General features: G+C 64.3%; 56 protein-coding genes, 1 tRNA gene and 4 pseudogenes (1 of these 61 only partly in view). 36 read left to right on the top strand and 25 right to left on the bottom strand.

Translation table 11 applies throughout. The features are described from left to right. Positions 1-262, bottom strand: partial view of a non-ribosomal peptide synthetase gene (locus tag AB3L03_RS10720; protein WP_204513714.1) — the start only. The gene continues 6,191 nt to the left of window position 1, outside the view; only the first 262 of its 6,453 coding nucleotides appear in the window; the start codon lies at positions 260-262; its stop codon lies beyond the left edge, outside the window. A 142-nt stretch (positions 263-404) separates the two neighbouring features. Here AB3L03_RS10720 and AB3L03_RS10715 point away from each other — a divergent pair, with 142 nt between their 5' ends. From AB3L03_RS10715 to AB3L03_RS10705, 3 genes are all read left to right on the top strand, one after another. Further along, on the top strand, positions 405-3,875 hold the full coding sequence (locus tag AB3L03_RS10715; RefSeq protein WP_204513715.1) for an AAA family ATPase: 3,471 nt from the start codon (positions 405-407) through the stop codon (positions 3,873-3,875). Further along, positions 3,872-4,666 (top strand): protein-L-isoaspartate O-methyltransferase, encoded by a 795-nt coding sequence (locus AB3L03_RS10710; RefSeq protein WP_204513716.1) that lies wholly within the window; start codon positions 3,872-3,874, stop codon positions 4,664-4,666. The genes AB3L03_RS10715 and AB3L03_RS10710 overlap by 4 nt, the downstream gene beginning before the upstream one ends. A 95-nt stretch (positions 4,667-4,761) precedes the next feature. Continuing rightward, positions 4,762-5,712, top strand: a complete 951-nt coding sequence (locus tag AB3L03_RS10705) for a DUF6492 family protein (protein ID WP_204513717.1) — start codon at positions 4,762-4,764, stop codon at positions 5,710-5,712. 3 nt (positions 5,713-5,715) lie between these two features. Here the strand turns inward: AB3L03_RS10705 and AB3L03_RS10700 are convergent, their stop codons facing one another. Next, positions 5,716-6,783 (bottom strand): endo-1,4-beta-xylanase, encoded by a 1,068-nt coding sequence (locus tag AB3L03_RS10700; RefSeq protein WP_368508548.1) that lies wholly within the window; start codon positions 6,781-6,783, stop codon positions 5,716-5,718. 304 nt (positions 6,784-7,087) lie between these two features. Between AB3L03_RS10700 and AB3L03_RS10695 the strand changes: the two genes are divergently transcribed. From AB3L03_RS10695 to AB3L03_RS10685, 3 genes and pseudogenes are all read left to right on the top strand, one after another. Further along, positions 7,088-8,524: a lipopolysaccharide biosynthesis protein gene (locus AB3L03_RS10695; protein ID WP_247294652.1), complete on the top strand. Its 1,437-nt coding sequence runs from the start codon at positions 7,088-7,090 to the stop codon at positions 8,522-8,524. Positions 8,525-8,705: 181 nt separating this feature from the next. After that, positions 8,706-9,824, top strand: coding sequence for a fatty acid desaturase (locus tag AB3L03_RS10690; protein ID WP_368508547.1), 1,119 nt, complete (start codon positions 8,706-8,708; stop codon positions 9,822-9,824). A 261-nt stretch (positions 9,825-10,085) separates the two neighbouring features. Then, positions 10,086-11,692: pseudogene (locus tag AB3L03_RS10685) on the top strand (L,D-transpeptidase). Here AB3L03_RS10685 and AB3L03_RS10680 read toward each other — a convergent pair. The 3 genes from AB3L03_RS10680 to AB3L03_RS10670 all read right to left on the bottom strand — a co-directional run bounded on the left by AB3L03_RS10680 (position 11,667) and on the right by AB3L03_RS10670 (position 14,132). Continuing rightward, entirely contained in the window at positions 11,667-12,479 is an 813-nt protein-coding gene (locus tag AB3L03_RS10680; protein WP_204513720.1) for a class I SAM-dependent methyltransferase, read from the bottom strand. The pseudogene AB3L03_RS10685 and the gene AB3L03_RS10680 sit on opposite strands and share 26 nt — an antisense overlap. A gap of 101 nt (positions 12,480-12,580) precedes the next feature. Beyond that, on the bottom strand, positions 12,581-13,117 hold the full coding sequence (locus AB3L03_RS10675) for a VOC family protein (protein WP_247294646.1): 537 nt from the start codon (positions 13,115-13,117) through the stop codon (positions 12,581-12,583). Between the two features lie 25 nt (positions 13,118-13,142). Further along, on the bottom strand, positions 13,143-14,132 hold the full coding sequence (locus AB3L03_RS10670; RefSeq protein WP_231188860.1) for a tripartite tricarboxylate transporter substrate binding protein: 990 nt from the start codon (positions 14,130-14,132) through the stop codon (positions 13,143-13,145). 118 nt (positions 14,133-14,250) lie between these two features. Here AB3L03_RS10670 and AB3L03_RS10665 point away from each other — a divergent pair, with 118 nt between their 5' ends. From AB3L03_RS10665 to AB3L03_RS10640, 6 genes and pseudogenes are all read left to right on the top strand, one after another. Then, positions 14,251-14,952, top strand: coding sequence for a TetR/AcrR family transcriptional regulator (locus AB3L03_RS10665; protein ID WP_247294644.1), 702 nt, complete (start codon positions 14,251-14,253; stop codon positions 14,950-14,952). Then, positions 14,930-15,481: a carboxymuconolactone decarboxylase family protein gene (locus AB3L03_RS10660; protein WP_085384392.1), complete on the top strand. Its 552-nt coding sequence runs from the start codon at positions 14,930-14,932 to the stop codon at positions 15,479-15,481. Before AB3L03_RS10665 ends, AB3L03_RS10660 begins: the two co-directional genes overlap by 23 nt. Before the next feature lie 9 nt (positions 15,482-15,490). Beyond that, positions 15,491-16,335, top strand: a pseudogene (locus AB3L03_RS10655) (SDR family NAD(P)-dependent oxidoreductase). A gap of 73 nt (positions 16,336-16,408) precedes the next feature. Further along, positions 16,409-16,990, top strand: a complete 582-nt coding sequence (locus AB3L03_RS10650; RefSeq protein ID WP_368508546.1) for a HutD family protein — start codon at positions 16,409-16,411, stop codon at positions 16,988-16,990. Positions 16,991-17,139: 149 nt separating this feature from the next. Further along, complete coding sequence (locus AB3L03_RS10645; protein ID WP_247294641.1) at positions 17,140-18,324, top strand: adenylate/guanylate cyclase domain-containing protein; 1,185 nt, start codon at positions 17,140-17,142, stop codon at positions 18,322-18,324. Positions 18,325-18,457: 133 nt separating this feature from the next. Continuing rightward, positions 18,458-19,255 carry an adenylate/guanylate cyclase domain-containing protein gene (locus AB3L03_RS10640; RefSeq protein WP_247294637.1) on the top strand — a complete coding sequence of 266 codons (798 nt, stop codon included), beginning with the start codon at positions 18,458-18,460 and terminating at the stop codon, positions 19,253-19,255. 15 nt (positions 19,256-19,270) lie between these two features. On the opposite strand, the gene AB3L03_RS10635 is transcribed toward AB3L03_RS10640, so the two are convergent. The 3 genes from AB3L03_RS10635 to AB3L03_RS10625 all read right to left on the bottom strand — a co-directional run bounded on the left by AB3L03_RS10635 (position 19,271) and on the right by AB3L03_RS10625 (position 22,223). After that, complete coding sequence (locus AB3L03_RS10635) at positions 19,271-20,014, bottom strand: enoyl-CoA hydratase-related protein (protein ID WP_247372485.1); 744 nt, start codon at positions 20,012-20,014, stop codon at positions 19,271-19,273. 302 nt (positions 20,015-20,316) lie between these two features. Further along, entirely contained in the window at positions 20,317-21,318 is a 1,002-nt protein-coding gene (locus tag AB3L03_RS10630; RefSeq protein WP_018455665.1) for an NADP-dependent oxidoreductase, read from the bottom strand. Between the two features lie 47 nt (positions 21,319-21,365). Continuing rightward, a complete protein-coding gene (locus AB3L03_RS10625) occupies positions 21,366-22,223 on the bottom strand; it encodes an oxidoreductase (RefSeq protein WP_204513725.1) in 858 nt (285 codons plus the stop codon). Between the two features lie 115 nt (positions 22,224-22,338). On the opposite strand from AB3L03_RS10625, the gene AB3L03_RS10620 reads away from it, so the two are divergent. The 5 genes from AB3L03_RS10620 (at position 22,339) to AB3L03_RS10600 (ending at position 25,392) form a co-directional block, all read left to right on the top strand. Further along, a complete protein-coding gene (locus AB3L03_RS10620; RefSeq protein WP_368508545.1) occupies positions 22,339-22,890 on the top strand; it encodes a TetR/AcrR family transcriptional regulator in 552 nt (183 codons plus the stop codon). A gap of 120 nt (positions 22,891-23,010) precedes the next feature. Beyond that, complete coding sequence (locus AB3L03_RS10615) at positions 23,011-23,193, top strand: hypothetical protein (protein WP_018455661.1); 183 nt, start codon at positions 23,011-23,013, stop codon at positions 23,191-23,193. Between the two features lie 25 nt (positions 23,194-23,218). After that, on the top strand, positions 23,219-24,091 hold the full coding sequence (gene rpoH, locus AB3L03_RS10610) for an RNA polymerase sigma factor RpoH (RefSeq protein ID WP_247294624.1): 873 nt from the start codon (positions 23,219-23,221) through the stop codon (positions 24,089-24,091). 365 nt (positions 24,092-24,456) lie between these two features. Beyond that, on the top strand, positions 24,457-24,945 hold the full coding sequence (locus tag AB3L03_RS10605) for an Hsp20/alpha crystallin family protein (RefSeq protein WP_247294622.1): 489 nt from the start codon (positions 24,457-24,459) through the stop codon (positions 24,943-24,945). A 156-nt stretch (positions 24,946-25,101) separates the two neighbouring features. Continuing rightward, a complete protein-coding gene (locus AB3L03_RS10600; RefSeq protein ID WP_085350348.1) occupies positions 25,102-25,392 on the top strand; it encodes a hypothetical protein in 291 nt (96 codons plus the stop codon). A 69-nt stretch (positions 25,393-25,461) separates the two neighbouring features. Here the strand turns inward: AB3L03_RS10600 and AB3L03_RS10595 are convergent, their stop codons facing one another. The 5 genes from AB3L03_RS10595 to AB3L03_RS10575 all read right to left on the bottom strand — a co-directional run bounded on the left by AB3L03_RS10595 (position 25,462) and on the right by AB3L03_RS10575 (position 27,114). Then, positions 25,462-25,758: a hypothetical protein gene (locus AB3L03_RS10595; RefSeq protein ID WP_026232997.1), complete on the bottom strand. Its 297-nt coding sequence runs from the start codon at positions 25,756-25,758 to the stop codon at positions 25,462-25,464. Positions 25,759-25,862: 104 nt separating this feature from the next. Beyond that, positions 25,863-26,096 carry a hypothetical protein gene (locus tag AB3L03_RS10590; protein ID WP_026232996.1) on the bottom strand — a complete coding sequence of 78 codons (234 nt, stop codon included), beginning with the start codon at positions 26,094-26,096 and terminating at the stop codon, positions 25,863-25,865. Between the two features lie 240 nt (positions 26,097-26,336). Then, complete coding sequence (locus AB3L03_RS10585; protein ID WP_018455655.1) at positions 26,337-26,516, bottom strand: hypothetical protein; 180 nt, start codon at positions 26,514-26,516, stop codon at positions 26,337-26,339. Between the two features lie 120 nt (positions 26,517-26,636). Continuing rightward, complete coding sequence (locus AB3L03_RS10580) at positions 26,637-26,846, bottom strand: hypothetical protein (RefSeq protein ID WP_018455654.1); 210 nt, start codon at positions 26,844-26,846, stop codon at positions 26,637-26,639. A 139-nt stretch (positions 26,847-26,985) separates the two neighbouring features. Further along, positions 26,986-27,114: a hypothetical protein gene (locus AB3L03_RS10575; protein WP_018455653.1), complete on the bottom strand. Its 129-nt coding sequence runs from the start codon at positions 27,112-27,114 to the stop codon at positions 26,986-26,988. A 261-nt stretch (positions 27,115-27,375) separates the two neighbouring features. Here AB3L03_RS10575 and AB3L03_RS10570 point away from each other — a divergent pair, with 261 nt between their 5' ends. From AB3L03_RS10570 to AB3L03_RS10555, 4 genes are all read left to right on the top strand, one after another. Then, positions 27,376-28,251 (top strand): alpha/beta fold hydrolase, encoded by an 876-nt coding sequence (locus tag AB3L03_RS10570; protein WP_231188856.1) that lies wholly within the window; start codon positions 27,376-27,378, stop codon positions 28,249-28,251. A gap of 63 nt (positions 28,252-28,314) precedes the next feature. Then, positions 28,315-28,641 carry an antibiotic biosynthesis monooxygenase gene (locus tag AB3L03_RS10565; protein ID WP_085359688.1) on the top strand — a complete coding sequence of 109 codons (327 nt, stop codon included), beginning with the start codon at positions 28,315-28,317 and terminating at the stop codon, positions 28,639-28,641. Between the two features lie 41 nt (positions 28,642-28,682). Then, a complete protein-coding gene (locus AB3L03_RS10560; RefSeq protein WP_247546967.1) occupies positions 28,683-29,537 on the top strand; it encodes a DMT family transporter in 855 nt (284 codons plus the stop codon). Further along, entirely contained in the window at positions 29,534-30,106 is a 573-nt protein-coding gene (locus AB3L03_RS10555) for an ABATE domain-containing protein (RefSeq protein ID WP_368508544.1), read from the top strand. The genes AB3L03_RS10560 and AB3L03_RS10555 overlap by 4 nt, the downstream gene beginning before the upstream one ends. A gap of 34 nt (positions 30,107-30,140) precedes the next feature. Here AB3L03_RS10555 and AB3L03_RS10550 read toward each other — a convergent pair whose 3' ends face one another. Together AB3L03_RS10550 and AB3L03_RS10545 are read right to left on the bottom strand one after the other, a co-directional pair. Beyond that, complete coding sequence (locus AB3L03_RS10550; RefSeq protein ID WP_368508543.1) at positions 30,141-31,790, bottom strand: amidohydrolase; 1,650 nt, start codon at positions 31,788-31,790, stop codon at positions 30,141-30,143. A gap of 501 nt (positions 31,791-32,291) precedes the next feature. Beyond that, positions 32,292-32,723: a hypothetical protein gene (locus AB3L03_RS10545; protein ID WP_240543239.1), complete on the bottom strand. Its 432-nt coding sequence runs from the start codon at positions 32,721-32,723 to the stop codon at positions 32,292-32,294. A 184-nt stretch (positions 32,724-32,907) separates the two neighbouring features. Between AB3L03_RS10545 and AB3L03_RS10540 the strand changes: the two genes are divergently transcribed. The 3 genes and pseudogenes from AB3L03_RS10540 (at position 32,908) to AB3L03_RS10530 (ending at position 34,941) form a co-directional block, all read left to right on the top strand. Continuing rightward, positions 32,908-33,081, top strand: a complete 174-nt coding sequence (locus tag AB3L03_RS10540) for a hypothetical protein (protein ID WP_240543238.1) — start codon at positions 32,908-32,910, stop codon at positions 33,079-33,081. 166 nt (positions 33,082-33,247) lie between these two features. Further along, positions 33,248-34,286, top strand: a pseudogene (locus AB3L03_RS10535) (glycosyltransferase family 4 protein). A gap of 139 nt (positions 34,287-34,425) precedes the next feature. Continuing rightward, entirely contained in the window at positions 34,426-34,941 is a 516-nt protein-coding gene (locus AB3L03_RS10530; protein ID WP_085350354.1) for a PRC-barrel domain-containing protein, read from the top strand. Between the two features lie 280 nt (positions 34,942-35,221). Here the strand turns inward: AB3L03_RS10530 and AB3L03_RS10525 are convergent, their stop codons facing one another. Then, the gene (locus AB3L03_RS10525; RefSeq protein ID WP_085350355.1) at positions 35,222-35,449 is read right to left on the bottom strand and encodes a hypothetical protein; all 228 of its coding nucleotides are present in this window, start codon (positions 35,447-35,449) and stop codon (positions 35,222-35,224) included. 196 nt (positions 35,450-35,645) lie between these two features. Here AB3L03_RS10525 and AB3L03_RS10520 point away from each other — a divergent pair, with 196 nt between their 5' ends. From AB3L03_RS10520 to AB3L03_RS10510, 3 genes are all read left to right on the top strand, one after another. Beyond that, the gene (locus AB3L03_RS10520) at positions 35,646-36,758 is read left to right on the top strand and encodes a DUF1236 domain-containing protein (protein ID WP_085350356.1); all 1,113 of its coding nucleotides are present in this window, start codon (positions 35,646-35,648) and stop codon (positions 36,756-36,758) included. 25 nt (positions 36,759-36,783) lie between these two features. Beyond that, positions 36,784-37,104, top strand: a complete 321-nt coding sequence (locus AB3L03_RS10515) for a hypothetical protein (RefSeq protein WP_085350357.1) — start codon at positions 36,784-36,786, stop codon at positions 37,102-37,104. Between the two features lie 431 nt (positions 37,105-37,535). After that, complete coding sequence (locus tag AB3L03_RS10510) at positions 37,536-37,850, top strand: response regulator (protein ID WP_240543242.1); 315 nt, start codon at positions 37,536-37,538, stop codon at positions 37,848-37,850. Here the strand turns inward: AB3L03_RS10510 and AB3L03_RS10505 are convergent. From AB3L03_RS10505 to AB3L03_RS10485, 5 genes are all read right to left on the bottom strand, one after another. Further along, positions 37,847-38,017: a hypothetical protein gene (locus tag AB3L03_RS10505; protein WP_368508542.1), complete on the bottom strand. Its 171-nt coding sequence runs from the start codon at positions 38,015-38,017 to the stop codon at positions 37,847-37,849. The genes AB3L03_RS10510 and AB3L03_RS10505 overlap by 4 nt on opposite strands. An 81-nt stretch (positions 38,018-38,098) precedes the next feature. Next, the gene (locus AB3L03_RS10500) at positions 38,099-38,299 is read right to left on the bottom strand and encodes an ATP-binding protein (RefSeq protein ID WP_143275127.1); all 201 of its coding nucleotides are present in this window, start codon (positions 38,297-38,299) and stop codon (positions 38,099-38,101) included. After that, positions 38,251-38,751: a histidine kinase dimerization/phosphoacceptor domain -containing protein gene (locus AB3L03_RS10495; protein WP_368508541.1), complete on the bottom strand. Its 501-nt coding sequence runs from the start codon at positions 38,749-38,751 to the stop codon at positions 38,251-38,253. Before AB3L03_RS10495 ends, AB3L03_RS10500 begins: the two co-directional genes overlap by 49 nt. Before the next feature lie 692 nt (positions 38,752-39,443). Then, a tRNA-Ile gene (locus tag AB3L03_RS10490) sits at positions 39,444-39,519 on the bottom strand. A 380-nt stretch (positions 39,520-39,899) separates the two neighbouring features. Beyond that, a complete protein-coding gene (locus AB3L03_RS10485) occupies positions 39,900-40,874 on the bottom strand; it encodes a Bug family tripartite tricarboxylate transporter substrate binding protein (RefSeq protein WP_368508540.1) in 975 nt (324 codons plus the stop codon). 107 nt (positions 40,875-40,981) lie between these two features. Here AB3L03_RS10485 and AB3L03_RS10480 point away from each other — a divergent pair. Beyond that, positions 40,982-41,960: pseudogene (locus tag AB3L03_RS10480) on the top strand (TAXI family TRAP transporter solute-binding subunit). 184 nt (positions 41,961-42,144) lie between these two features. Here AB3L03_RS10480 and AB3L03_RS10475 read toward each other — a convergent pair. Together AB3L03_RS10475 and AB3L03_RS10470 are read right to left on the bottom strand one after the other, a co-directional pair. Beyond that, positions 42,145-43,374 (bottom strand): ABC transporter substrate-binding protein, encoded by a 1,230-nt coding sequence (locus AB3L03_RS10475; RefSeq protein ID WP_018456163.1) that lies wholly within the window; start codon positions 43,372-43,374, stop codon positions 42,145-42,147. Positions 43,375-43,473: 99 nt separating this feature from the next. Continuing rightward, positions 43,474-44,367: a helix-turn-helix transcriptional regulator gene (locus AB3L03_RS10470; protein WP_247338519.1), complete on the bottom strand. Its 894-nt coding sequence runs from the start codon at positions 44,365-44,367 to the stop codon at positions 43,474-43,476. A gap of 301 nt (positions 44,368-44,668) precedes the next feature. Here AB3L03_RS10470 and AB3L03_RS10465 point away from each other — a divergent pair, with 301 nt between their 5' ends. The 3 genes from AB3L03_RS10465 to AB3L03_RS10455 are packed head-to-tail and all read left to right on the top strand — an operon-like array spanning position 44,669 to position 48,625. Continuing rightward, positions 44,669-45,502, top strand: coding sequence for a substrate-binding domain-containing protein (locus AB3L03_RS10465; protein ID WP_204513741.1), 834 nt, complete (start codon positions 44,669-44,671; stop codon positions 45,500-45,502). Positions 45,503-45,556: 54 nt separating this feature from the next. Continuing rightward, positions 45,557-46,663, top strand: a complete 1,107-nt coding sequence (locus tag AB3L03_RS10460) for a molybdopterin-binding protein (RefSeq protein ID WP_368508539.1) — start codon at positions 45,557-45,559, stop codon at positions 46,661-46,663. A gap of 12 nt (positions 46,664-46,675) precedes the next feature. Further along, positions 46,676-48,625: a molybdopterin biosynthesis protein gene (locus AB3L03_RS10455; RefSeq protein ID WP_368508538.1), complete on the top strand. Its 1,950-nt coding sequence runs from the start codon at positions 46,676-46,678 to the stop codon at positions 48,623-48,625. Between the two features lie 7 nt (positions 48,626-48,632). On the opposite strand, the gene mobA is transcribed toward AB3L03_RS10455, so the two are convergent. Both mobA and fdhD read right to left on the bottom strand, forming a co-directional pair. Further along, complete coding sequence (gene mobA / locus AB3L03_RS10450) at positions 48,633-49,268, bottom strand: molybdenum cofactor guanylyltransferase MobA (protein WP_368508537.1); 636 nt, start codon at positions 49,266-49,268, stop codon at positions 48,633-48,635. Further along, positions 49,255-50,145, bottom strand: a complete 891-nt coding sequence (gene fdhD, locus AB3L03_RS10445) for a formate dehydrogenase accessory sulfurtransferase FdhD (RefSeq protein WP_085359762.1) — start codon at positions 50,143-50,145, stop codon at positions 49,255-49,257. The genes mobA and fdhD overlap by 14 nt, the downstream gene beginning before the upstream one ends. A 207-nt stretch (positions 50,146-50,352) precedes the next feature. Here fdhD and mobB point away from each other — a divergent pair, with 207 nt between their 5' ends. The 5 genes from mobB (at position 50,353) to AB3L03_RS10420 (ending at position 54,832) form a co-directional block, all read left to right on the top strand. Further along, a complete protein-coding gene (mobB, locus tag AB3L03_RS10440; RefSeq protein ID WP_085350470.1) occupies positions 50,353-50,880 on the top strand; it encodes a molybdopterin-guanine dinucleotide biosynthesis protein B in 528 nt (175 codons plus the stop codon). A 9-nt stretch (positions 50,881-50,889) separates the two neighbouring features. After that, entirely contained in the window at positions 50,890-52,146 is a 1,257-nt protein-coding gene (gene glp / locus AB3L03_RS10435) for a gephyrin-like molybdotransferase Glp (protein ID WP_204513743.1), read from the top strand. A gap of 66 nt (positions 52,147-52,212) precedes the next feature. Then, complete coding sequence (locus tag AB3L03_RS10430) at positions 52,213-52,476, top strand: sulfurtransferase TusA family protein (protein WP_018456154.1); 264 nt, start codon at positions 52,213-52,215, stop codon at positions 52,474-52,476. 322 nt (positions 52,477-52,798) lie between these two features. Then, the gene (locus tag AB3L03_RS10425) at positions 52,799-54,454 is read left to right on the top strand and encodes an OFA family MFS transporter (protein WP_368508536.1); all 1,656 of its coding nucleotides are present in this window, start codon (positions 52,799-52,801) and stop codon (positions 54,452-54,454) included. Between the two features lie 90 nt (positions 54,455-54,544). Next, positions 54,545-54,832: a hypothetical protein gene (locus tag AB3L03_RS10420; RefSeq protein WP_368508535.1), complete on the top strand. Its 288-nt coding sequence runs from the start codon at positions 54,545-54,547 to the stop codon at positions 54,830-54,832. The last annotated feature ends 60 nt before the right edge of the window (positions 54,833-54,892 follow it).

Here is a 54,892-nt window from a genome sequence, read left to right as displayed (position 1 = left end):
GTGCGCTGTCGGCACCGCGCGGCAACGCAACCGCGATGCGGTCGGTAGGAGCGATGCCGAGCCCGCGCAGCGTGCGGACGAGATCCTGCGTCCGCGCGCCAATCCCGCCGTAGTTGAGGACCGGCTGGCCGGTGGCGAGGAGGGCGGGGGCCACCGGCATCTTGCGTGCATGGAAATCGAGAAGACCGCCGATATCCTCGAATATCTTCGCTTCGGCCGTCGTGCTCGCTTCCCGCGGGGCTGGGCGTGTGGCGTCCGACAATTCCGTTCCCTTTTGATCCGATTGGGCTATTCTTCCAAGAAGTTAGGAAACGCGTCCAGTCTGAGGTGAAGTTTTGGCCCCAAAATCTGTGGTTGCGGGGCCCTAAGCCCTTCGACGGAGTGATTGGTCGGGCGGAATCACCATGCTGGAGAATGAGCCGGGCACGGGAGCGGAAGGCGGGCTGAAGCGCTGGCTCGAGGGTATCGGTCTTAGCCACTATACCGATCTCTTCGCGCAGCACCGTCTCGATCTCGACGTCATGGCGGACCTGACCGAATCCGATCTGATCGAGCTCGGATTGCCGCTCGGCGATCGGAAGCGGCTCCAGCGCGCCATGACCGCGTTGTTCCGGGCCGAAACCGCGGAGAAGCCCGACGCGACGGCTCGCCCGCAAATCCGGACGGAGGTCGGCGCCGAGCGGCGTCAGCTCACCACCATGTTCTGCGACATGGTGGATTCCACCTCGCTCTCGGTGCAGTTCGATCCGGAAGACGTGCGCGACATGATCGCGAGCTTCCGCGAAACCTGTGTCCGCGTCGTGAAGCATTACGAAGGTTTTGCTGCCCGCTTCGTCGGAGACGGTATTTTGGTCTATTTCGGCTATCCGACCGCACATGAGGACGACGCCGAGCGCGCCGTGCGTGCGGGGCTGGAAATCGTCCGGGTGCTGTCGACCGCTCGCGCGATCGAGCCGCGTGGCGCGCTCAGCCACTCACCCGCCGTCCGCATCGGCATCGCAACCGGTCTCGTCGTGGTTGGCGACCTCGTCGGACAGGGCACCGAAGAGCGCGACTCCGCGGTCGGAGAAACCGTCAATCTCGCCGCGCGCCTGCAGGGCCTGGCGCCGCCCAACGGTGTGGTGATTTCCACGTCGACCCAGTCGCTGCTGAAGGGGAAGTTCGACTACCGCGATCTCGGCGTCCACGTGCTCAAGGGAATCTCGGAGAAAGCCCAGGCCTGGCACGTGATGCGCGCCTCGCGGGTGGAGACCCGCTTCGCCGCCGCCATGGGCACGCGGCTGACCCCGCTCGTCAACCGGGAGGAGGAGATTGCGCTGCTGATGGGGCGCTGGCAGCAGGCCAAGGAGGGCGAGGGCCAGGTCGTGGTCAAGTTCGGCGAGCCCGGCATCGGCAAGTCGCGCATCATCCAGGAGATCTTCGACCGGATCGCGGGCGATCGCCATGGACAGGTCTCGTTCCAGTGCTCGCCCTATTACACCTCCACGGCGTTCTATCCGTTCGCCGAGCAGCTCAAATTCTCTCTCGGTCTCGATCGCGAGGATGCGTCCGTTCAGTCGCTGGCGAGCCTGGAGACCGCGATCGCCGCCGCTCATGGCGACATCGAGCAGGTTGCGCCGCTGTTTGCCGTGCTGTTGTCCATTCCGACCGGCGACCGCTATCCGCCGCTCGAGCTGTCGCCGCAGCAGCAAAAGGATGCGACCGTCGCGGCGCTGGTCAATCATTTCCTCGGCCTTGCGCGCGAGCAGCCGCTGGTGATCGCATTCGAGGATCTGCACTGGATCGACCCGACGTCCCGTGAGGTGATCGATCTCCTGGTCGACCGGGCACAGAACCGGGCAATCCTGGTCATCATCACCGCGCGCACCGAATTCCAGCCGAGCTGGAACGCCCATTCGCATATCACGACCCTGGTGCTGAACCGGTTGAGCCGGCAGTTGCGCGCGACGCTGGTCGAGCGCGTGGCGGGACGCGAGCTTCCCAAGGAGGTCATCGAGGAGATCATCGTCAAGACCGACGGCGTGCCGCTGTTCCTGGAGGAGCTGACCAAGACGGTTCTCGAATCCAACCTCCTGACCGAACGGCACGGGCGCTACGTGCTGTCGGGTCCGTGGCGGCAGCTTGCGATCCCGGCGACGCTGACGGACTCGCTGATGGCGCGGCTGGACCGGATGGGGCCGTTCAAGCGGATCGCGCAAATCGGTGCCACCATCGGCCGCGAATTCTCCTACGAGACTCTGCACGCGGTCGCCAACACACCCGCCGAACAGATCGAGGCCGCGCTCAATCATTTGGAGGAGGCCGGACTGATCATGCGCCGCGGCCATCCGCCCGACGCGCTCTACTCCTTCAAGCACGTGATGATTCAGAACGCCGCGCATGCGAGCTTGCTGCACAGCGAGCGGCGCAAGCTGCATTCCCGGATCGCCCAGGTGCTGGCCGAGATGTATCCCGAGAAGACCGAGCGCGAACCGGAACTGCTCGCCCATCATATGACCGAATCCGGCCAGAGCGAGAGCGCCGCCAGCTTCTGGCTTAAGGCCGGTAAGCAGGCGGCCAAGAGTGGCGCCAATCTAGAGGCGATCGGGCATCTGGGCCGCGGCCTCGGCGTCGTGCAGGCCAATGCGCGCATGCAGGGCGCCGATGAGATGGAGCTCGAATTGCGCATCGCGCTCGGCAACGCGCTGATCGCCGCCAAGGGCTATGCCGTGCAGGAGGTCGAGGAGAACTACGTCCGCGCCCTCGAACTCGGCCAGCAGCTCGACGACGACGAAAAGGCCTTCGCCGCCACGCGCGGGCTCTGGGTCTGTCATTTCATCCGCGCCGATCTGACCCGCGCGCACGATCTCAGCGTCGAGCTGTTGAAGTTCGCCAAGCGCGAGCGGCTGAACGAGGGGACGCAACCGGCGCAGCAGACCGGCTATCTGATCGAGGCGCATCGCTCGATCGCGATGACTATGCTCTATCGCGGGCGCTTTGCCGCGTCCCAGCATCATCTGCACCGCTGCATCAACCTCTACAGCCCCGACCTGCACTCCGATCTGATGGAGCGGCACGGCACCGATCCCGGTGTCGTCTCGCTGTCCTATCTCGGCTACCTCCTGTGGTTCCTCGGCCGGCCCGACGCGGCGCGCCAGCACAGCGAACAGGCGATCGCGAACGCCGAGAATATCCGCCACCCATTCACGCTCGCCTTCGCGCTCGTGTTCGGCGCCTATCTCTGCCAGCATTTGCGCGATGTTGAGGGCACGCGCGACCATGCCAACCGCGCCATGATCATCGCCACGGAGCACAATTTCCTGCACTGGAAGCAGCAGGCGGCGATCCTGCGCGGCTGGGCGCTGGCGCAGCTCGGCGAGGCCGACGAAGGCCTCAGCCAGATGCGGTTCGGCCTCGACGAATACGAAGCGATGGATTCCTGGCTCGCCGGCTGCTGGTTCCGCTGCCTGCTCGCGGAGGCCTACGCCAAGGTCGGAATGCGCGATGCCGCCTTGCGCGCGCTGGACGGTGCGCTCGCGACCGCAAGACGGACCGGCGACCACTCCTACCTCGCCGAAGTCTACCGCCTGCAAGGCGAGATCACCCTGTCGGATGAGAATCCGGCCTCGGTGCAGGAGGCCGAGGACCTGTTCAACCTGTCGCTGGAGATCGCGCGTAAGCAGGGCGCTCTGTCCTGGGAGCTTCGCACCGCCGTCAGCCTCGCGCGCCTGTCGCACCAAGCCGGCAAGCGCGAGCACGCTCGTCTCCTGCTCGTACCGATTGTGGCCAAGTTCAGCGAGGGCTTTTCCACGCCGGACCTGAAACAGGCGATGCAACTGATCGACGAGCTCGGCGTGGACGCGCTTGTTCGTAAACAGGCCGATTCCGTGAGATGAGCGATCTTGCCGCCGCGCGTGCGCGTTACGTGGAGCTGATCTCAAAACGCGAGCGGATCTCTTCAACGCGCCTGCTCGAAGCCCTCGGCACTGTTCCGCGCGAAAACTTTCTGGCGAAGGGGCCGTGGCGCATCAAGACCGAGGCGGCGCGCAACTATCGGCTGACGCCGGATGCTGATCCCGTTCATCTCCAGGACAATGTGCTGGTCGCGATCGATGCGCGCCGCAAGCTTGATACCGGACTTCCGAGCCTGTGGGCGCATTTCATCGATTTGCTCGACGTCGGGGAAAAAGACCGTGTGGTCCAGATCGGCTGCGGGCTCGGCTATTTCTCAGCCGTGCTGTCGAAGATCGTGGGGCCCAAGGGCAGGGTGCAGGCAATCGAATGCGACGAGCGGCTTGCGGCGCGCGCCGCAACCTATCTTGGCGCCTATCGCAACGTCGCGGTCGTCCATGGCGACGGATGCGAGGACATCGGCGAACCCGCCGACGTGATCATCGTTCATGCCGGCTTCTCGCAGCCGCATCCGCTCTGGCTTCGGTCGCTTCGTCCGCGCGGCCGGCTTCTGGTGCCGCTGACCCAGCGGGACCGCGAAGGCGCCGCCCTCAAGATCACCCGCAAGGGCAGGGGGTTCGAAGCCGAGGCGGTGCAGCAGATCCGGATATTTCCCGGCCAAGGCCGCGGTCTGACCGCGCTCGACGACCGCGTCGCCGACTGGTGGCAGCGCGCCTCCGCGCTGGCGCCGCTGCGCTTTCGCGGCATCGCGCAGGGGTTGCCGTCGGATGGCTAATGCTTCGTTTCATTTTACCTTGATTGCGAATGTAAGTATCCAACGCGTCTCGGCGCCGCTATGACTGCGGCCTGATCGCCATACGAGCGCGCGCCATGCATTCCGTTGCCCTGCTGACCGCCAGCTACGCCAAGGATATCGAGCGCTTTTCGCTGCTCAGCGAGAGCATCGACACCTGGTTGACGGGCTACACACGGCATTATGTTCTCGTTAACGATGAGGATCTGCCGCTGTTCGCGCGGTTCGCTTCCGACAAACGCGTCATCGTTCCGGCCTCGCGCTATTTGCCGAAATGGCTGTGGGCGTTGCCGCCGGCTCTGCAGTTCATCAGCAAACGGCGCGTCTGGCTGTCGCTGCTGTCGTCACCTGTTCATGGCTGGCACATTCAGCAGATCCTCAAGATCGCCGGCGTCCTCAACGCGCCAGAGCAGCGCGTTTGCATCCTGGATTCGGACAATCTGTTCTTCCGCGAATTCGACGTCGGTGAGTATGCCGGCGCCGAGAAGACCCCGCTGTTCGTCACGCGCAACGGGATCGACGCCGCCCACCCCTTGCATGTCCTGTGGCTCCGCACCGTCGATCGGCTCCTTGGCATCAAGGACCGGTCCTTCCCCGCGGACGACTATGTCGGCAACGCGCTGGTCTGGGACAAGGACACCGCGCGCGCGATGACCGATTCGATCAAGTCGGCAACGGGATTGAACTGGGTTCTGGCACTGTGCCGGAAGAAGAAGTTCTCGGAATATCTCATGTACGGCCATTTCGTCGCGAACGCGCCCGCGCATCTGGCCACTCATCGGGTCACCGAGGACAGCATCGCGGTCTCGCATTGGGACGACACCCGCCTCGACCGTCCCGCCATCGAAGCGATGATGCGCGCCGCTTCGCCCGACCAGGTCGCGCTGTGCATCCAGTCCTATTCGTCGACCTCGATCGACGACATCCGCGACGTGTTCCGCCTCAGCTCGCGCGACCGTCGCGGTCCGAGTCTTTCGCCCGAGCACATGGGCGACGAGGCTCAGTTCGAAGTGCCGAAAGCTCGCTAGACCTTACACGTCTCTCGTGAACTTGCTGATCACGTTCATGAACGGCTTCGGCTTGAACTCGCCGTCGAGCGGCAAAGGACGGTTCGGCTGCTTGTCGGCGCGGGCAAAGGTGCCGTTGATCCAGCTGTAGCGGTCCGAGAGGCCCCAGGTCAGGATCGAGCGCACCGGTCCGCTGGTCGAGATCGCGGTCAAGAGATCATCGACGCGCTTGGCGACGATGGCATCGCGCTCCGCCGGCGTCCCCGTCAGCTTCTGGTCGTCGACATCGAGCTCGGTGACGAGCACCTCGAGGCCCCAGGCGCGCAGCTCGGTGACGAATTCGGCAAGCCCATGGGTGTCGATCTCGAGCTCGGCATGCAGATGCGCTTGCAGTCCCACGGCGTGCAACGGCACGCCCTGGTCGAGCAGCTCCATGATGAGATGGCGGTAGGCAGCGCGCTTCGCGACGAACGTGTCCTTGGCCGACTCGATGTCGTATTCGTTGATCGCGAGCTTGACGAAGGGATCGGCCGCGGCCGCCGTGCGGAACGCCAGCGGAATCCAGCGGTTGCCCAGATGCTGCGTCCAGAACGACTCGCGTCGGTCTTTCGGGCTGTGCGGATTGTCCGGGATCGGCTCGTTGACTACGTCCCACGACGTCAGCTTGTCCTTGTAATAGGAGACGACGGTGCCGATGTGGTCGACATAAGCGCGCTCGACGCCCTTGGTATCCTTGATCTGCTTGGTCCAGTCCGGAATGTCGTGATACCAGGCGAGCGCGTGGCCGCGCATCGTCAGGTCGTTCTGCCGGGCGAAATCCAGGATCGCGTCGGCGCGTTCGAAGGCAAAGGTGTGCGCGTCCGGACGCAGTATCGGCCATTTCAGCTCGAGCACCGGCACGACTTGTGTGCAGTAGGTGCTGATGGCTTCGCCGAGCCTGGGATCCGCTTGCAGATCCCAGAGCGTGGCCGCGGCACCAAATCCCTGATAGCGCTGGGCGAGTTTCGACGCCGGCGCTGCGGACGCCGATGCGGCTGCCGCGAGTGCTGCGGCGCTGCCGAGGAGAAATTCGCGTCTGTCGAGCCTGGTCACGGCATTCCTTATCGGAGCCAACGCGCCACCGTACCAAGCGACGCCTTGCAACGCCGGGGATTTCCCTCGTTGGGTTAACTTTGCCAGTGCGAATCACGGTTCCTTTCGGTGGCCGTGGCGCCGTCAGGGAAGGGCAAATTTAACGCTAACCCGCGAAAGCGGCTTCAAAACCGGATTCGCCGCCCGATCTCCAGACTTATGTGACACTCTTGAGAGATGTTGCGGCGCAATTCGTTGGCCCCGCCATGGTCCAATTGATGAACGGCCGTCACACTCGCAACAACGTTGCCGGTCCCGTGCTCGCATGCTGAACCGCCATTTCTCGATTTATCTCGTCGCCTACATCCTGCCTGCGGCGGTGGGCTTCTTTGCCGTCACGGCCTACACGCGGCTGCTGACGCCGGCGGAGTACGGCGTTTATGTCGTCGGCATCAGCCTGGCTGGCATTCTAGGCGCAATCTTCTTCGCCTGGATCAAGCTGTCGGTGTCGCGCTATCAGGCGATGTCGGCCGAGGTCGATTTTCGCGGCACAGCGATTGTCGCCTTCGCGCTCACCGTTGCCGTCCTCTGCGCCACCACGCCGCTGGTTTTCCTGTTCCGCAATGATCTCAGCGTTGGGCTGCTGCTTGCCAGCATGTTCGTCGCGATCATGGCGAATGCCGTCGATGTCGGCCAGGAGTTCGAGCGCGCAAAACTGCGCCCTTACAGGTTCGCGGCGATCTCGATCGTGCGCAGCGTGTCGAGCGTCGGTTTCGGCCTGCTCGGCATCTGGCTCGGCTGGGGTGGACTGGGACTGCTCGCCGCATTCGGCCTGGGTTCGCTCGCCGGGATCATCCTGAACCTTCTCGGTGACCGCACCAGGATCGCGCGCTTTCAGCGCAGCCAGTTCGTGCAGCTCGCGCGCTACGGCCTGCCGCTGACGCTGGCCGGATTGTCGGTTGCGGTCTACTCGGCCTGCGACCGCCTCATCGTGGCTTATTTGCTCGGCAAGGACGCCGCCGGAATCTTTGGCGTCGCCGCCGATCTGCCGCGACAGTTCATGGTCATGATCGCCTCCAGCGTCGCCGCGGCGACCGTGCCGTTGGTGTTCCGGTCATTGTCGGACAAGAACATCGAGACGACGCGGGAGCGGCTGACCGAGAGCCTCGAACTTCTGCTCGTCGTAGTTGCGCCCGTCGCGGTCTGGCTCGCGCTCGTAGCCGACCAGGTCGCCGGCACGCTCGTCGGCGTCGACTTCCGCGCCGGCGTGTCGGTATTGCTGCCGACCCTGGTGCTCGCGCGCTTGTTCGGCATCGCCAATCAGTTCTATGTGCAGATCAGCTTCCAGCTTGCCGAGCGACCGTTCATGCTGGCGGCGCAGTCGTTCCTGACGCTGGTCGTCAGCGTGGCGTTGATGTTCGTGCTGGTGGCCGGCCATGGTCTCTACGGCGCGGCGCTGGCGACCCTTGCAACCGAAGCGATCGGTTTCCTCGTTGCCGTCGTGCTGATGCATCGCGCCCATCCGGTCCCGTTCGACCTCCACCGCCTCGCCGGCGTTGCGGTCTCCGCCGCGGCGATGGCGGCTGCGATCCTCGTGGCACGATCCCAGGTCAATGGCATCGGCCTCGTCCCGCTCATGCTCGTGAGCCTCGCCGGCGGGCTCGCTTATGCCGCTGCCGCGTGGTTGCTGAACATCGCAAACGTCCGGACGCTGTCGCTGCGTTTCCTGCGAACCTTCAACCGCAAGGCGCTGGGCGTTTAAGCCGCGATGCCTGACGAGGCTCGGCCTCAGCGTCTGAAGCTCTGAAAGCGCCGCCTGGCCTGGCGATGGCTCGGTTCCGACCGGAAGCGCACAGCCGCCCGGGTCTAGGGCGGAGGGCGATTTTGTTGCGTCCGTGGCCATAACTGTGCTTCTTGGGCGGCATGTCGGGAGCAGAGCAGATATGACCCAAGGAACGCCGGAAATCCGCGCATCGGCGCAGTTGCTTGCCCGCTATCGCGAGCCTGACAATACGCGGGGTGTCCTCGAACTGGCGATCACGGCGATCCCGTTCGTCGTCATCTGGGCTCTGATCTGGGTCGCTCTTGACCAGGGCTATTGGTTTGCCCTCCTGCTCGAGGTGCCCGCGGCGGGTTTGCTGGTCCGCCTCTTCATGATCCAACACGATTGCGGACACGGCTCGTTCTTCCGCGGCCGCGTTGCCAACGATTGGGTCGGCCGTGCCATCGGCGTGATGACACTGACGCCATACGGCTACTGGCGGCATAACCATGCGGGCCATCACGCGAATTCCGGCAATCTCGACCACAGGGGCTTGGGCGACATCGATACGTTGACCACGCGCGAATTTCTCGGGCGGTCGCGATGGCGCCGGACGCTGTATCGCTTGTATCGACATCCCCTCGTGATGTTTGGCGCCGGTCCCTCGTATTTGTTCATCTTGAAGCACCGATTGCCGGTCGGGATGATGCGTCGCGGCTGGAAACCCTGGCTGAGCACGATGGGCACGAACATCGCCCTCGCGGTTCTCGCCGTCACGATGATCTGGCTGGTCGGCTATGGGCCGTTGCTGCTTGTGCATCTGCCGATCGTTGTCCTGGCGGCGTCGATCGGTGTGTGGCTGTTCTACGTCCAGCACCAGTTCGAGCACACGCATTGGGCCCACGACGAGACCTGGAACTTTCACGACGCCGCGCTGCACGGCAGCTCTCACTACCAATTGCCGGGTGTCTTGCGATGGTTCACGGCAAATATCGGCGTCCACCACATCCATCATTTGTCCAGTCGAATTCCCTGCTATCGCTTGCAGGACGTATTGCGCGACCATCCGCAGTTCGCTGGTGTCGGGCGGATCACGCTGCTCCAGAGTTTGCGGACCGTGCGGCTGACCTTGTGGGACGAGGAACGGCAGCGGCTCGTCTCCTTTGGAGAGGCAGCCTTGTTTGGCAAGGCAGCCTTGTTTGAAAAAGGCAGCCTTGACTCCAGTGGCTTAGCTTTACGCCGCCCCGCGCGGCCGCCGACCGGCGTGAATTCGCGCGATCGGAACGCGATGGGCGTCTAGCGGCCGTTCAACGTGGCTTCGCCGTCCGACGCCGGGCGCTGGCAGCCGTGTCACCGATCCCCGGTCATTCTGTCGCAGCGATAGACCGCCAGCTTCGGCCGCGCGGCGCCCTTCCGCCTGCGTTAACCGTCGTATATGAGATTTATCGCCGGAACGTGCCGAATGTCGCCACAGACGGAACGTAAGGCGGCGGCGATTTCTTAATTCAAAGATCGCAATCTGATCAATGACCGGCGGACTGGCATTTCGACCGAGGATGGCATGAGAAACCTGATGACAACGGCGCAATCCACCGTGGCGATGCGGCGTTGGGGGCCCCCGGAATTGTGACCCTGGCGGCAATGCTCGCCTTTGCGGCCGTGGCTCCGGCCAATGCGGCCAAGCAGGCGCGTCAGCCGGCCGAGGCGGTGGCACCGCGCGAGGCTGGCGAACCGATCATGGCGATCGTGTCGATCAAGAGCCAGCAGGTCACCTTCTACGACGCCGAGGGCTGGATTTTTCGCGCGCCGGTGTCCACCGGCACGACGGGACGCGAGACGCCGGCCGGCGTCTTCGCCATCATCGAGAAGGACAAGGACCACCACTCGACCATGTATGACGACGCCTGGATGCCGAACATGCAGCGCATCACCTGGAACGGCATCGCGCTGCATGGCGGGCCGCTGCCCGGCTACGCCGCTTCGCATGGCTGCGTGCGGATGCCGTTCGGCTTTGCGGAGGGCCTGTTCGACAAGACCAACATCGGGATGCGGGTGATCATCTCGCCGAACGACGCGGCTCCGATCGACATCGTTCATCCCGCACTGTTCATGCCGAAGCGGGACGCCATTGCGGCGGCGCCGGGCCAAATTGGCAGGCTCTCCGGCGAGGCCGAGGAGGCCACAAGGGCGGCCGACGAGGCCAAGAAGGCCGCGACGGCGGCCGCGAAAGAGGCGGCATCGCTGCCGGCCTCGTTGCGCAAGCTGGAACAGCAGAAGACCCGCGCCGACGCCGAGCTCGCCTTCGCCGACAGGCAGCTCGCGGCCGCCAAGACCGATCAGGCCCGCGCCAAGGCCGAGGAGCTGAAGCAGAAGGCCGCCACCAAGGCCGCCGACGCGGCGACGCAGCTCGATGCCGCCAAGAGCGCCGCACAACCGAAGCGCGACGCGGTGGCTGCCACGAAAGAGGCCGCCAAGGCGGCAGCGGCCAGGAAGGCCGATGCCGTGAAGGCCGCGACCGACGCAAAGCTCGCACTCGAGCCGGTCTCGGTCTACATCAGCCGCGCGACGCAGAAGCTCTACGTGCGGCGGAACACGCACAAGCCGGCACCGGACGGCGGCGGCGAGGTGTTCGACACCAGCATCGAGGTTCCCGTCGCGATCCGCAATCCGGATCAGCCGCTCGGCACGCATATCTTCACCGCGATGGCGAAGACCGACACAGGCCTGCGCTGGAGCGTGGTCACGATCGAAGACAGCGACAACGCCAGGAACGCACTCGACCGCATCACCATCCCACAGGAGGTGCTCGATCGCATCGCGCCGACCGCGTTGCCGCGCTCCTCGATCATCATCTCGGACGAGCCGCTGAGCAGCGAGACCAACTACCGCACCGAGTTCGTCGCAGTGCTGAGCAACCAGCCCCAGGGCGGTTTCATCACGCGCAAGCCGACCGCGCCTCCGATGGCCATGGCGAGCGATGACGGCTGGGACAATGGCGGCAACGGTTTCGGCTTCTTCTTCCAGCGCGATCCGAATCCGCAGCCCGTCAATCCGCGCCGGCGCGGCCAGTATCAATATTATCAGCCGGCACAGCCGATGCAGCGGGGGCTTCTGGTAGGAGCGGGCGGATCGAAGCTCGCCACTATCGCCGCGCCTCGATCACGATAGCCTGGATCTTGCCCTCGATCGGTCCGGACCCATGGCGCGTTCGGATCGTCTCGGCAACGATGTCGGTCGCAGCCTGAAGCTTGCTGGCATCGCGCGCCTCGATCTCGCTGCGCAGCGGCGTGCCCTGGCAGAGCGCGATCGCGACGTGCTCGGGCGACGGGGCCCGGCTTATTTCAGCTCGCGTTTCGATCGATATGTCACGGAAGCCTGCGCGTTCGAGGTCGGTTCTGATGACGGCCTTGTCGTGATAGCCGTGCGGCGTCCGGGCCATGAAACGAGGCGGGTCGTCGGGAAACAGCTTTTCGAGCGCGACGGTCGCTTCATGCGTCAGCACATTGTCCTCGATGCGATCCCAGACGTTGAACACGAACGTGCCATTGCCGTTGAGGACGCGCTTCACTTCCCCGTAGGCCTTCACGCGGTCCGGAAAGAACATGGCGCCGAACTGGCAGCAGACCACGTCGAAGGCTGCATCGTCGAAGGGCAGGGCCGAGCCGTCGGCCTGGCGCCACGAGATTCGATCGTCGTCTGCCTGACGCTGCGCCGCGACGGCGAGCATCGGCTCGTTGAGGTCGGTGGCGACATAACGGACACCGCGCGGCAGCGCCGCCGCCACCGCGCGCGTCACGGCGCCGGTGCCTGCCGCGATCTCGAGCAGCACGGAGGGAGACCGGGCCGCGACACGTCTTGCGATGTCGTCGGCGTAAACGGCGAAGATCATCGGCACCAGATATTCGTCGTAAAGCTTCGGGATCGAGCCGGCGAAAACCTTGTCGGTGTTGGACATGCTTGCCTCGCTGAAGTTCGGAGACGAGGCTCACGTTACCATGGATTGCCGTCTACCGCGCCAGCAGCGCGGTGAACCCGGCCGGTTCCTGCCGGCCAGCGTCATCGGCCCCCTCCGACCTCGCGGATCGGCCGCGTGCCGTCCCAGCTCAAAGCAGCCTGCCGGACCTTCTCGAAGAACGGCCCCTTGGTGCCGCTGATGTCGGAGATCTCGATCACGGTGCCTGGATGGGCCTGGGTATCGAAATAGGCAAAGCGCCCCTTGTCGCCGCCGATCTGGCCCTCGTGGCCGATCCTGTAGCCGAGCCCGAGCGCCCTGTCGTAGAGCGCCTGGTAGTCGTGGCTCCAGTAGGACATGTGCTGAAGGCCTTCGTGGCCGGACTCGAGGAACTCCCTGTACAGCGAGGGCGCGTCGTTGCGCTGCTGGATCAGCTCGATCTGGAGATCGCCGGAATTGGCCAGCGCGATGCTCATCTCGACGGCGGAGTTTTCGCCGCGATGGCAAAACCAGTCGGTCTTGACGCGGTCCATGTAGTACCAGGGACCGACGCCCATCACCTCGATCCAGTGCTTCATCGCGGAGTGGATGTCCCGCACCACATAACCGTTCTGGCGTACCGCGCCGAAGATGCGGCTCATGCCCGCGCTCCTCTTGTCAGCTTGATCACTTCAGTTCAATGCCCGCGTCCTTGGCAACCTGCTTCCAGGCCGCGATGTCGCTGGCGTTGATGTCACGCTGCTCGTCGCCCGGCACGAATTGCGGCGTGATGCCAAGCCCCAGCAGCTTCTCCTTCACGTCGGCATCGGCGAGCGCGTCCTTCAGCGCCGCGGACAGCTTTCTTGCGATCGGTTCGGCAAGCCCCGCAGGCGCATACATCGCCCAGGACAGGCTGCGGTCGAACGGCACGCCTTGTTCCTTGTAGCTTGCGACATCCGGCAGGCTCGGCGAGCGTTCGCCGCAGGCGGCCAGCGCCTTGATCGAGCCGTCCTTCACCAGCGGCGTCGCGGTCGCCATGTCGAGTGTCGCCAGCGAGATGTGGCCGCCGAGCAGATCGCCGGCCAGTTTGGCGATGCCGTTGAACGGCACGTGGTCCATCTTGATTCCGGTCTGCTGCATCAGGATTTCCGCGCAGAACTGTCCGGTCGAGCCGACGCCCCAGCTTCCGTACTGGATCGGCTCGCCCTTCCTGGCCAGCGCGATCAGGCCCTTGATGTCGTTGGCGGCAAAATCCTTGGTCGCCACCAGCATGATCGAGGACGTGCCGATGCGCCCGATCGTGGTGAAATCCTTGATCGAATCGTAAGGCAGTTTCGGATAGATCGCCGGCGCCAGCACATGCGTGGTCATGCCGCCTACGGTGATGGTGTAGCCGTCATTCGCCGACGCCGCGACCATCTGGGTGCCGAGCGTGCCGGCAGCCCCGGTGTGGTTCTCGATATAGACGCTCTGTCCGAGCGTCTTGCCCATCCTGTCGCCGAGCAGTCGTCCGATCACGTCGCCGCCGCCACCGGCCGCATAAGGCAGCAGCATCCTGATCTTGTGCGTGGGATAGGCGGCCGGATCCTCGGCCCGCGCAGGCAGCATTGCCGAAAACGTTATGACCAATGACAAAGTTGCGGCGCGCAGCAGACGAAAATGGACGAAGCGCGCCATGACCTGATCTCCCCAGATTGCTCTCCGCTTCTTTTGAGAGCGGAGTTGAAGCGCAAGACCGAACGAGCGATCGTGCCGGCGGTTGACTAGCGAACGATCGTTCGTTAGTCAAGCCCGCATGGCTGTCCACACCACCAGCGCGGCGGAAGCGGCTGCGCCCACGACCCGCGCGCGCATTCTCGCCGAGGCGCTCGATCTGTTCGCGCAGAGCGGCTATGGCGGCGCCTCGATGCGCGAGCTCGCGCGTCGCGTCGGCATTCGCGAGAGCAGCCTCTACAATCACTTCGCCGGCAAGGCCGCGATCCTCGAGGCGATCGTCAGCGAGCACGGCCCGGCCAGCTCGGCGAGCCGGCTGGAAGAGCCGCGCTACAAGCAGCTCGCGCGCCAGCCCGCCGCGTTCTGCCGCCAGTTTGCACTGGATCTCGTCGAGCAATGGTCCGATCCGCGCGAGCACCAGTTCCAGAAAGTGATCACCGCCGAGCGCAACCGCGTGCCCGGCATCCGCGCCAAATTCGCCGATCATTTCTATGCGCGCGAGCAGAGCATGATGACGGATTATTTCCGCGGCTTTGCGCTCGCCGGTCTCGTCTCGACGCCGGACCCACGCGAGACCGCGCGGCTGTTCGCGGCCGGGCTGATCTACATCCGTCTCGAGCATTATGTGATGGGCGCGGCACCGTCGCCGCGGCCGAAGGTGATCGAGGCGATCGACCGCTATCTCGCCTTCTTCCTGTCGCTGATCGCGGCGGATGGCGGGACACAGGACAATAAGAAACGAAAAGCCAAGGGAGAGACTCGTGGCAAGGCTGCCCCTGATTGATCCGGAGACGACGAGCGGCGACATCCGCGCCTCGTTCGACCGCATGCCGGTCAAGCTGAATATTTTCCGCATGATGGCCCATGCCGAGGCCAACATGATCCCGGCGATGCGGCTCGGCAATTCGATCCTGCACAAGCAGAAGCTCAGTGCGGTCCATCGCGAGCTCCTGATCCTTCAGGCCGCCCAGCTCGAAGGCGGTGCCTATGAATGGCGCCAGCACGTGCCGATCGCGCTCGGAATCGGCTGCACGCAAGCACAGATCGATGCGGTCGAGCGGGCCGACTACGATGCCGCCGGCCTGAGCGAGGCCGAGCGCGCGCTGCTGAAATTCGGCCGCGAAGTGGTCGAGCACGTTCGCGTTCCCGAGCTGATCTTCGCCGCCATGCGCGCGCATTTCAGCGACCAGGAGATCGTCGAATCCATCGTCGCGCTCGGCTTCTACATGATGATGGCGCGTGTCACCGAGGCGACCGAGACCGATCTCGACCCGGCAGCCGGCATGAAGGTCTACGACAGCGGCAAGAGATAGGCGGCGCGCATGCGTGAGAATTCCGAGACCAGGCCGGAGCGCTATGTTCTCCCGCCGAGCGCGGAATCGCTGGGCGAAGCGCCGGGCAGGGGACGCCTTGAGAGGCGTCGCATCCTGATCGTCGGCGGTGGCCAGCGTGTTCGACGCCGCCACCGATCCGATCGGCAACGGCCGCGCCATGAGCATTCTTTGCGCGCGAGGGCGCGAAGGTCGCGGTCGCCGATCTCAACCACACCTCCGCGCAGCAGACCGTCAAGCACATCACCGACGAAGGCGGCGAGGGCTTTGCCATCACGGCCGATGTCACCTCTGAATCCGACGTCCAGCGCATGATCGAGGAAGCACATCGCGCCATGGGCGGGCTCGACGGCATGGTCCTCAACATCGGCACCTTCGGCAAGGTCGGCCTCGACGCCGTCAGCCCCGAGGAGTGGAATGCGATCTACGACGTCAACGTTCGCGGTCCGATGCTGTGCTGCCGCGCGGGCCTGCCGAAATTCGGCAACGGCGGATCGATCGTCTTCATCTCCTCCATCGCCGCTCTGAAGGCCGGCTCGCAGATGGCGGTGTATGATTCCTCGAAAGCCGCGCTCGGCGGCCTCATGCGCAACATCGCCCATCTCGGATCGCGCCGCGGCATCCGCGCCAACCTCGTCTATCCCGGTCTCGTCGACACGCCGAACGGTCGCGAGGCCGGCGCCGGCCGCCCCTCGCGCGGCAAGGGTCACGTCCCGTTCGGCCGCCAGGCCACCGCCTGGGAAATCGCCTATGCCGTGCTGTTCTTCCTCTCGGACGAGAGCGTCTACGTCACCGCGCAAACGCTCGCGGTCGATAGCGGCCTGAGCGGGATGTGACGTCGATCCGTAACAGGCTGCGGCTCGACGCGACAGTTTCGCAGGGCCTGCTCATCTGATAAGCCTCAAAGGCATGAAAACCACACTGCTGAAATCCGAAGACTACGCCCGCTCGCCCTGGAAGAACGGCGGCGGCATCTTCACCGATATTGCGGATGCCCATCGCGCTGAATCCGTGAAGGATTGGGACAGCCTGCTCTGGCGCTTCGCGACCACGCCGATTGTGGCGCCGGGGCCATTCTCCCATATGCCCGGCATCGACCGCCTGCAGATGGTGGTCGGCGGACGCGGGCTGGTGCTGAAGTCGCCCACCGAGGAATTCGACGAGCGCGAGCCGTTTACGACGGCGCGCTTCACCGGCGAGCTCGAGATCGTGACCCGGCTCGAGGAAGGGCGAGTCGAGGTGGTGAATTTGATGGGCCGGCGCGGTGCGGTCGCGCTTGAGCTCGAAGCGCTTAAGGAGCCCGGTGAGCGGCGATTGTCCGCCGGCACGCATCTAATTTATGCGGCGCGCGGCGACTGCACTATCCGTCTCGAAGGCACGGATTTTTCGATTTCGCACGAAAACACCTTGAAAGTCGAACTGACGGGGGCATCGACGCTTGCGCTCGTCTCGGGGCTGGCCGTGCTGGGCTCTATCCAGATCGTCGGCTGAACGGCGTTCCAGCCCACCAGAGCGATGCGCACAATCCGTGCAACTGGCTAGGTTGACGCCGTCGCGCCGGAGCACGATATCTGCCCTGATGCAGCCGCCGCCCAAAAGCCAAAGCACGATATGGGCGGCCACGATATGAACGGGCAGATATGACCGCGCCAGAGAACAAATCCGCCACGCTGTCCGACGGCGTCGTCGACTGGTTGATCAACGGCACGCGCGACCAGCGCTTTATCGACAATATCTTTGCCGAGATGTGCATCCGGCTTCAGCAGGCCGGCATTCCGCTGGCGCGCTCAACCCTTCACGTGCTGATCCAGCACCCGCAATGGCTGGGCGCCCGCTTCAGTTGGGCCGACGGCATGCGCGAGGCAGAGATTGCACGGGTCGACCATGACGTCCGCGAGCGGTCTGAATATATCGGCAGTCCCGCCAACGAAATGTTCGACGGCGCGACCGAGTTGCGCGAAAATCTCGAGCAGGACCCAGCGCTCGGCCGCAAGCACGCGCTCTACCGCGAGATGCGCGCGCAGGGCCTCACCGACTATGTGGCTTGGCCGCTCTATCATACGCTCGGCAAGCGCCATCTCGTCACCTTCGCGACCAACCGGCCCGGCGGCTTCGACGACACCCATGTCGCTGCCCTCAAGAACTTGTTGCCTGTGCTGGCGCTGGTCAGCGAGATCCGCGTTAAGAATCGATTGGCGCGAACGCTGCTCGAGACCTATGTCGGCTCCCATGCCGGCGAGCTCATCCTGGCCGGCGCCACGCGGCGCGGTACCGGTACGACGGTGCGCGCCGCGATCATGATCTGCGATCTGCGCGACTTCACCAAGATTTCCGACAATTGGCCGCGCGACGACGTCATCGATCTGCTCAACGATTATTTCGACGCGATGTCGGAGCCGATCGCGCGGCATGGCGGCGAGATCCTGAAATTCATCGGTGACGGCCTGCTCGCCATCTTTCCGCTGAGCGAGCCCAAGGCCTGCGCAAACCTGCTGCATGCCGTGACCGAAGCCAGGCAGGCCATGATCGCGTTGAACGCGCGCAACGACGGCACCGGCCGAGCGCCGCTGAACTACGGCATCGGCGTCCATGTCGGCGACGTCATGTACGGCAATATCGGATCGTCCACCCGGCTCGACTTCACCGTGATCGGTCCCGCCGTCAACATGGCCTCACGCCTCGAAGCCTTGACCAAGCAATTGGGAAAGAAAGTATTGCTGTCACGCGACTTTGCCGAGCTGGTCGAGCGAGAGTTCGAGCTGGAGCATGTCGGAAAATATGAGGTGCGCGGCTTCAGCGATCCGATCGAGCTTTTTGCGTTTTGAAGATGACGGAGGCCCCCGGCTAAGCAGCGGGCGATCATCGAGTCCTGTTGCCAACGCAGGATTGTGTGACTACGCTCGGTGCGAAGCGCAACCAAGCGTTTCGTCCAAGCGTGTCATCGATCGGCCGCAGTACATGCCAAAATTCCTCCGCATCGGAATCCATCAGTCGAACGTATCGGGTTACACGTCGAAGGCGTGGTGTGTCCGGCGCGTTGGCACGGCGATCCTCCTGAAATGGGGCGCCGTGGAAGTCCAGGGCGCGGGTGACGGACGAAAGGTCTACTGGACGCGTCTGCCGCAGCAGAAGACAGTTCGCTGCGGCAGCGCGCAGCGTGCCCAGGATTACGCCAAGGCCGCGATCGCGCGGCGCCGCAATCATCGCTATGAACCGCTGACCGGCGCGATCGTGCTCCGGCGCCGACCGGCCGCAGGCAACACCGAGCTCAAGCGGGCGCTTGCCACGATCCTGATCGTCGATATCGTCGGCTCCACCGCAAAAGCCGCAAAGCTCGGCGATGTCCGCTGGACCAAGATCATGGGCCATTATTACGCGGCGGTCCGCAAGGAGCTGAAGAGCTCGCGCGGCAAGGAAGTCACGACGACGGGCGACGGCGTGCTGGCGACGTTCAAGACGCCGGCCGCCGGAATCAATTGCGCGACCGCGATCCAGAAGGCCGTGCGTACGCTCGGCCTCGAGATCAGGGTCGGCCTGCATGCCGGCGAATACACCGTGAGCGGCACTGAGGCGGTCGGCCTGGCCTTCCACATCGGCACCCGCGTCGCCGCAAAGGCGAGCGCCGGCGAGGTGCTGGTGTCGAGCGCGGTGAAGGAGCTGATGGCGTCGCAGTCGGCGATCAACCTGAAAGATCACGGCATTCACCGGCTCAAGGGCGTGCCGGAAAAATGGAGACTCTATAGAGTGGAGGGGTGAGAGTGGGTGAAGCTCTCACCGTCCTTCGTAAACGGGTGGACGCTTCTGTGCCTCGGCATCCCGCCCTTCCTGGAAGTCCCTGGTCGTGAGCAGCGCACGATATTGGTCGCCAAGTTGGGCAAGCGCGGCCTCGGGGTCTTCGAGCGCAAGGTGCGAGGACGCAATCGAGGTCTTGATGCCGAGGGGAGCGCATGCGGCGATCTTCTCGGCGATCTCGACGGCCTTCGCGCGAGCGGCGTCGCGGTTTGTTGCCACCTCCTGAACCGTTCCCATCCGGAGCGCTTCGTTCGCATCCCAATGATCGCCCGTCAGAATGAACCGCATGGCATTTCCCCAGCCGGCTTCTCGTGGGAAGCGAACGGTTGAGCCGCCGCCGGGAAAGCGGCCGTGCGTGTTCTCGTCCTGGCCGAAATCCGTGTCTTCCGATGCTATGCGGATGTCCGCAACGAGGAAGATTTCGTGCGCCATATTCCAGGTATCGCCATGCACCGCGACAATCAGCGGCTTGGTGAGCGCCGGTTTGGTCCGCCCGAGAGGGTCGATGAAGCCGGGTCCCTCCATCATCGTCTTTCCCGATTGAGCAAATGCCTTGTAAGCGTCGACATCGACACCTCTGGAGAAGCGTTCGCCGTAGCCGAACAGAACCGCTGCACGCAGCGAGGGATCTCGATCGTACTGGTAGTAGGCTCTCGCCAGGCTCTCTGTCGCCTCCGGGTCCAGCCGATTGTCGATGCCAGGCCGGTTGATGCCGATCAGCACGATGTGGCCTTTGCGCTCGATGGTGATCTTCGTCCGCTCACCGTACGGAATGTCCGCCATCGGCGCGGACTCGTCAGATTGTGACATCATGGATTCTGTCTTCCCGTGCTGATGAGAGCGCTGCAGCGATGATGTGGTATCATGCAGAAGATTGCATCAGGCCCGACATGGGCGATCGTGCGTATCGGAAAACGCATCTGCGTTTTCGAAACGACGATGAGCGAGGGTGTGGGCTCAAGAGCGTGTCGGAGCGGTGGCGGGGTGGGGACTGAGGCGATTGCGCGCGGGGCGGATCCACGCCCTCATCTCATCTGGACGACGATTTTCCCCCTGGCTCGTCCCTTTTCGAGATAGGCCAGCGCGTCTTTCGCCTGTTCGAACGGAAAGACCTTGTCGATCACCGGCCGGATACGCTCCGCCTTGAGAAGCTCGCCGATCTCGGCGAGTTGCCTGCCGTCCGGGTGCACGAACACGAACGAATACTCCGCGCCGATCTTGCCGGCGCGGCGAATGATCTTGCGGCTCAGCCATCCGAACAGGAACACCATGACGACGTTCATCCCGCGGTCGCGCGCGAACGCGGCGTCCGGCGGCCCGACCAGCGAGGCAATCCTGCTCCCCCGCTTCAGGATCCGAAGCGATGTCTCGACCGCATCGCCCCTGAGCGTGCCCAGCACCGCGTCGTAGTCCCGCAGCACTTCCTCGAATTGCTGGGTCTTGTAGTCGATCACCTCGTCAGCCCCGAGGCTGCGCACCAGATCGATATTTCCAGTGCTGGTCGTCGTCCCCACTTTGGCGCCGAAATATTTCGCGAGCTGGATCGCGAACGTGCCGATCCCGCCGGCGCCGGCGGGGATGAAGACTTTCTGGCCGGGTTTGAGACGTATGCGCTCCCTAAGAGCTTGCCACGATGTCAGGCCGACCATCGGGATCGAGGCCGCGTGCACGAAGTCCAGGTTCGGCGGCTTGAGCGCGGCGGCATCCTCCGGCACGGTCGCGAATTCGGCGAGAGCGCCTGTGCCGAGATCAAAGATGCTGGCGAAGACGGCGTCGCCCGGCTTGAAGCGGGTCACGCGGCTTCCGACCTCGACGACGACGCCCGCCAGGTCGCTGCCCAGCGTGGCCGGCAGTTCAAACTTCAGGATCGGCTTGAACGTTCCCTTCGGAATCATGTTGTCGATCGGGTTCAACCCCGCGGCATGAACCTGGACCAGGATTTCGTTCGGCTTCGGCGTCGGCCGCGGGATATCGGCCAACGCGATCTGGTCCGGCTTGCCGTAGCGCTTGAACACGAGGGCTCTCATTTTTTCTCTCGGTCCGAAGGTTCTTCGCACTGGCAAGATTGCGGCCCTCAGAAAGCCCGCGCGGTGCGGGCGGGCTGCAGCGCCGCCGTCGCATCCAGCCGCAAATCCTTTCGGATTCCGGCATCCACCAGGGCTGCGGGCGCGAACCGGCGCAGAAATCGCAGGCGCTTCGCAAGGCTGCCGGCCGCGTATTTGAGTTGCGGGCGCACCGCGCTCGCGGCCTTCAGCACGGCATCGGCCACGACGCCGGGCTGTTCGGCCGTCGCCATCACCTCGTTCACCCGCTTGGTCACGCCGGCGCGCGCCTCGCGATATTCGTCGAGCGTGGCGTCGGGCTCCATGAAGTTCGCGTCGAACGGCGTCTTGGTGTAGGCGGGCTCGACTACGGAGACCCGGATGCCCCGCGTGCGCAGTTCATGGTCGAGCGATTCCGAATAGCCTGCCACGGCGTGCTTGGTCGCGGCATAGAGCGCGCCGTAAGGCATCGGCAGAAAGCCGAGCACTGAGCCGATGTTGATGATGCGGCCGCTTCCATGGCGCCGCATGTGCGGCACGACGGCGCGCGTCATCCGGATCAGGCCGAAGAAGTTCGTCTCGAAAATCGCGCGCGCCTGCTCCATCGAGCTCTCTTCCGCGCCGGCAGGGGCAACGCCGAAGCCGGCGTTGTTGACGAGCAGGTCGATGCGACCCTCGCGCCGGATCACTTCGCCGACGGCGGCTTCCACCGATGCATCGCTGGTGACGTCGAGAGCCAGCATCTCGAATGCCTGCTTGCCCGCCTGCGCGCCCCGCCTGCTGGTGCCGAACACCTTGTAGCCGGCGTTCGCGAGTCGCTCCGCCGTCGCCTGGCCGATGCCTGAGGAGGCGCCGGTCACTAGCGCGATCTTCGGTGTAATCCTGTTCATAATGCCTCTCCGACGCCACTACCGGGCCTGAAATCGTTTGATTACGATCGTAACTATTGATATACATGACGATCGTAATTATAAAAGTCAAGCCCCGCCTCTAAGGATCGGTCCCATGCGCGTCTCAAAGGAACAGGCCGCCAAAAATCGCGAGCATATTCTCGAGACTGCCTCGCGCCTGCTGCGGGAGCGCGGCATCGCCGGCGTCGGTGTCGACGCACTCGCCGAGGCGGCCGGGATGACGCACGGCAGCCTCTACAGCCAGTTCGGCTCCAAGGAGCGGCTGGTCGAGGAGGCGGTGGCCCATGCGATCGACGCCAAGGGTCAGGAATTCCCCGAGGCCTTCGAGCTCGAGGACTATGTTTCGCACTATCTCTCGCCGGGGCATCGCGACGATCCCGCCGCCGGCTGCCCCTTCGCTGCGCTCGCCTGTGAAGTGTCACGTCAAAGCGGCGGCCTGAAGCAGCGTTTCACCGCCGGCGTGCGCGGCGTGATCGGCTTGCTGAGCAGCCGAATGGACACCGATCTGAAGCCACGCCAGCGCGAGGACAAGGCGCTCGCCGCCGCCGCCTCCATGGTGGGAGCCCTCGTGCTTGCCCGCGCCGTGGACGATCCCAAGCTGTCGGACGATATTCTTCGCGCGACGAGGAATTCGCTGGCGGGGTGAGGCCGCGTCCCGGCGGGGCGCCGAAAGTCCGGAACAAAATTCCGGTGACGACGTTCGACGTCGCGGACAGCCAAAAGCGATGGCTGCCGATCTTCGACATCGACATACTTTCGAACGCGCATGGATGACTACAGCGATCTGGTGCTCGGCATGTTGGCCCTGGCCGTCGCTGCCCTCCTGTTGGTGGCGGGCGAGCTCTATCTCGTGACCCGGCCAGAGCCGCCGCAAACTCACGCGCCGGCCCCACCGGTCGTTACATCGTCGGCCGAAACCATTTTTTGTCATGTCGATTTTGGAGCGTAAGCAGACCAACTCGAAGAGGTGGGCAATGGGAAGCACTGCAACTGTTCCGATGCTGTCGTCTGAGGGCGGATTGACACATTACCTGGCGGAAATTCGCAAGTTTCCGATGCTGCGGCCCGATCAGGAAATCGCCTACGCCAAGCGATGGCGCGAGCACGGCGACCGCGAGGCAGCCTATCATCTCGTCACAAGCCATCTGCGGCTCGTTGCCAGGATTGCGATGGGATATCGCGGCTACGGCCTGCCGGTTGCGGACATCATTTCCGAAGGAAACGTCGGCCTGATGCACGCCGTCAAGCGCTTCGAGCCGGAGCGCGGCTTTCGGCTCGCGACCTACGCGATGTGGTGGATCAAGGCGTCGATCCAGGAATACATCCTGCGGTCCTGGTCGCTGGTCAGGATTGCCAACAGCGGGGCGCAGAAGAAGCTGTTCTTCAAGCTTCGCCGGACCAAGGCGGAAATTTCCGCCCTGGAGGATGGTGATCTCCGCCCCGAGCACGCCAGCCGGATCGCGCGGCGGCTCGGCGTGCAGGAGAACGACGTCATCGAGATGAACCGGCGCCTCGGCGGCGACCTGTCGCTCAATGCCTTGGTGCGCGACGCCGACGGCGGCGAAGTCCAGGACTGGCTCGTCGACCCCGCGTCCAGTCCTGAAGCCGCGTACGCCGAGCAGGAAGAAACCAGACGGAGGCGTGAAGCCCTCGCCGGCGCCATGGGCGTCCTCAAGCCGCGCGAGCGCGACATTCTCGAGGCGCGCTGGCTCTCCGAGCCGCCGCTGAGACTTGAGCAGCTCGCGGCACGGTATGGCGTTTCACGCGAGCGGGTGCGGCAGATCGAAATGCGCGCGTTCGAAAAGGTTCGGGCTGCTATCGCCGGACGCCTGGCAGCCGGCTCTTGAAACCAAATCGGCGCCTCCTAATTCTTTTGGCAGCCGCATGCGAGTGCGGTGCCGGACGCCAAAGCAGGGTCCGGCAAGGCCATCGGGGCTCGCCCCGGTGATGCTCTTAATCCATGTTGCTCACAGGAGGATGTGGTTATGAGAACCGACGATATGTCTCCCCTCTGGCGTTCGACCATCGGTTTCGACCGCCGTTCCGCCGCGTCGCATCGCGATCGATGCTGCCGGCAATGCCGATCCGAAATCGAGCACAAGCAGGCGGCCTGACGAGTTGATCGTCCGGGCTTTGCAGCGCGTGCGTGGCCCTCGCCGCGCGCCGAGCTGCGCCAATCGACAATCAAGACAAGAGATAAGGAGAAACGACAATGGCACTACGCGATCTCATTCCGTGGAACAACGGCTCACGCAATATGGCCGTTCAGCGCGGCGAAGCCGGCAACCCGCTGCTTGCGCTTCATCGTGAGATGAACCGGCTGTTCGACGACGCCTTCCGCAGCTTTGATCTCAGTCCGTTCGGCTCCTCGACCGCAATGGGCTGGCCGAACGTCGAACTCGACGAGAGCGACAAGGAAGTCAAGGTCGTCGCCGAGCTTCCCGGTCTCGAAAAGGACGTCAACGTCGAGCTTGCAAACGGCGTGCTGACGATCAGCGGCGAGAAGAAGAGCGAAACGGAAGACAAGGAGCGTCTCTTCAGCGAGCGTTACTATGGCCGTTTCGTGCGGCGCATTCCGGTCGATGACGTCGACCAGGACAAGGTCGCGGCTTCCTTCAACAACGGCGTTCTCACCGTCACCCTGCCGAAGTCACCGGCGGCACAACAGAAGGTGAGGCGCATCGCGATCAACGGCAAGTAAGCATGAAGCGGCGGGCGGGTGCCGCCGCTCTCGCCCGCGCGCGGCCGGCGGCCGCATTCGCGTCCGTCGGCTCGCTGCAAAATTTTCCGGAACGCTCGGAAACTTCAATTCCGGTCTGGCGTTTTGCGGTCGGTTTCCAAGTTCTGGGAGTCGCATATGAAGAAACTTGCTTTGGTCCTGACGATGATCTCGGCCCTGTTCGTGGCGGCGGCCTCGCCGGCGCAAGCCCATGGCTGGCGCGGCGGCTGGCACGGCCATTGGGGCGGTCCCGGCATCGGCTTCGGTCTTGTTGCCGGTGCGCTTGCGGCGGGGCTGGCGGCCGATGCCTATTATGGCCCGCGCTACTATGGCCCGCCCTACGGCTATTATGGACCGCGCGTCGTGCGGCGGGCCTATTATGTGCCTTACGCCTACGCTCCACCGCCCTATTGGGATCCCTGGTGGTGACGAGACAAGGCCCGGATCATCATCCGGGCCTTTTGCGTGAGGGCAATCGGTCAGCGGTTCGCGGCGCGCCTATTTGCGGTTCGCTCCCGTCGAGCCTGAGCCCGGCATGGCCTGCTGACCGCCCTGGGTTTGCCTGGTGTCGTTGTCGCCTGGCCGGGTCGTGGAGGACTTGGCCGGTGCGTTCGCGCCGCCGCCATTGTTGTCCGATGACGTGTTGAGGCCGGAGGCTCCCGCTCCCGTCGTGCCGCCGGTGCCTGAGGAGTCGATGCTCGACCCGGTCCTGGACGCACCCGCGCCGCCTTGCGCGAATGCGGAAGAGGGGAATGCGAGAGCCGCAACGAGCCCTGCGAGAACCAGCTTTTTCATGTCCGCTCCTGTGCTTGACGTCGTCACATGCCGTGCCGAGGCAAAGATCTCGGCACGCACCTGTTCCTGGGCGGGAGCGGAAATCCCGCGACAGCGACGATGAGTCATCCCGAGCTCATCGCACGCGGGGCGATCCGTTCCTGCGCCTGCGGCGTCAACTCGTAGCGATCGCCGGCTTTCACCAGCCAGCCCGCCTCGATCATGCGTCGCGTCATGCCCGCGCTGCACAGCGGGTGGCTGCCGCCGGGATGAAACAGCGCGCCCTCGCGTTCGATCAGGTAGCCGTAGAGCCGCGCCTGTCGAAGCGGGTTTTGCATCCCTGGTGTGGGCGCCTCCATGGTCTCTCGCGCAGTCCTCCAAGACGGCCTGAGATGCCGGGCCGATCCCCCGTCAGGCGGCCCCGGCCTGTGGCCCGGGGGCGGGGCTTCGAGCCGAGGCCGCCATTGCCGGAATCGCAAGGACCCGGCGCGGCCCAATACGCAACGGCCCCAGGTCGTTCCAACGACGTCGTTCCTGCGAGCTCGGTCCTACAAACTATCCGTTGCTCTTTCCGGATGGGTGTCGGCAAGGCGAATTGCCTAGGCCGACCAACGATCCTGCTCTTCTTGGTGAGCATGCTCGTTCAGCCGTTCGGCGATCTGATCCGCGATCTTCTCCGACTCGGCCGAGGCCACCGGCTCGCCCTTGTGGGTCCTGAGCTTGTCCTTGTCGGCTTCGATGGGAAAATCGTCGGGCTTCAGTCCGGCATCCTTGGTCATGGCGCGCCTCATTGTGTCTCGCATCCGGAAAACACGGGCGAGGGCCGTTCGTTGCTGGAACAATGAAGCCGCGATCGAAAGCCACAGCCGGGCTCAAGCGCCGCGCGGCCCGCGCTTTGCTCAGGCCCCGCCGACGGCCCGGATCACGGTCCCGCTGCCGCCGCACGTCGCGCAGGGCGCGCCGTCGATCCGCCCCTTGCCATGGCAATCCGGACACACATCTTCGCCGGTGCCCATCGTCCCCGGTGCGGCTTCGTCCCCGGGGTTGAGCGCCGCCGAACCCGTCGGCGGTGTCCCGGTCTTTACGCCCTCCGTGTCGGTCTTGGTCATCTGCAGCTCCCTCGAAAAGACCGCAACGCGTCTTGCCGCAGGAAGTGCCAATCGTGATGTCAGATGCGGTGCACGTCAGTCGCGAGCCTGCGCAACCTGGGAAAGTACGCCGTCCGCATTGGAGGCCATCACCTCATCATCACCGCACGCCCGTGCCTTTGCAGCGCTGGCACTTCACCACCTTGTCGCCCTTCTTGAGCAGGCCTTTGCCTTCGCAGTTCTTGCATTTCTGCTTCTTCTTGATGTTGGGGCCTTTTTCATTGGTCATGGACGGCTCCTGCCGCGAAAGAGCGGTTGATTGAGCATTGTATGGGCGGGTTCTCGGCGAGAACACGCAGCGTTTCTGGTGGGCAGCCCAGCGGAACAGCCGAACGGTGCCAGATAAGCCCTACGCTCATGTCGGCTGCGGCACCACCCGCACAACGATGGCGCGTGATCGCGCCGATTGTTCGTCGCCACACGGCTCCCTAGCCTCGGAACGTTCACCGCCTAAATGCATTTAGGTGGTGTAAAGACGATGGAGGCCCGAATGGCGAGCGGGCTCACGCACCGGCGCTTGGCGTTGAACGGGATGTCGATCTTCTATCGCGAAGCGGGACGCGCCGGCGCGCCGGTCCTGCTGCTGCCGCACGGCTATCCCTGTTCCTCCTTCCAGTTCCGCCGGTTGATGCCGGCGCTCGCCGACCGGTGGCGGACGATCGCGTTCGACTGGCCGGGCTTTGGTTACAGCGGCACGCCCGACCCGTCGGAATTCGCCTATGATTTCGACGCCTATGCAGACGTGCTGGCCGGCCTCGCCGATGCGCTCGGCCTCGGACGATACGCCTTGTGGCTCCACGATTACGGCTCCCAGATCGGGCTAAGGCACGCGATCGCTCACCCCGAGCGGATCGCCGCGCTCATCATCCAGAACGGCGATATCTATGAGGATGTGCTGGGCCCGAAATACGCGACCATCAAGGCCTGGTGGGCCGACAAGACGCCGGCGAGGCACCGGCCGCTCGAGGAGGCCGTGAGCGAGGATGGCTTCCGTGCGGAGTTCGTTGGCGAAGTGACGGACGACGTCGCTGCCCGGGTGCCGCCCGACCTCTGGAAGCTTCATTGGCCACTCATGGACACGCCAGTGCGCCGACAGGTCTGCGTCGGGCTGATGGAGAAGCTGGAGGAGAATCTCGGCTGGTTCGCGCGCTATCAGGCGTATCTGCGCGAGCACCGTCCTCCAACGCTCGTGGTGTGGGGCCCCGAAGACGGATACATGCCGGCCGAGTCCGCCCGCGCCTATCGCCGCGACTTGCCTGATGTCGATCTGCACCTGCTCGACGGCGCCGGACACTGGCTGCTCGAGACGCATTTCGATGAGGCGCTGCCCCTGGTCCGCGCCTTCCTTGCGCGTGTCAATGCCTGATCGTCCCACGGCGCGGCCTTCGCCGCGCTGGTGTCCCTTCGCCGCCTAAAGGAGGAAGCAAGCATGCCAACCAATCCTTCCATCGCACGAATCTGGCGTGGTCGTACCCGGCGGGACATCGCCGACAGCTACGAGCAATATCTGCGCGCTGAAGGCATTCCGCCGCTCGAGAAGACGGCGCTCGGCGTCCAGCTGCTGCGCGAGGACCTTGACGAGGAGACATGGTTCACGACCATCTCTTACTGGTCCGACATGCAGGCAATGACTGCCTTCACCAAGGCCGAGCCGACCAAGGTGCATCACCTCGACCGCGATCCCGAACTCCTGATCGAACTCCCTCAAAGGGTGGAAATCCACCGCGTTCTGGTCGATCGGTACGGCATGCGCTGAGCACGACGGTGCGCAACTTTGTCCTCTTCGCCGCAATGTCGTTGATCTGGGGGCTGACCTGGGCCGCCATCAAGGTCGGGCTCGGCGATCTGCCCCCGCTGCTGCTCGCCGCCGCGCGATACCTGCTGGCGGCCGCACTGCTGGCCATCGGAGTGCGTGGCGCCGGCGCCGCATTCGCCGAAGGCCGCGCACGGCCAACGATCGTTTCAGCTCTGCTGGTCAACACCGGCACCTACGGCTTGCTGTTCTGGGGGATGCAGCACGTGCCATCAGGGCTGTCGGGGCTGGTCAACCTTACCCTGATTCCGGTCCTGCTGTTTGCCCTCGCCGCGTTGACCGGCGAGGAGAGGCCGACCTGGCATCATGCCGTCGTGCTCGCGATCGGTTGTGTCGGTGTCATCGGGCTGTTCTGGGCGCGGCTCGGGGCCGGGTCCGATGCGAGCGGCCTTCGGCTCGCGGCGATCGTCGCCGCGACCGTGAGCTATTGCGTCGGCAGCGTGGTCGCGCGTCCGTTGGTCGGTCCGGTGAAGCCCCTGGCGCTGACGATGGTGCAGGCGGCGATCGGCGGCGCCGCCCTGCTCGGCCTTTCGCTGGTGCTGGAACCCGTATCGAGAGACACGCTCGACGCTTTCCTCACTCCGGCGGCAATCGGCAGCCTGTTGTTCCTGTTGCTGCTCGGAACGATCGTGGCTTATACGATCTATCTCGTGCTGCTGCGTGAATGGGGTACGATGCGCGCAGGTCTGTATGCCTTTGTCTCTCCGATCATCGCGCTTGGCACCGGTGCGTGGTTGTTCGGCGAGGCGATCGGCTGGCTCGAGATCGGCGGCGCTGCCCTCATGCTGGTGGCCGCCGCGATGGCGCTGCTCCGGCCTTGGGAAGAACGTCCGACGTGAAGCGTTTGCGCAGCATCGCCGATCGACCGCCGCCGCTTCACCGCGTAGCGGGGAATCTGGCGCTCGATTTCGCCAACACGATCAGCTGGCGCGGCACGGACCAAGAGGCCGATCACTTGCGCGACGCCGAGGGAATGCTGGCCTGGGCAAGGGATGCTGGACTGGTGGGCGTCGATTTTTCGCCTAATGCAAGGCAGCGGGCGGTGCTGGCCGACGATGGCCGGCGCCTGCGCAACGCGATCGACCAGGTAGGCGCTGCGATCGCGGACGGCGACGAACCGCCGGCGCTGGGCTTGGGGGTGATCCATGACGTTGCGGCCCGTACCTTCACGGCCGCATTGCTGACCGGCTCGCCGGCCACCATCGAATTCACGCACGGGGACCGGATCCTTGGTCCGCTTGCCTGGGCTGCGGTCGACCTGCTGCGCGGCGACGAACTCGACCGATTGAAACGATGTCCACAGCACGACTGCCACTGGCTGTTCATCGATCGCACCAAAAACAGATCCCGTCGCTGGTGCGAAATGGCCACCTGCGGAAACCGCGCAAAGATGCAATCGCGCCGGTAAGCCGACAGCCGCCTTGAACAACAAGCCTTCAGCTCTATTTTGCGCTCGAGAAAGCATCCGCTGCGTAGACGACCTTGCCGCCCACGACCGTCAGCAGAGACGCCGTGGCGCCGATCTGCTCGACGGGGATGGACATGAAATCCCGATCGAGAATCGCGAAGTCGGCGAGCTTGCCGGTCTCCAGCGTGCCGCGCCGCGTCTCGTCGAAGCAGAACCACGCGCTTCCCACGGTGTAGAGGCGCAAGGCATCTTCGCGGCTGGGTGTTTCGTCCGGGCCGCGCGTCGAGAGTCCGCCGACGGTCTTGCCGTCGAGCATCCATTGCAGCGCCACGAACGGATTGTAGGATGCGACCCGATGCGCATCCGTGCCGGCCCCGACATGGACTCCCATGCGCAACGCCGTGACGAGGGGTGGCATGCTGCGGGCGGCTTCGCCGACCTGCGCCACGATACGGTCACCTCCGAGATACATCGCGTCCTGCATGGTCCAGCCGATACCAAGGGCTTTCATGCGCGCCAGCGTTTGGGGCGAGGTGTTGTCGAGATGGGCGATGGACCAGCGCAACGGCGCGAGCGGCGTCTCCTTGTTGACCTCGTCATAGAGGTCCAGGAGGTGATGGACGGATTTGTCTTCCTGCCAGTGGATGGTGACTGTCAGCCCTTGTTTGGCCGCCCAGCGAATGATCTCGCGGAACTTGTCCTTGGCGGCCGCGTCAGGCGCATTGTTGTTGTACATGGCGCCGGTGATCCGCTCGCCTAGTCCGTTGAACCGCAGCATGTCGTCGCCGAATCCCATCGGCAGGAACGGCGTGAGAGTCTTGTACTCGTCGAATTCCGCGCCGACATTCTGGGCGAACAGGCTGAAGGCAACGCGAACCGACAATGATTTGTCACGCCAGAGCTTTTGCAAGGCCGCGTAGTGGCTGGGATAGATGCTGAAGCCGCCGGGATCCACGATCCCGGTCACGCCGAGACGATTGAGCTCCGTGAAGAACTGCCGGGTCCCGGCGACATTCTCTTCGAAATTCGGCCTCGGCAGCCGATCGAACAGCGCGGAGATACTGACGATGGAGCCGTTGAGCCACCCCGTGGCGTCGCCCGATGCGGCGCGCTCAGTCGTGATACCGGCCGGCAACTGATCCGCGGACATCCCGAGGGCTTGCTGCGCTTTTGGCGTCATCAGCACCGCCGAATAGAACAGCTGGATGTAAGCCGGATTGTCGGGAACGGCCGCCATCACCTCGGCGAGCGTTGGCCGCCGCTTCTCAGTAAACTGCAATTCGCTCCAGCCGCCGGCCACGATGATCCAGGATGCCGGGCGCGCTGTTGCCGCCTGGCGCAAGCGTTCCATGGCCTCGGGAATCGTCTTTGCGCCGATCCAGTTGACCTCGGTTGCGTAGGTGAGGCCGGCGCGCACGGCGTGAATATGGGAATCGATCAATCCCGGAATGATGGTGCGTCCACCTGCGTCGACCCGGCGCGTCGCGGGCCCGATCAGGCCTTCCACGGCATCGTTGCCGCCAATAGCAACGATCCTGCCGTCGCGGACTGCGAGAGCCTGCGCGACCGTCGATGCGGGATCCAGCGTCACGAGCTTTGCGTTCGTGACAATGAGGTCGGCCTTTTGTGCGTAAGCCAAACTGGCCCAGCACGAGATCAGCAATATTGCCAGAAGCTTGCGCATGGTCAGTCCCGAAATGAGAGAGGCAGGTGTGAAAGAGGCCGAAGCGGCGCCACACATCCGCCGCTGGATGCGCTCGCGGACATCGCGTGTCGCAACGGTGTCGTGATATTGATCATGTCTAGCACCAACAAAATCAGCCGGCCCACCGAAAAATTTGGTGGCGGCCCAAGCAATTGATGTTGCAGCCGCCTTCGCCCGCCTCGCAGCAGTTCGTCCGTCTTCGCTCTCACTTCGTTCAATCTACGCCGGACACCACGCTTCGCCCTCGTTCTCCGCGCGGCTGCGCCACCCGTAGCCCGAGGTCAAGAAAGAACCGCCCGGACGCATCGCATCACAGGCGCGCCCGCATCCAAAGCGCTCGACGAGGCCGGCGACGAGAGCGCCCGAACGACGCCTTGCCTTCGAACGGCACGACCCGTTTTTCCGGTGGATTGTGGTAAGCGGAAAGAAAAGGCCGCGCCTTCGGGTGCGCGGCCTTCGTTGCGTTCAGACGGACCGCTCTCACCAGTGGTGGCGATGCCAGCGGTGCCGAACGACCGGGTAGGATCCGCGGTAATAGGCGTATGCAGGTCGCACGACTCGACGGTAGCGGTAGCCGTAGGACACGGGCGCCGTGTAGTAAGTCGTGGTGGCGTACCCGCCACCCCAGCGATACGGCTCGTCATACCCGTAGTCGTACGCATAGGGTCCGCCGTAATAGCCCGCTCCATAGTAGCCGGGGCCACCGTAGTAGCCATAACCTGGTCCCCATCCATACGCCGACGAGGCAAGCCCGCCGATCACAGCGCCGGCCAACAGGCCGCCGGCGATGCCCGGTCCCCAGCCCCCTCGCCAGTGGGCTTCTGCAGGAGACGTGGCGGCCACCGAGGACAGACCAAGAGCGCCGACCAGCAGCGCCGACATCGCGATCTTCTTCATCGAGATTCCTTTCACATTGCTGCGCCCTGTCGATAACGGGAAAAATAGGCAATGGTTGCAGCTGCACCCCCGCGGCGAGGGGGCAATGGATCCTCGCCTCCTGACTCACCTCCTTTCGTATACTTCCGGGAAAAACTGGAAACCTTCCAGATTGCCTTGAGTTGGCAGCGACTGGGTTCGGTCTCCGGAGAGAGTAAGTATGGTCGACGAAGTCGTCTTGAAGAACGCCACGGAGACCGCCTGGACGGTGTATCGGGCGCGGCACCCCGAGGTCGATGCGCATGACAGCCGGCGCTGCCTTCTGGAGCGCCACCTCCACAGCAGGTCGGAAGCGCGAGAGAGCGATACCGAAGAACTCGCTGGCTTGGGATAGCCTACCTGCAGCGGCTTCCTCCAGACGAATGTTGACGATCGTGAAGACGCTCGCAGCGCGCGTGGTCCGTGGAAGCACGAGGCCCAATTGGACGCTGCTTGCGATTTCATCCCTCATTTCCGCTGGGATCGTCACGGTCCTGCGGTCCGTGTTCGGGGCCTAGCCGATGCGGATTGCCCAGCTTGCTCCCTTGGCCGAGAGCGTACCTCCAAAGCTCTACGGCGGCACCGAGCGTGTGATAGCCTGGCTGGTGGACGAACTGGTCGAATCCGGGCACGACGTCACCCTGTTCGCAAGCGGGGACTCGAAGACGAAGGGAAAGCTCCACGCGGTGTGGCCGCGCGCGTTGCGCCTGGGGCGGAAGGGTGCGGATCCGAACGCCGCCTGCGCGCTTCTGATCGAGGCCATCGCCGAGCGCGCGCGACTTCGACGTGATCCACTCCCACGTCGACTGGTTGCCTCTTCCGGTGCTGAGCCGGACCGGCGTGCCTTTCCTGACGACGATGCACGGTCGGCTCGATCTGCCCGGCCTGCCCCAGGTAATCGGTGCCTTTGCGGACGCTCCATTCGTCTCGATTTCCGCCGACCAGCGTCGGCCGCTTCCGGAAGCGAACTGGATCGCGACGATCCAGCACGGACTGCCCAAGGACATGTTTAGGCCCTCCTACGAACCAGGTTCGTACCTGGCCTTTCTGGGGCGGCTGACGGCGGACAAGGGTCCGGAGGACGCTATACGAATCGCGCGCGCGGCCCGGATGCCGCTGCGGATCGCGGCCAAGATCCCTCGGGCGGAGACGGCCTACTTCAAGAACGAGCTCGAGCCGAACATCGATGGCCAGGCGGTTCAGCTCGTCGGCGAGGTCGACGACGCGAAGAAGCAGCCGTTTCTCGCGAACGCAGCGGGCCTGCTGTTTCCGATCGATTGGCCCGAGCCGTTCGGTCTGGTGATGATCGAGGCGATGGCCTGCGGGACACCCGTGATCGCTTATCGATCAGGCTCGGTACCGGAAGTCGTGGAGGATGGCGTCACGGGCTTCATCGTCGACGGTGAGGAGCAGGCGATCAGAGCAGTGAAAGAACTGGGCCGGCTGGACAGACGAGTGGTCCGCGCCGGGTTCGAGGAGCGCTTCGCCGCAAGCCGGATGGCGAAGGAGTACGACGCCCGATATCGCGACTTGGTCGCTCGCAGAGGACGCCTCGCGTGAGAGATCTATTGCGCGGCTGGTTTGTCGGACAGGCGCGATCGAATCCTGGCAATCCGTTCCCCGTCGGGAACAAGCGGTAATTCGGGGCGTTGAAGCCGCGCATCCGAACGGATGCGGCTCACGTTGGAGGAGATAATCCATGAAAAGCTTCCTTGCCGTCGCGTTGCTTGGCACTGCTGTGATCGGCGGCGCTGCTTTCGCGCAATCCACTCAGCCCGTCGATCGCACGGCGCCGGCGGCCACCGCCCACCCCGCCGATGCGAAGATGGCGTTCAAGGGAAATTGGCGCGCCTCGAAGCTGATGGGCCTGAACGTCTACAACGAGGCCAACGAGAAGCTCGGCGATGTCAACGAACTGCTCGTCGACAAGAACGGCAAGATCAACGCGGTGGTTATCGGCATCGGTGGCTTCCTCGGCATGGGCGAGCACGACATCGCGGTCTCCATGGACAAGCTGAAGTTCGTTGAAGAGCCGGTTCGAACGAGCTCGAGCGGCACGTCGACCCCGGCCCGCGACACCACCACGACCGGGACCGCGTCCACAACCACGACGAACCGCACCGCGAACGATTGGGTTCCTGACCACGCCGTCATGAGCGGCAATAAGGAGCAGTTGAAGGCGCTACCGCAGTTCAAATATTCGGACTACAACTAAGCGCGACGAGTGCTCTCGGCGAATTGGGGCCCCATTACGGGGCCCTTTTTTGTGCCCACAGGGCTAGTGTACCGATCTGGCGCAATGAAAAACGGCCCGCCCAAATCATTGGGCGGGCCGTTCATCCGTGCGGGGTCATCCGCTCAGTGCATGTGAACCAGGAAATAGCCGACGCCGCCAACAACCAGGACGGCTGGAACGGCCCACAAAATCAGTACGGGCATTTTTTCCTCCAATCGTTGTCAGAATGCTTAAACGGCTCTTACCGCCGTCGCGACTATTACTGCTCGGTGCAGACCTTCGTGGTCTTGACCGCGGACTCTGCCTCTACCTTGGTCTTGTAGACGCCGTCGCCCACGACCGTCGTGGTGGTTGTGGTCGGCTTGGTGTCGACGATGGTGCACTTCTTGGTGGTGGCATCGCGCACGATGTAGAACTCGGCGGCGCTGGCGGCCTGCGTGCCGAGGGCGAAAGCGGCAAGAGCGCCGCACACGATAAGCTTCTTCATGGTGTTCTCCTCAAAGTGAAAATGACTCGTAAGTAGTCATTGCCAACGACGCTGCGCGACCGAAGTTCCCACTCTCACGATTTGCACAATTTCGGGATAAAAGAAAATGCACATCTCGCGCAATTGCCTAGTTTTCCCCGAATGGAACCACGCGTCTCGCCCCAGGTTGTCCGACGTCCGCATTAAGGAGGTTCAGATGAACAAGCGTTTATTTTTGGCTACCACCGCTGCAGTCGCGATCGCGACTTCCGCTTTTGCCCAGTCTTCTCCGAGCACGTCGAACTCCAATCCGCCGTCTCGTCAGCAGGATTCCACATCCACGACGCCGTCGACTTCGCCGACCAATTCATCTTTGGGATCCGCACAGTCCGCCAATCCTTCGACGAATTCGGCCCAGACGCAGTCGCCGTCCTCGAGCGGTCAGACCGCTGCAGGCCAGCCGTCCAATTCGGGTACCGGCACCAACACCACGCAGGCGCCTGCCTCGAACAACTCGACCAACCAGGCTCAGACCAATCAGCCGTCCAATCAGACAACTACGCCTTCCAACCAGGCGCAGACCAATTCTCCTTCGAACACGAATACCCAGACGCAGAGCGCCAATCCGCCTGCTCCGGGCAACAACCAGGCACAGTCCCCGGCGGGCAGCGGTTCGACCAACACGGCGCAGCAGCCGAACAATCAGCAGAACACGGCCGATCGCTCCTCGAACACCAACGTGAACGCGTCGGTGAACATCAACGATCAGCAACGGACCCGGATCAGCACGTCGATTTCGCATCTGAACGTGCAGCCCCTCAACAACGTGAACTTCTCGTTGTCGGTGGGCACGGCGGTGCCGCGCGATGTCCGCTTGCAGCCGCTCCCGGCGGAGGTCGTCGAGGTCGTGCCGCAGTACAGAGGCTACAACTTCGTGTTGGTGAAGGACGAGATCGTGATCGTGGAGCCTTCGAGCTACCAGATCGTCGCGGTCCTCCCGTACTCGGGTCGTTCGACCGCGGCTGCGCCGGCCCGCACCGAACAGCGCAAGGTGACGTTCAGCGATCGCGATCGCGAAGTGATCCGCAAGCACGCCAAGGCGCGTTCCGAGGCGCGTCCCGTCGAGCGCGAGCGGCAGACCACCGGCAGCACCGCGCGCACCGAAATCCGCAGGGGTGAGCGCCTGCCGGCAGACGTAGACGTGGAGACGTTCCCCGAGGAGGTCTATCGCGACGCACCGAGCCTGCGGGAGTACCGGTACATCAACCGGGATAGCCGGACTTACATCGTCGAACCGCAGGAACGTCGCGTCATCGAAGAGATCGATTGATCTCGTCACAACAAGGAGAACGAACATGAGGACTATTGCTCTCGTAGCGTTTGCGGCCACCGCCATGCTCGCGTCGGCGGCCTCGGCAGCTCCGCTCAATCCCAGTCTGGTTGGATCGGAGGAGGCGGCAAACGTCGATCAGGTTCGCCTGGTCTGCAACGAGTACGGCCGCTGCTTCCGCACCCGCGGTCCCCGCTATGTGCAGCGTTACTACGGCGACGATGACAGCTACGTCGTGCGCAGGAGCTATGGCTCCTACGGCGGTCCGGGCTATTACGATCGCGGATACGGCTATTACGGAGGCGGGCCGAGCATCGGCTTCAGCTTCGGTACCGGCCGCTGGTGATCGATGATCTAGGCGCCGCCCGCAAGGGCGGCGCCATTCTGGATGGATCGACAGTTCAGTCTGCCGCTCCAGCGGGCCTCGTGTGGCTGCCAACGATAGGCAGCCGATCAGCCTCGCGGAGCAGTCAGGCTCAGGCTCATCACGCGTACGACGAGGTTCTGAGAGCGCTACGTCGATCCGCAACGGAACGATCGGCATTCCACCGCGTCGAGTCCTTGCTCTCGGCCCCCTTGCCCCCCAAAGCCCCAGCCGGGAGCAAAACCTAGCCCATAGGTTGGCGACCTCGACCCCGGTCGAGGTCGTTTATCCGTTTCCCTCGTGAATTCCGGGCGTCGTGCCGGCCGCTGCGGGAGCATCGACCTTCTCCAAGGATCCACGTGAACCGCCCCAGACGATCTTTCTTCCTCGTCGAAGACGAAGCCTTGATCCGAATGATGCTCGTCGACATGATCGAGGAGCTTGGACACGCTGTCGTCGCCGAGGCAGGGCGGATCGAGGATGCGGTGCGACTTGCGCACGATCCGGCCTTCGATATTGCCATCCTAGACATCAACCTCGGAGGTCCGACAAGCACTCCCGTCGCGGAAATTCTCGCGAAGAGATCTGTTCCGTTCGTCTTCGCGAGTGGCTACGGGCAAGAAGATATACCCGAGGGCTTCAAGAATAGACCGATGCTGCGCAAGCCCTTCCAGTTGGATGGTCTTGACCGAGCGATCCAAGCGGCCGTGGCGGAGCATGAGAACTAGCCGCGTTCCACCTTCGAACCGGTCTTCTGCCGCTGCGGATTCAGATCTGCTTCGAGTTCGGATATAATGTCCTGCAGCAGCCGCGCAGCCAAAGGATCCGTCGTCTCGGCGTGAAGCTTGCGGAATCGGTCCAGTTCCTCGGCGTGTTTTGGTGATCGATCGACCATAGTGTTCTCGCAAGCTCCGACATCATCTACGTCACAAGCCGTCCATGGTTGCAGAGGAAATCCGAAAATGCTTCGCGGTCTTCAGCTGTCGAGCGCGATCGAGACTTGCACCTCGCAGCCTTGCGAAAGAGGCTTCCTCGCGACGGTGCCCTTCATGTGGGTGGCGAGGAGGTTGATGAGCCGAGTGCCAAGTCCGCTCTTCGCTTCCGCGGAGCAACCGATTCCGTCGTCCCTCACCGACACCAGAACGTGGGTTTCCTTGGCCCGCAGCTCGACCTCCACCGAGCCGCGGCGGCCCTCCGGAAATGCGTACTTGAAGCAGTTCGTTGACGATCAGCCCGATCGAGGCCGCCTGCGAACTCCTCACCCAGATGTCCTCGCAGCGGACCCGGATCGAGATCGTGCGCACGCCCCGGTGAAAATCCGCAAGGCTGGCGCATAAGGACTCGATGTCCGGCCAGCGCGATCCGGCTGGTGTCCGCCGTCTCGCGCAGCCGGTCGTGAACCTTTGCGACGTCCACCCGGCTTACCGCGGACGCAATCGCCCTCTGCACGCCCGGGTCGGTTTCGGAGCGGGCCTGCAGCCTGAGAATCGATACGATAGTGGCGAGGTCGTTCCCGCGTTCGATGTGCGAGCTCCTGGAGCAGAACGTCCCCCGGCGGTCGAGGCCGGCCGGGGTATGAGGTACGTCATGGCGAGAACGGCGGCCGCGGCTGTCGCAACAATTCCACACCCGCGGCCGAAAAGGACAGATGACAAGAAGATGGCGGGAATGAAAAGCAGGAGCGGGTAGGATCGAAGGTATTCATCCGCCATCACCCTGGCGAAAAAGGCGAGACCGACGAGGCCGAGGGTGAGGAGGTAGCGCACCCAGACCGGAAAATCTGACTTGGCCGTGAAGAGGCGGTGCAGAAAGGCTTCCATGGAAGGCCAACGTTCCGCCCAGCCGCGCTGTTCCGAGGAAGGATTGCTCGTCGCTCGGTACTCCGGACTTCAGTGCGGTAATACCTTCTTAGGCCGCGTGTGCGACGGCTCTCGGCGCCGCGAGCTTGTCAGGGACAACCCGGACGGGCTTGAACTCGGTTTCGGTTTCAGCAACGCCTTCGCACCGGACTCACAAAGCCATGGACGATCGTGGTTACCGGCTCTTGGCGCTCCAGCTTCGACATGAACCATCGCATCTCGATCCTGCACCTCATGCAGGTGGGCGACTCCAGTTCGGACAGTGAATTCTTCAGACGATCTACCATTCGGCGAAGTCTGCTGCGCGGTACGATACCACGGCCGTTCGAGACGTCTGTAGGATTTGGGACGCAAGCGGCCGGCAGTCTATTCCTCTGGTCGCAACTGAACCTCACATAGGGAGCCACTTTGCCATGCAAGAACGTTCGGGAGGCAAAGCGGTCCGCACAAAAGTGCTTTCATTGGTGGGCCCGGCAGGACTCGAACCTGCAACCAGACCGTTATGAGCGGCCGGCTCTAACCATTGAGCTACAGGCCCCGCCGCGAGACGGCCGCGAAAGCTGCGGCCGGCAACGGTGCGCGGTTCGTTTACAGGGACGGAGGCGGGGGTGCAATGCTGGCGCCGGCGGTTGCAAACGTTGGCGCGGCAAGCCTTGGGATTTTTGAATAACCGAAATTGGCGATGATGCCCTTATAGTCCTGTTTTGCCCGACGGCGCAAGCCCATCTCGCCGAGCCTTCGTCCCCGCCCTCTGGCAATCGCGCCAGGGGGCTCGGTTTTCGATTCTGTAACCCCTTGTAATGCCAAGATCTTTCTACTGTGCATGGGGTTGTTTTCGCACATTTTGTTGGAGAGGGGTCTTCCGATCCCCTCCGATGTCGCGTTGGCGCGCTGCAGGCGCGCGGCAGTTCCGCAGGCCTAGTCCACCGACACGCCGGCGAACTCCACCACCTTGCGCCACTTCTCGGTCTCGTCGGTGACGAGCTTGCCGAACTCGGCCGGCGTCATCGGCTTGGGGATGCCGCCGGTCTCGGTGAGGCGCGCGACCAGCTTCGGGTCCTTCAGCGCCTCGTTGACGGCCTTGTTGAGGATCTCGATCACGTCGGCCGGCGTGCCCTTCGGCGCGGAGATGCCGTAGAAGCCGACCGATTCGAAGCCGGGCAACGTCTCGGCGATCGCGGGCACATCGGGCACGCTCGGCCAGCGCTGCGGCGAGGTCACGCCGAGCGCGCGGACATTGCCGCCCTTGGCCTGCTCCATCGCGGAGGGCAGGTTGTCGAAGATCAGCTGCACCTTGTTGGAGATGATGTCGGGGAAGGCGATCGCAGATCCCCGATAGGGCACGTGCACCATGTCGCACTTGCTCATCACCTTGAACAGCTCCGCCGACATGTGCACCGAGGTGCCGTTGCCGGACGAGGCAAAGGAGATCTTGCCGGGATTGGCCTTGCAGTAGTCGATGAACTCCTGAACCGTCTTGGCCGGGAACGCGTTGGAGACGACCAGCATGTTGGTGAGCTGCATGATGCTGGCGACCGGCACCGTGTCGCGCAGGAAGTCGAACGGCAGCTTCTTGTAGAGCGAGGTCGAGATCGCGTTGTTGGGCGCGACGAACAGCAGCGTGTAGCCGTCCGGCGGCGAGGTGATCGCGGCAGCGGCCGCGATGTTGCCGCCCGAGCCGGTGCGGTTCTCGACGATGAACTGCTGGCCGAAGCGGTCGGTCAGCCACTGCGCCATGATCCGCGCCACGATGTCGACCGGGCCGCCGGCGGAGAAGCCGATGATCCAGTGCACGGGACGGTCGGGATAAGCGGCAGAGGCGGGAGGTGCGGCGCCCAACAGCGTTGCGAGGAAAACCAGCCCGAAAACACTGTTACGCAAAATTCGCAACATGACGCCTCCCATTGTTCTATTGTCGTTGGGCTGCATGCTTTCACAAAATCGGGGCGCTGCCTACATCGCCGCAAGTCGATGTTGACGCGCCCCCGCCGGGACCGACCATGAGATTCGCTTTTGTTTTCCTTCTCGGCGCGGCGCTGCTTTCAAGCCCCGCTGCCGCTCAAACCGGAGGCAACGCCATTCCGACCACGACACCTGGCCTGACGATCAGCTTGGGCACCGCGACGCCCGGCGGCGGCTTTCCGCTCTATGGCAACGCCTTCGCGCAAGCGATGAACGCGGCCGATCCGCAAGTGATCATCGCCCCGCGCAACACCAAGGGCAGCAACGAGAACATTCCGCTGCTGGAGAAGGGCGAGCTCGATCTCGCTCTGGTCGCGGGCGAGCCGGCCTATGAAGCCTTCGCCGGCATCGGCCGTGCGAAGGTCTCGTTGAAGATTCTCCACGGCGATCTATTCCAACCCCGGCATGTTCGTGGTGCGCGCGGACAGTCCGTACAAGACCATTCGCGATCTGGTCGGTCAGCCCGTCGCATTCGGCGCCAAGGGCTCGGGCTTGCCGATCCTGGCGCGTTACGTGCTCGATGGGCTCGGGTTGAGGCAGGACGAGGACTTCAAGGCGATCTATCTCGACCGCGCCGGCGACGGCCCCGCGATGGTCGAGGATGGCCGCGTCGCAGCACTCTGGGGCGCCGGCATCGGCTGGCCCGGCTTTGCGGCGGTAGCCTCGAGCGCGTCAGGGGCGCGCTTCATCGCGCCTGATAGGGAGGAGATCACGCGCATCCGCGCCAAGCACGCGTTCCTCAAGCCGCTCACCGTGCCGGCCGGCAGCTACCCGAAACAATCCGAGCCGATCGCCTCGCTCGGGTCCTGGAGCTTTGTGCTGACGCGCGAAGATCTGCCCGACGATGTTGCCTATCGCTTGGCGAAGACGCTTCACGGTGTCGAGCCGAAATTCTGCAAGCAGCTCGCGCAGGCCTGCGAGACCACGGCCGCCAACACCGTCGCCGCCGCGCCGAAGCCCGAGCTGATCCATCCCGGCGTGATGAAGTACTTTCGCGAGATCGGGGTAGTGAAGTAGGGCGCTTCCTTCCTTCTCCCCCTGTGGGAGAAGGTGGCGCGAAACGCCGGATGAGGGGTATCTCTCCGCGAACTCAACAGCGAGTTGGACTCGCGGAGACAACCCCTCACCCGGCTTCGCTTCGCGAATCCACCCTCTCCCGCAAGGGGAGAGGGTGCACCGTCAGCGCGGCGTCGCTACACCCTCACTTCTTCACCATCGCGCACGCCGGGTCCGGCGGACCGAACGCCTTGTCGCCCGAGATCGTGGTGAGGATCTTGTAATAGTCCCACGGATATTTGCTTTCCTCCGGCGTCTTCACCTGCACCAGCCACAGATCGTGCACCATCAGATTGTCTTCGCGTAAGCGGCCGTTGCGGGCGAAGAAATCCTCGATCGGCTTTTCCCGCATTTTGGCGGCCACCTTGAGCGGATCGTCGGTGCCGGTGTCCTTGATGGCGTTGAGATAGTGCATCACGCTCGAATAGACGCCGGCCTGCCACATCGACGGCATCTTGTTCATCTTGGCGAAGTAGCGCTTCGACCATTCGCGGGTCTTGTCGTCCAGGTCCCAATAGAACGATGTCGTCAGCAACAGCCCTTGGGCTGCCTGCAGGCCGAGGCCGTGGATGTCGGTGATCAGCGCCAGCAGCGCCGCCATCTGCTGGCCGCCCTTGAACACGCCGAATTCGGAGCCGGTCTTGATCTCGTTCATGTTGTTCGGCGGACCCGCCGCGATGCCGATGATCTTGGCCTTGGAGGCCTGCGCCTGCAGCACGAAGGAGGAGAGGTCGGGCGTCGCCAGCGGCGGCTTCACCGAGCCCAGCACCTTGCCGCCATTGGCGGTCACGACCGCCGAGGCGTCGCGCTCCAGCGAATGGCCGAAGGCATAATCGTCGGTGATGAAGAACCAGCTGTCGCCGCCGCGCTTGACCACCGCGTCCGCGGTGCCGACCGCGAGCGCGCGGGTGTCGAACACCCACTGGATCGCATAAGGCGAGCAGAACTTGCCGTGGAAATCGGCGGTGCCGGTGGAGTGGGTGATGAACAGCCGCTTCTTCTCGTTGGCCATGTTCTGCACCGCGAGCCCGACCGCGGAGACCGGTACGTCGACGATCAGATCGACCTGGTCGACGTCGTACCAGCGCCGCGCGATGGCGCCGCCGATATCGGCCTTGAGCTGGTGGTCGCCGACGACGATGCTGATCGGCTTGCCGAGCACGGTGCCGCCGAAATCGTCGATCGCCATCTGCGCCGCCGTCACCGAACCCTGGCCGGTCGGCGCCGAGGCCGGACCGTTCATGTCGGTGAGCACGCCGATCTTGACGACGTCGTCGGACACCTGCGCCATTGCGGCGCCCGGCAGCAGCGTCGCCGCCAGGAACGTCGCTGCAAAGCCGGCAGCGACCGGCAGTCCAAATCTCGTTGGCTTCATATTTGTCCTCCCCTGATCCGGCGCGTTGGCCGGTGTACCCCCGGGTATGGCCCGGCTGAATTGGTTTCTTTTGCAACTATTTGGGGGCGGGCGTCAACGTCAGGCGGCGAAGCGGATTTGTCCGGCCGGGGAGGGATCGTAGCCGGTCAGCTCCACGGCGCGCTGGAGCAACCGCTTTTCGCCGAGGAACCGGATCAGGCCCTGCATGGCGGGGCGGAAATAGCTGCGCTGCCGCATCGCGAGGTCGAAGTTCTCCCAGACCAGCGGCACGAAATCGAGGCCGGCCGAGCGCGCGGACGCACGCGTCGCGATGCCGCAATCGGCCTGTCCCGCGCGAACGATCTCGGCGAGATCCGGCCCGGTCAGGGCCGGCATCTCGATCCGGCGCAAATCGCGCGTCGAGGCGCCGGCGCGCCTGAGCAGCACATCGAGCAGCATCTGCGCGCCCGTGCCCTGCTGCCGCATCGCCATCCTGACCCCGAGCGCGAGCACGTCGGAAAGGCCGCGCAGCCGCTTGGGATTGCCCGGCGGCAGCACGAGACCCTGCTCGCGGCGCACGAACGCGACCAGCAATGCATCATGCAGGTCCGGAGCGTCACGCAGAGCCGTCGCATTGGCATCGGCGGCAAGATTGCCGTCGGCATCGAGGCTGTGGAAGTGCATTGCCACGGCCATCACCTCGTCCCGCTGCAAGCGCTCGAGCCCGCGCGCGCTGCCCTCGCTCATCGATCCCAGGCCCGAGCCGGATTCGCGCAGACTCCAATCCAGAAGCTCGTCCTGGCTGCCGCCGACGACCGGCGGCGGCTCCGCGATCAGCATGCCGGCCGGGCGCGCCAGTCCGGACAGCACCCAGAGGTCGAGTTCGTGCCGCGGGAAGAGCCATTTTCCGGTCACCTTGGTGCAGGGGATCGCACCGGTGGTGACGAGTTCGTAAAGCTTGCGTTCGCCGAGCCGAAGATAGTCGGCGGCTTCGCTGGTCGTCAGGAATTCCATCCTGCATTCCTATGCAAATTCTTGCTTCTTTTTGAAGTTCGACGCAGGTGGAATTCTGCTTTTCAAGTTTTGTCCGCCACGACCATGCCCGATCATCTCGCTGCTTTGCAACACATCCCCACGCGCGATCTCTGCCTTGGTGAACGATCCTGAATCGCTCGCGTGGTGCGGATCTTGCGGTCTTCGCGCGCGGCGCATTGCCGGAATTTCCCGACGCTGCGGGCACAATGTGCAAACGCGTCACGAGTGCGGCGCAATCCATCAGCATCATGATCGCGTCATAGCCAGTGGGAACCCGATCATGGCCGTCCGCCGCCTCTCCGTTGCACTCGCGCTTCTCTGCGGCCTCGTCGCCGGCGTTGCAGCGTCATCCGCGGAGGACCGCGCGATCGTGCTCGCCACGACCACAGCGACGCAGGAGTCCGGCCTGCTCGACTATCTGCTGCCGATGTTCCGTGAGAAGACCGGCATCGAGGTGACGGTGATCGCGCGGCGCGCCGACGAGGTGCTCGAGGGGGCACGAAGGGGCGAAGTCGACGTCGTGCTGATGCATGCACGGCCGCAGGAGGAGAAATTCGTTGCCGACGGTTTTGCGGTGAAGCGCTTTGACGTGATGTACAACGACTATGTGCTGATCGGGCCGAAGAGCGATCCCGCCGGCGTGAAGGGCAAGGACATCGCGACCGCGCTGAAGGCGATCGAGGGCAAGGGCGCGCCGTTCGTGACGCGCGGCGACCGCTCGGGCACGCATGCCGCAGAGCTCGCGCTCTGGATCGTCGCCGGCATCGACATCGCCCGTACCAAGGGCGCATGGTATCGCGAAGCCAAGCAGGACATGGCCTCAGCCCTTGATGCAGCGCGCACGGCGAACGCCTATGTGCTGTCCGACCGTGGCAGCTGGATCGCTTTTCGGGATCGCGGCGATCTCGACATCGTCGTCGAAGGCGACAAGCGGCTGCTCAATCAGTACGGCGTGATGCTGGTGAACACCGCGAAGTTTCCGAACGTCAAGAAGGAATTGGGGCAAGACTTCGTCGACTGGCTGATCTCGCCGGACGGGCAGGCGGCGATCGCCGGATACAAGGTCGACGGACAACAACTGTTCTTCCCCAATGCGGACAAATCGGGCGGCTGACGTTCGTGTCGCCAGCGGTTGCCAAACCGGGCGATGCATGGTCCATCATGGCGCATGACCCAGCGCCTGCCGCCATCCCTGACGCCGCTCGACGCCGCGCTCGCCGCGTTGCTGACAGGGCTTGATCCGCTCGCGCCGGTGGAGTTGCCGCTGAGCGAAGCGGCCGGCTGCATCGCGGCCGGCAATCCGCTGCTCGCGGCTCGACCGTCTCGTGACGTCGCCGCCGCGGACGGCTGGGCGTTATGCGCCAATGATCTGGTCGGCGCGTCCTCCTATTCACCGCTGCCGCTGCCGACAGCGCCCGCCTGGGCCGATGCCGGCGACGCGATGCCGGCGGGATGCGACTGTGTGCTCGATGCTGACGCAGTCGAGGTGTCTGGTCCGCTCGCCCAGGTGTTGGCGGAGGGCGTGCCGGGGCAGGGCGTCAGGCGCGCAGGAAGCGACATCGACGGACGAACGCCTGCCGCCGCAGAGGGGTATCCGGTCGGTCCTGCCGCTCTTTTGCTCGCGCGCGCCGCCGGGCTGGACCGGCTGAGCGTGCGCCGTCCGCGGCTGCGCATTGTCAATGTATCAGGTGCAACGCTGACCATGCATTTGATCGCGGACATTGCTCGCGCCGCTGGACTGGATGTGCAGACGAGCGAGGCCGGCGCGCGAGACGCGGGATCGATCGCGGAGACGTTGGGGACGCCTACCTGCGATCTCCTGCTGACGATCGGCGGCAGCGGCGTCGGTCGCAAGGATGCCGCGGTCACGGCGCTGGCCCAGGGTGGTGACGTGATCGCCCATGGTCTTGCGCTCCAGCCCGGACGCACCGCCGCGATCGGGCGGCTGGAAACCATTCCTGTCGTCGGCTTGCCCGGATCGCCGGACCATGCGCTCGCGGTCTGGCTCGCGCTCGTGCTGCCGCTCGTCGACCTTCTGTCGGCGCGGCAGCCGCGCCGACAGATAGTCTTGCCGCTCGCGCGAAAAATTGCATCCAGCGTCGGCATCGCCGAAATGGTCCTGCTGGCCGAGGAACATCATGCGTGGGTGCCGCTTGCGGTAGGAGAATGGCCGCTCCAGGCAATGGCCCGTGCTGATGCATGGCTGCTTGTTCCCGCCGGCCACGAGGGATTTGCAGCGGGCGCGCCGGTCGATGCCTATCTGATGCGGGAATGATATGGGTTTAGCATGACCATGATCCCGCAATCGCAAGTCCGCAGCGCACTCGAACAGGAACAGTTCCTGAAAATCCTTTCCCGCGAGGAGGCCCTGGCACGCTTCGAGGCTGCGCTGTTCCCTCGCGCGATCCCAAGCGAAAGACGCAAGCTCGCAGCAGCGCTCGGCGCGTCGCTTGCTGAAGACATCACTGCGCCAATCGACGTGCCACCGTTCGACCGTTCCAACGTCGACGGCTTCGCGGTGCGCTCAGCGGACCTTGCGACAGCCGGCGAAGGTGCGCAAGTTCGCCTCGGGCTGAATGGCGAGACTATTCACTGCGGCACCGTACCCGCGCTGCAAGTGGCGGCGGGAACGGCAACGCCGATTGCCACCGGCGGTCCGCTGCCGCGCGGTGCCGATGCCGTGGTCATGGTCGAGCATACCCAGCCGGCGGGATCGGCCACCATCGACGTCCGTCGCGCCGCCTCGCCCGGGCAATTCATATCCTACGCAGGATCCGATATCGCGCGCGGCGAGGCGCTGCTGCGCGCCGGCACGATCGTGGGCTCGCGCGAGGTGGGCATGCTGGCGGCTTGCGGTCTTGCCGAGGTGAGCGTCGTGCGCAAACCTCGTGTGGCCGTGATCTCCACCGGCGACGAACTGGTTCCGCCCGGCGAGGTGCTCGCGCCTGCTGCGATTTACGATACCAACGGCGCGATCGTCACTGCTGCGATCGACGAGAACGGCGGAGAGGCGGTTTTCCTCGGCGCCATTCCCGACGACGAAGCTCAGCTCGAAGCCGCCATGCGGCGTGCGCTGGCGGACGCCGACATGCTGGTGCTCTCCGGCGGCACGTCGAAAGGCGCGGGCGACCTGTCCCATCGCATCATCGGTCGGCTCGGCCAGCCCGGCATCATCGCGCATGGCATTGCGCTCAAGCCCGGCAAGCCGCTGTGTCTTGCGGTGTGCGACGGCAAGCCGGTGGTGATCCTGCCGGGTTTTCCGACCTCGGCGATGTTCACCTTTCACGACATGATCGTACCGGTGCTGCGCAAAATGGCCGGACTGCCGCCGCGCTCCGATGCCAAGGTGAACGCGACCGTGCCGGTGCGCATTGCTTCCGAGCTCGGCCGCACCGAATTCGTCATGGTCTCGCTGGTCGAAGGCAAGGACGGCTTGATCGCTTATCCCTCAGGCAAGGGGTCCGGTGCGATCACGTCGTTCGCGCAGGCCGACGGTTTTCTGCGCATCGACGCACTCGCCGACCAGATGCCGGCCGGGACCGAAGCCGAGGTGACGCTGTTCACGCCGCATGTGCGGGTGCCCGATCTCGTCATCGTCGGCAGTCATTGCGCCGGCCTCGATCTCGTCACGGCGCAACTCGCGCATGCCGGGCTGACCGTGCGCTCGATCGCGGTCGGCAGTCTCGGCGGACTTGCGGCGGCGCGGCGCGGCGAATGCGATCTGGCGCCGATCCATCTGTTCGACGACAAGAGCGAGACCTACAATGCGCCTTACCTCGTCGAAGGTCTCGAACTCGTGCCGGGCTGGCGACGGATGCAGGGCATCGTGTTCCGCAAGGGCGACAAGCGTTTCGAAGGCCACAGCGCGAAGGACGCCGTCGTCGCGGCGCTCGCTGATCCCTCCTGCATCATGGTCAACCGCAACCAGGGCGCCGGCACGCGCATCCTGATCGACCGGTTGCTCGGTGGTGCGCGCCCGGAAGGCTACTGGAACCAGCCACGCTCGCACAACGCGGTGGCCGCGGCGGTCGCGCAGCATCGCGCCGACTGGGGCATGACCATTGCGCCGGTCGCCAACGCGGTCGGCCTCGGTTTCATTCCGCTCGCGGAGGAGCATTATGACTTCGCGTTGGTGACGGCGCGGAAGCAGCGTCCGGCGGTGCGGGCCTTTCTCGATGCGCTCGGCTCGGACGAAGCGCGTGCCGCGCTGGAGCGGGCCGGATTCCGGCCGGCGTAGAGCTTGGTTAGGACGCCGCATCCAGTGCGGCGAGCCGCTCGGCTTCCGCGATATCCTCGACCGTATTGGCATTGAAGAACGGATCGAGCGGTTCGCTCGGCCACGTCACGGTCGCGAGCGGATAACGCGCGGTCCAGCGGTCGATCTTGCGGAGATCCTCGACCACCAGCGCGTGACGCAGTTCGTCTCGCAAGCCAACGCGCCACAAGCCTATCACCGGATGCGACTGGCCGCCCGACGCCGCAACGGCGAGCTCGGCATTCGCCGCGATGCGTTCGTCATGCAAGCGCGCGACCAGATGGCGCGGCAGGAATGGACAGTCGCCGGCGGCACTGAGCACCCATTCCACCTCAGGCCGGTTCGCCGCGGTCCAGTCGAGCGCGGCAAGGATGCCGGCGAGTGGACCGGGAAAGCCGGGCACGTCGTCGGCGACGACCTGCAAACCGAACGCGGCGAAGCGGGCGGGATCGCCGTTGGCATTGAGGATCAGCCCGCTGCATTGGGGTGATAGGCGCGCGATCACGCGTTCCAGAATGGTGCGGCCGCCAATGGTGCGCATCGGCTTATCGCCGCCGCCCATGCGCCGCGCGAGGCCACCGGCGAGCAGCACGCCTTGCGTGGTCGGAAAGCTAATCGTCACCACCTTCACCCTTGCGCTTGTGCTTGGCCGCTTCCTCCTCGACGTAAGCGAGGTTCTGGTCGTAGACGATGCGCTCTTCCCCCGACAACGCGATGAAGCGTTTGCCGCGCGCGCGGCCGACCAGCGTCAAGCCCACCTGCCGGGCGAGATCGACGCCCCAGGCGGTGAAGCCGGAGCGCGACACCAGGATCGGAATTCCCATGCGAACCGTCTTGATCACCATCTCAGAGGTGAGCCGTCCCGTGGTATAGAGGATCTTGTCGGATGCATCGACGCCGTGGCGGTACATCCAGCCCGCGATCTTGTCGACGGCGTTGTGACGGCCGACATCCTCCGTGTAGCAGAGCGGCTCCCCCTCCCTGCACAGCACGCAGCCGTGGATCGCACCGGCCTCCAGATAGAGCGAGGGCATGGTATTGATGGTCTGCGTCATCTGGTACAGCCAGGAGGTCCGCAGCTCCGCCTTCGGCAGCGCCACGCTCTCGACCGCCTCCAGCAGATCGCCGAAGGCGGTGCCCTGCGCGCAGCCCGATGTCTGCGTGCGCTTCTTCAGCTTGGCTTCGAAATTGGTGTGATGCTCGGTGCGCACCACCACGACCTGGAGGTCGTCGTCGTATTCGACCTCGGTGACCGCGTCATTATACTTCAGCATGTTCTGGTTGAGCAAATAGCCCAGCGCCAGATATTCCGGATAGTCGCCGATCGTCATCATGGTGACGATCTCCTGCGAATTCAGGTAGAGCGTCAGTGGCCGCTCCACCGGCACCTTGATCTCGATTCTGGCGCCGGACTGGTCGGTCCCGGTCACGCTCTCGGTGAGGCGCGGGTCGTCGGTATCAGGGACGATCAGGGGCACTGGGGCTTTGTCGATCTTCATCATGGCCGCGACGTTAGCATGACATTCGGGTCAAGCCGATATAAGCATGCTAGCGAGCGAACGAAATGCCGCCCATTCGTCATTGCGAGCGAAGCGAAGCAATCCGGGCTGCCGCTGTGGATCCATTCGTAGATGCTTCGCGGCGCTCGCAATGACGGAAGAGAGAGTGGTTCCATCAGGGACCTGGTCGCTCGCGGAGACGGAGCTGGAATGAAAGTCATCGGCCTTGCGGGCTGGAGCGGTGCGGGCAAGACCACGCTGTTGACGCGGCTGATCCCGCATTTCAATGCGCTCGGGTTGCGCGTCTCGGTCATCAAGCATGCGCATCACCAGTTCGACGTCGACGTTCCCGGCAAGGACTCCTGGCGCCATCGCGAAGCCGGCGCGGCCGAGGTGCTGGTTGCTTCGTCAAATCGCTGGGCGCTGATGCACGAATTGCGCGGGGCGGCGGAGCCGCGTCTGCCGGAACTGTTGAGCAAATTGTCAGCCGTTGACCTCGTCGTGGTCGAGGGTTTCAAGCGCGAGCCGCATCGCAAGATCGAGGTGCATCGCGCGGCCAACGACAAGCCGTTGCTGTTTCCCGATGATCCCGGAATTTACGGGATCGCGGCCGATGTCGCCATTGAAACGCGACTGCCGACCGTCCATCTCGACGATATCGCCGCTGCCGCGGAATTGCTGCTGCGCGCGGCGATGCCGGTCGAGGAAGCGGTCGCGAAAAGCGCTGCGATGCGCTGACGAGGCACCATGGCGCAATTGTCGGACGATTGTTTTGCCTTCGGCGGACCGATGATGTCGGTCGACGAGGCGGTTGGCCTGATCACGACCCGCGTCAACGCGATTGTCGATCTCGAAACCGTAAGGCTCATCGATGCTGATGGGCGGGTGCTGGCCCGCGATATCGCGGCGCCGCTGCCGTTGCCCCCCTTCACCAATTCCGCTGTTGACGGCTACGCCGTGCGCAACGCCGATCTTCCGGACAGCGCCGAGCGGGCACTCCCGCTCGACGGCCGCATCCAGGCCGGCGGTCTGGCACTGGCGCCGATCAAGGCCGGCCACACCGCGCGCATCTTCACCGGCGCGCCGATGCCGCCGGATGCCGAAACCGTCTTCATGCAGGAAGACGTCCGCGTCGATGACGCCGGCCGAATTGTGCTGCCGCCGGGGCTGAAGCCGGGCGCGAATGTCCGCCCTGCGGGAGAGGACATCCCCCAGGGCCACGTCGCGCTGCGCGCAGGCCAGCGCTTGCTGCCGCAACATGTCGCGCTCGCGGCGGCGTTCGGCCTGGTCGGGCTCGACGTCGTCAGGCGCATCCGTGTCGCGGTGTTCTCGACCGGTGACGAATTGACCTCGCCCGGCGAGCCGCGCGCGGCCTCGCAGCTGTTCGATTCCAACCGCTTCATGCTGATGGCGATGCTGCGCCGGCTCGGCTGCGAGGTCAGCGATCTCGGCATTTTGCGCGACGAACGTACCTCGCTTGCGAATGGCCTCAAGCAGGTCGCAGGCACGCACGATCTGATCCTCACCACCGGCGGCGTCTCGACCGGAGAGGAGGACCACGTCAAGGCCGCGGTCGAAAGCATCGGCTCGCTGGTGTTGTGGCGGATGGCGATCAAGCCGGGACGGCCCGTGGCGATGGGCATCATTGAGGGCACGCCGCTGATCGGATTGCCGGGCAATCCCGTCGCGAGTTTCGTCACCTTTGTGCATGTGGTGCGGCCGACGGTGCTGGCCCTTGCGGGCAGCCTGCCGGCGCCGCTGTTGCCGATCCCGGTGCGTGCGGCATTCACCTACAAGAAGAAGGCGGGCCGACGCGAATATGTTCGCGCCTCCTTGCGGCGCACGCAGGACGGCGCACTCGAGGCAATCAAGTTTCCACGCGAGGGGGCTGGGCTGTTGTCCTCTCTGGTCGACACCGACGGCCTCATCGAGCTCGATGAGGAGGTCACGCGTGTCGAGCCGGGGCAGAGCGTGGGTTTCCTGTCCTATGCCGATTTGCTCTGAGTCTGAACGTGATGCTGGTGCTGGCTCGGCGTTGACGCCATCGGTCGCTCCCGCCATGTTGCGCCGATGACCAGAACGACGCTCGATCTCACCGGACTGAAATGCCCGCTGCCCGCCCTGAAGACGCGCAAAGCGCTGAAGCCGTTGCATCCGGGGGATCAGCTCGAAGTGTACTGCACCGATCCGCTGTCGGTGATTGACATTCCGAACCTGATCCGGGAGACCGGCGACACGGTGGAGATCACCGAGCGCAACGACGCGCGCATCGTGTTCTTGATTGAGAAGGCCGATCGATCGATAGAAAATATCAATGGTGCGCCGCCCACTTAGCTCGCGGTCACTCGGTTGATACCTACCTTTTGTCTATCGACATCGATCATCACTTCTGCCCCAATTGACGTCCTCCGCCGAGACGCGGAGGTCGAGTCTTGCCTGTGATATGCGGAGCGAATGGGCCATCGAAAGAAGCCCGGCCGTGGCGTCGGGCATAGTCCCCACGGTTAGGGGGTTTAACGTCTCGGATGCGCGTGATGATCCTGGCGCGCGCGTCGATCATTGTGCGGAGCAGCAGGGACAAAGGCTGCGCCGCAGGCTGAGGAAACAGGACCGTCGTGGCAGGCCGTTCAGAAGGGCGGCTTTAGGGGAGGAATGCATGTCTACCATCGAGAGCGCTGGAACACTTTCGGGTGCCGGCGCAGGTTTTCTGGATCGCGAGCGGACCATCGCGACCGCCGGGTTCAATCGCTGGCTGGTGCCGCCGGCTGCGCTGTGCATCCATCTCTGTATCGGCATGGCCTACGGCTTCTCGGTCTTCTGGTTGCCGCTGTCGCGTGCGATCGGAGTCACCGCGCCGAAGGCGTGCGCAGACATGTCACTGTTTCAGGAGTTGTTCACGACCAGCTGCGACTGGAAGGTCGCCAGCATGGGGTGGATGTACACGCTCTTTTTCGTGCTGCTCGGTATCGCGGCTGCGGTCTGGGGCGGCTGGCTGGAGCGCGTAGGCCCGCGCAAGGCCGGCTTCGTCTCGGCCTTGTGCTGGTGCGGCGGCCTCTTCCTCGGTGCGATCGGGGTTTACACCCATCAGCTCTGGCTGTTGTGGCTGGGTTCGGGCGTGATCGGCGGCATCGGTCTCGGTCTTGGCTATATCTCGCCGGTCTCGACGCTCGTGAAGTGGTTCCCGGACCGTCGCGGCATGGCGACCGGCATGGCCATCATGGGTTTCGGCGGCGGCGCCATGATCGGCGCGCCGCTGGCTAACCTCTTGATGAACTACTTCAAGACCCCGACCTCGGTCGGCGTCTGGGAGACCTTCGTCACGATGGGCGTCATCTACTTCGTGTTCATGATGATCGGCGCGTTCCGCTATCGCTTGCCGCCGCCCGGCTGGCAGCCCGAGGGCTGGACCGCGCCGTCGAAGGCCAACGCGATGATCTCGAAGGCCAACGTCCATCTCAACGACGCGCACAAGACGCCGCAATTCTGGCTGATCTGGTGGGTGCTGTGCCTGAACGTGTCGGCCGGCATCGGTGTGATCGGCATGGCATCGCCGATGCTACAGGAGATCTTCGCCGGCAAGCTGATCGGCCTGCCGGAGGTGGGCTTCAACGCGCTCGATGCGGGACAGAAGGCGCAGATCGCCGCGATCGCCGCGGGCTTCGCCGGATTGCTGTCGCTGTTCAACATCGGCGGCCGCTTCTTCTGGGCATCGCTGTCGGACAAGATCGGGCGCAAGAACACCTACTATACGTTCTTCATCCTCGGCATCGTGCTCTACGCGCTGGCGCCGACCTTTGCCGCGATGGGTTCGAAGCTCCTGTTCGTGCTTGGCTTCGGCATCATCCTGTCGATGTATGGCGGCGGCTTCGCCACCGTGCCGGCCTACCTCGCCGACATGTTCGGAACCCAGTTCGTCGGCGCCATCCATGGCCGGCTGCTGACGGCGTGGTCCACCGCAGGCATCATCGGTCCCGTCGTCGTCAACTACATCCGCGAGTTCCAGCTCGCGGCAGGCGTGCCGCGCGATCAGCTCTACAACACGACTATGTACATCCTCTGTGCGATGCTGATTGCGGGCTTGATCTGCAACTATCTGATCAAGCCGGTCGATCTGAAGTGGCACATGAAGGACGCCGATGTCGCCAAGTTGCAGGCTGCAAGCGCCAGCGCCGCCGCCGCGGGGCCGCACGGCTCCTACGGCATCGGATTTGGCGGGCTTGACGCCAAGGCGGCGCTGTTCTGGGCGTTCGTCGGCGTCCCCCTGCTTTGGGGTGTTTGGAAGACATTGGAGAGCGCGGTCAAGATCTTCTGACCGTCGTCGAGACAGAAGCGGGATGCTCATCAGGCGTCCCGCTTCGTTGGCCTTTCGGACATCATCAGAAATGGGACTTGGGGGATTGAAATGATCTGCACCCGAATTTGCCTTCGAATTTGCCTCGCGGCCGTGTTGCTCGTCGCTGGCCTTCATGCCGCATCCGCGCAGACGGCGACGCCGCCGGCGGCGCCTGCTGCAGCGACGCAAGCCAAACCTGGCAAGATGAAGCTCACCATGCAGAAGCTGAAAGACATGAAGGCGAAATGGGCAACCAACAAGCCGAAGCTGAAAGCCTGCCGCGCCGACGTGAAGTCCAAGGGCCTCGCCGGCGACGATCGCTGGTTCTACATTGAAGAGTGCATGAGCAAGACTTGAGATCGGGTTCCATCCGACGCTTGCGCAAAAGGGCACGGCGGGCGACCGCCTGCCTCCTAA

The organism is Bradyrhizobium lupini (genome assembly GCF_040939785.1).
Classification (GTDB): domain Bacteria; phylum Pseudomonadota; class Alphaproteobacteria; order Rhizobiales; family Xanthobacteraceae; genus Bradyrhizobium; species Bradyrhizobium canariense_D.
Note: the sequence above shows the minus strand (reverse complement) of the source record. Positions and strands in the feature narration are given on the sequence as shown.

Excerpts from the sequence above, each read along its gene's own strand:
- AB3L03_RS10715 (WP_204513715.1), top strand. The coding sequence starts at position 405 with ATGCTGGAGAATGAGCCGGGCACGGGAGCGGAAGGCGGGCTGAAGCGC.
- AB3L03_RS10710 (WP_204513716.1), top strand. The coding sequence starts at position 3,872 with ATGAGCGATCTTGCCGCCGCGCGTGCGCGTTACGTGGAGCTGATCTCA.
- AB3L03_RS10705 (WP_204513717.1), top strand. The coding sequence starts at position 4,762 with ATGCATTCCGTTGCCCTGCTGACCGCCAGCTACGCCAAGGATATCGAG.
- AB3L03_RS10695 (WP_247294652.1), top strand. The coding sequence starts at position 7,088 with ATGCTGAACCGCCATTTCTCGATTTATCTCGTCGCCTACATCCTGCCT.
- AB3L03_RS10690 (WP_368508547.1), top strand. The coding sequence starts at position 8,706 with ATGACCCAAGGAACGCCGGAAATCCGCGCATCGGCGCAGTTGCTTGCC.
- AB3L03_RS10680 (WP_204513720.1), bottom strand. The coding sequence starts at position 12,479 with ATGTCCAACACCGACAAGGTTTTCGCCGGCTCGATCCCGAAGCTTTAC.
- AB3L03_RS10675 (WP_247294646.1), bottom strand. The coding sequence starts at position 13,117 with ATGAGCCGCATCTTCGGCGCGGTACGCCAGAACGGTTATGTGGTGCGG.
- AB3L03_RS10670 (WP_231188860.1), bottom strand. The coding sequence starts at position 14,132 with ATGGCGCGCTTCGTCCATTTTCGTCTGCTGCGCGCCGCAACTTTGTCA.
- AB3L03_RS10665 (WP_247294644.1), top strand. The coding sequence starts at position 14,251 with ATGGCTGTCCACACCACCAGCGCGGCGGAAGCGGCTGCGCCCACGACC.
- AB3L03_RS10650 (WP_368508546.1), top strand. The coding sequence starts at position 16,409 with ATGAAAACCACACTGCTGAAATCCGAAGACTACGCCCGCTCGCCCTGG.
- AB3L03_RS10645 (WP_247294641.1), top strand. The coding sequence starts at position 17,140 with ATGACCGCGCCAGAGAACAAATCCGCCACGCTGTCCGACGGCGTCGTC.
- AB3L03_RS10640 (WP_247294637.1), top strand. The coding sequence starts at position 18,458 with ATGCCAAAATTCCTCCGCATCGGAATCCATCAGTCGAACGTATCGGGT.
- AB3L03_RS10630 (WP_018455665.1), bottom strand. The coding sequence starts at position 21,318 with ATGAGAGCCCTCGTGTTCAAGCGCTACGGCAAGCCGGACCAGATCGCG.
- AB3L03_RS10625 (WP_204513725.1), bottom strand. The coding sequence starts at position 22,223 with ATGAACAGGATTACACCGAAGATCGCGCTAGTGACCGGCGCCTCCTCA.
- AB3L03_RS10620 (WP_368508545.1), top strand. The coding sequence starts at position 22,339 with ATGCGCGTCTCAAAGGAACAGGCCGCCAAAAATCGCGAGCATATTCTC.
- AB3L03_RS10615 (WP_018455661.1), top strand. The coding sequence starts at position 23,011 with ATGGATGACTACAGCGATCTGGTGCTCGGCATGTTGGCCCTGGCCGTC.
- rpoH (WP_247294624.1), top strand. The coding sequence starts at position 23,219 with ATGGGAAGCACTGCAACTGTTCCGATGCTGTCGTCTGAGGGCGGATTG.
- AB3L03_RS10605 (WP_247294622.1), top strand. The coding sequence starts at position 24,457 with ATGGCACTACGCGATCTCATTCCGTGGAACAACGGCTCACGCAATATG.
- AB3L03_RS10600 (WP_085350348.1), top strand. The coding sequence starts at position 25,102 with ATGAAGAAACTTGCTTTGGTCCTGACGATGATCTCGGCCCTGTTCGTG.
- AB3L03_RS10595 (WP_026232997.1), bottom strand. The coding sequence starts at position 25,758 with ATGAAAAAGCTGGTTCTCGCAGGGCTCGTTGCGGCTCTCGCATTCCCC.
- AB3L03_RS10590 (WP_026232996.1), bottom strand. The coding sequence starts at position 26,096 with ATGGAGGCGCCCACACCAGGGATGCAAAACCCGCTTCGACAGGCGCGG.
- AB3L03_RS10585 (WP_018455655.1), bottom strand. The coding sequence starts at position 26,516 with ATGACCAAGGATGCCGGACTGAAGCCCGACGATTTTCCCATCGAAGCC.
- AB3L03_RS10580 (WP_018455654.1), bottom strand. The coding sequence starts at position 26,846 with ATGACCAAGACCGACACGGAGGGCGTAAAGACCGGGACACCGCCGACG.
- AB3L03_RS10575 (WP_018455653.1), bottom strand. The coding sequence starts at position 27,114 with ATGACCAATGAAAAAGGCCCCAACATCAAGAAGAAGCAGAAATGCAAG.
- AB3L03_RS10570 (WP_231188856.1), top strand. The coding sequence starts at position 27,376 with ATGGCGAGCGGGCTCACGCACCGGCGCTTGGCGTTGAACGGGATGTCG.
- AB3L03_RS10565 (WP_085359688.1), top strand. The coding sequence starts at position 28,315 with ATGCCAACCAATCCTTCCATCGCACGAATCTGGCGTGGTCGTACCCGG.
- AB3L03_RS10550 (WP_368508543.1), bottom strand. The coding sequence starts at position 31,790 with ATGCGCAAGCTTCTGGCAATATTGCTGATCTCGTGCTGGGCCAGTTTG.
- AB3L03_RS10540 (WP_240543238.1), top strand. The coding sequence starts at position 32,908 with ATGGTCGACGAAGTCGTCTTGAAGAACGCCACGGAGACCGCCTGGACG.
- AB3L03_RS10530 (WP_085350354.1), top strand. The coding sequence starts at position 34,426 with ATGAAAAGCTTCCTTGCCGTCGCGTTGCTTGGCACTGCTGTGATCGGC.
- AB3L03_RS10525 (WP_085350355.1), bottom strand. The coding sequence starts at position 35,449 with ATGAAGAAGCTTATCGTGTGCGGCGCTCTTGCCGCTTTCGCCCTCGGC.
- AB3L03_RS10520 (WP_085350356.1), top strand. The coding sequence starts at position 35,646 with ATGAACAAGCGTTTATTTTTGGCTACCACCGCTGCAGTCGCGATCGCG.
- AB3L03_RS10515 (WP_085350357.1), top strand. The coding sequence starts at position 36,784 with ATGAGGACTATTGCTCTCGTAGCGTTTGCGGCCACCGCCATGCTCGCG.
- AB3L03_RS10510 (WP_240543242.1), top strand. The coding sequence starts at position 37,536 with ATGATGCTCGTCGACATGATCGAGGAGCTTGGACACGCTGTCGTCGCC.
- AB3L03_RS10505 (WP_368508542.1), bottom strand. The coding sequence starts at position 38,017 with ATGGTCGATCGATCACCAAAACACGCCGAGGAACTGGACCGATTCCGC.
- AB3L03_RS10485 (WP_368508540.1), bottom strand. The coding sequence starts at position 40,874 with ATGTTGCGAATTTTGCGTAACAGTGTTTTCGGGCTGGTTTTCCTCGCA.
- AB3L03_RS10475 (WP_018456163.1), bottom strand. The coding sequence starts at position 43,374 with ATGAAGCCAACGAGATTTGGACTGCCGGTCGCTGCCGGCTTTGCAGCG.
- AB3L03_RS10470 (WP_247338519.1), bottom strand. The coding sequence starts at position 44,367 with ATGGAATTCCTGACGACCAGCGAAGCCGCCGACTATCTTCGGCTCGGC.
- AB3L03_RS10465 (WP_204513741.1), top strand. The coding sequence starts at position 44,669 with ATGGCCGTCCGCCGCCTCTCCGTTGCACTCGCGCTTCTCTGCGGCCTC.
- AB3L03_RS10460 (WP_368508539.1), top strand. The coding sequence starts at position 45,557 with ATGACCCAGCGCCTGCCGCCATCCCTGACGCCGCTCGACGCCGCGCTC.
- AB3L03_RS10455 (WP_368508538.1), top strand. The coding sequence starts at position 46,676 with ATGACCATGATCCCGCAATCGCAAGTCCGCAGCGCACTCGAACAGGAA.
- fdhD (WP_085359762.1), bottom strand. The coding sequence starts at position 50,145 with ATGATGAAGATCGACAAAGCCCCAGTGCCCCTGATCGTCCCTGATACC.
- mobB (WP_085350470.1), top strand. The coding sequence starts at position 50,353 with ATGAAAGTCATCGGCCTTGCGGGCTGGAGCGGTGCGGGCAAGACCACG.
- glp (WP_204513743.1), top strand. The coding sequence starts at position 50,890 with ATGGCGCAATTGTCGGACGATTGTTTTGCCTTCGGCGGACCGATGATG.
- AB3L03_RS10430 (WP_018456154.1), top strand. The coding sequence starts at position 52,213 with ATGACCAGAACGACGCTCGATCTCACCGGACTGAAATGCCCGCTGCCC.
- AB3L03_RS10425 (WP_368508536.1), top strand. The coding sequence starts at position 52,799 with ATGTCTACCATCGAGAGCGCTGGAACACTTTCGGGTGCCGGCGCAGGT.
- AB3L03_RS10420 (WP_368508535.1), top strand. The coding sequence starts at position 54,545 with ATGATCTGCACCCGAATTTGCCTTCGAATTTGCCTCGCGGCCGTGTTG.